Genomic DNA, 41653 nt, shown 5'->3' on the forward strand with positions numbered 1-41653 from the left:
CTGTGAATGGGTGTCTGACAACCTCATTCTGGCACACTGATGCCGTAGGGGGCCGTCCACCCCATCACCGCGTGATCTATCGGTCGTGGCTGATAGGAGTATCGAACGACCAATCGTCGCCAAACCACTCCCTGTGGTTATGGGTCCCTGCGTTCGCAGGGACGACAGCAGAGATTGGGGTGACAGCTCGGCCTACTCCGCCAGCGTGAATTGCAGCAGCAGGGTGCGCTGGAGCATCGAGAAATTGTCGTCGGAGATCAGCGTCAGCACGGTCTCGCCTTCGGGCGTGACGTGGGCGTCGATGCCTTCCATGTTGTCGACCTCGTGGCCGAGATCGGCGGCGAACAGCGAGGGACCGTCGACCAGCGCGCCCGGCACGATCGATTTCAGAGGGATCGATCGGATCCGGATGTTGACGCCGGTGAACCAGGAGAATTTGCGTTCGAGGATCAGGAGCTCGCCGGAGGGCAAGAGCACGGCGTCGCTGATGTCGTATTTCTCGGTGCGGCGCACGCTGAACTGGCCGGGCGACGGGCCGCCGATCAGGAAGGCTGTGAGGTTGCCGTCATGGTCGAGCCCGCGCTCGGAGAAGGCGATCAGCGTGCCGGCCAGCGGCATGGTCTGGTCTTTGCCTTTGTACTTTTCTTGGGGCACGACGACCAGCGCCTCCAGCCCCTTGTTCGACGGCAGCTTGCGCACGCCCGCCGGCACCGGCACCACCTCGCCGCGCGCGCGCGTGCCGCCCTTGGAGAAATCATAGCGCAGGATCTGGTTGACGCGCTCGAGCCCGACATAGACGACATTGCCGTCGCGCGCGATCGATTCCGAATCCCACCACAGCCGCTTTTCCGTGATCGGCCGCCCCTCGGCCCCCAGCAGCGGCGCAGCCTCGACGTCGTCGAGGCCGACCATCCTGCCGCCGGCATAGCGGATGGTCCCGGTGAACCAGCCGCCCTGGTCGGAGACCGCAAGGAAGCGCTCGCCCTTGGCATCGAGCCGGATGCCGGACAGGCCGCCAAAGCCGCGATAGCGCGAGGTCAGCACCAGGCCGCTGCGGTATTCCAGCGAGCCGAAGCGTGTGCGCGTGCGGTCGCGCGGCTCGAAATTGGGAATGGGGCGCGCGTTGACCTCGACGCTGACGGGGTCGGTGACGGCGTTCTCGACCTGAAGCGGCCGCGCCGGCGGCTCGGCCGGAGCTTGCGCCAGCGCGCCGCGAGAGAGGGCGAGAGTGGAGAATCCCGCCGCCGCGTGCCTGAGAAAGCTGCGGCGGGATGGTTGCGTGCTCACGAATGCAATTTGCGTCGCGGGCGACCGGCCGGCTGGGTGGGTGCGGTGTTGGTCTCGCTGAAGAGTTCGGCGAGCTTCTCGGTGATCGCACCGCCGAGTTCTTCCGCATCCACGATCGTCACCGCGCGGCGATAGTAGCGCGTCACGTCATGGCCGATGCCGATCGCGATCAGCTCGACCGGCGAACGGGTCTCGATCTCCTCGATGATGTGGCGCAGATGCCGCTCGAGGTAATTGCCGGGATTGACCGACAGCGTGGAATCGTCGACCGGCGCGCCGTCCGAGATCATCATCAGGATCTTGCGCTGCTCGGGCCGGCCGAGCAGGCGCTTGTGCGCCCAGTCGAGCGCCTCGCCGTCGATGTTCTCCTTCAGCAGGCCCTCGCGCATCATCAGGCCGAGATTCTTCCGCGCACGGCGCCAGGGGGCGTCGGCGGACTTGTAGATGATGTGGCGGAGATCGTTGAGGCGGCCGGGATTGGCCGGCTTGCCGGCGGCAAGCCACGCCTCGCGCGATTGCCCGCCCTTCCAGGCGCGCGTCGTGAAGCCCAGGATCTCGACCTTGACGCCGCAACGCTCCAGCGTGCGGGCGAGAATGTCGGCGCAGGTCGCGGCGACCGTGATCGGCCGTCCGCGCATCGAGCCGGAATTGTCGAGCAGCAGCGTCACCACGGTGTCGCGGAACGTCGCCTCCTTCTCGTGCATGAAGGACAGCGGGTGATAGGGATCGGTGACGACGCGCGACAGGCGCGCGGGGTCGAGGATGCCCTCTTCGAGATCGAACTCCCAGGCGCGGTTCTGCTGCGCCATCAGCTTGCGCTGCAGCCGGTTGGCGAGACGGGCGACGATGCCCTGCAGATGCGCCAGTTGCTTGTCGAGATAGGCGCGCAGCCGCTCCAGCTCGTCATGGTCGCAGAGGTCTTCGGCCGCGATGACCTCGTCGAACTTGGGCGCGAAGGCGTGGTATTCCGGCCCGCGCGGCTCGTTCTTGCCGTGCTGGTTCGGACGTGTCGCCTCGCCCGGCGTCTCGTCGTCGCCGAGCTCGCCGTCGTCGAACGTGTCGGAGGTCGAGGCCTGCGCGCTTTCCATCGCGCTCTCGCTCATCTCCTCGCTGGACGCCTGCGCCTGGTCGGCGCTCATTTCCTGCGCGGCATCGGAATCGGGCGAACCCTCGGCGCCGGACTGATCGTTGTCGCCGTCCTGGTTCTCGTCGTTGTCGTCATCGTCCTCGCTGTCGGCGTTGCGCTCGTCGCCGAGCTCGAGCGCGGTCAGGAGGTCATGCACGGCATCGCCGAACTTGGTCTGGTCCTCGACGAAGGTATCGAGCCGGTCGAGCCGCTTGCCGATCTTGTCCTCGAGGATGGGGCGCCAGAGATCGACCATCTTCTTGGCGGCCGTCGGCGGCGCCATGCCGGTCAGGCGCTCGCGCACCAGCATCGCCAGCGCGTCCGCGAGCGGCGCATCGGCGCGGTCGGTGATCTCGTCGAACTTGCCGCGATGGAAATGGTCGTCGAGCATCGCGGTGAGGTTTTTCGCAACGCCCGCCATGCGGCGCGCGCCGATCGCCTCGACCCGGGCCTGCTCCACCGCCTCGAACACGCCGCGGGCCTGCGGATTGCCCGGCATCAGCTTGCGATGCAGCTTGGCATCGTGACAGGCGATCTTGAGCGCGATGGAGTCGGCGTGACCGCGCACGATCGCGGCATCGCGCTTGGTCATTTTTCGCGCGGGTTCGGGCAAGCGGGCTTTGCCCGGCGCCAACCCGGGGCGTTCCGCCGCGAAGCTGACGTCGAGCTCCGGCGACTTGGCGATCGCCTTCAGGCAGGAGGCGACCGAGCGCTTGAACGGCTCGGTCGGCGCTTCCTTGGTGTTACGGAATTTGGAGTTTGAGGTGGTGCTCATCTCGATCTCACCGTCGTCCCAAGCTCAGCTTGAACTGTCGTCCCTGCGAACGCAGGGACCCATAACCACAGGGCGTCATTTGGCGAAGGGTGGCAACTGCCAGCTCGCGCCATAACCCCGGCCTGGGGCTATGGGTCCCGGATCGGCGCTCACTGCGTTCGCTGGTCCGGGACGACATCGTGGTTGGATCAGCTGAGCGCCACGTTGACCGCCGATTCCGGCAGCTCGGCGTTGAAGCAGCGCTGATAGAATTCGGCGACCAGCGGACGCTCGAGCTCGTCGCACTTGTTGAGGAAGGTGACGCGGAAGGCGAAACCGATATCGCTGAAGATGTCGGCGTTCTCGGCCCAGGTGATCACCGTGCGCGGGCTCATCACCGTCGACAGATCGCCGTTGGCGAAGGCGTTACGGGTGAGGTCGGCAAGGCGCACCATCTTGTTGACGATGTCGCGGCCCTCGCTGGTGCGATAGTGCTTGGCCTTCGCCAGCACGATCTCAACTTCCTCGTCATGGCTGAGATAGTTCAGCGTGGTGACGATCGACCAGCGGTCCATCTGGCCCTGGTTGATCTGCTGGGTGCCGTGATAGAGGCCCGATGTGTCGCCAAGGCCGACCGTGTTGGCGGTGGCAAACAGGCGGAACGCCGGGTGCGGCTTGATCACCTTGTTCTGGTCGAGCAGCGTCAGGCGGCCCGAGACTTCGAGCACGCGCTGGATCACGAACATCACGTCCGGGCGGCCCGCGTCGTATTCGTCGAACACCAGCGCGACGTTGTTCTGCAGCGCCCAGGGCAGGATTCCGTCACGGAATTCGGTGACCTGCTTGCCGTCGCGGACCACGATCGAGTCCTTGCCGACGAGGTCGATACGGCTGATGTGGCTGTCGAGGTTGACGCGCACGCAGGGCCAGTTCAGGCGGGCCGCGACCTGCTCGATATGGGTGGATTTGCCGGTGCCGTGATAGCCGGTCACCATCACGCGGCGGTTGCGGGCGAAGCCGGCGAGAATGGCAAGCGTGGTGGCGCGGTCGAAGCGGTAGTCGGAATCGACTTCGGGCACGTGAGGATCGACTGCGGAATAGGCGGGCACTTCGAGATCGCTGTCGATCCCGAACACCTGGCGCACCGACACCTTCATGTCGGGCAGACCGGAAACTTCCTCAACTTTGGACATGGCGGCGGTCGTCATCAATCCTCCGAGGTCCCGGGCGGTCCCGAAACCGGTTATTCGCACGTTGGCTGCGGCTGGGTGCTGAAACTAAACCTATCAGAGACAAGTGGCCGGCAGAAGCCCGCCCGCCAATCAAAGTTCCGTTGTCTTTTCATTTAGATAGGCCAGGAACGCAGTTTTTGGAGGGCTGCCTTGCGAATCACGCCCAAATTCGGGCGGGCCTTGCCCGGCCCCGTCCCGATGGCACTTTGGCCGCTTCACGTTACTTATGTAGGGTCCAAAGCCCAGAGCTCCAGCCCATCAGAGACGACGTGACGTCCTTTCTCGATCCACTCATCGCCTTCGTGTCCGCCCATCCGTGGCTGGCCTATCTGACCCTCTTCCTGGCGGCCCTGCTCGAGGCCGTCCCGGTGGTGGGATCGGTGATCCCCGGCTCGACCATCATCCTGGCGCTGAGCGCCCTGGTTCCGGGCGGCGAGCTGGCGCTGCCATGGGTGCTGCTCGCGGCAGCCAGCGGCGCCGTGCTGGGCGACGGCTCGGCCTACTGGATCGGGCACCGGCGCCAGCGCGAGATCCTCAACACCTGGCCGCTGACCAACTATCCCCGCGTGGTCGCCGAGAGCGAGAGCTTCTTCCACCGCTTCGGCACCTGGGCCGTGTTCTTCGCCCGCTTCGTGCCCCCGATCCGCGCCTTCGTGCCGGTGACATCAGGCGCGCTCGGGATGGCGCCGGCAAAATTCTACGCGGTGAACATCCCGGCGATCCTGGTCTGGGCGCCCGCCCATGTGCTGCCGGGCGTGCTGGCGGTGTCGGCCCTGCACGAATATGCCGGGCTCCATCACCATGGGCATGTCGGCAAGCACATCTGGATGCTGACGGTGGTGGCCGTGGCGATCGTCGGCGGCTTGGCGGTGTGGATCTATCGGAGGCGCAACGGCGGCGTCGCGGAAGCGAAGCCGCGGGGTTAGGCGGCACCACATAACAGGTGTCGTCCCTGCCTAGTGCGCAATTGCGCACGGGCGCAGGGACCCATTACCACAGGGAGGTGTTTGGCGAAAATTCGTCGTTCGGTACGCCTATCGATCGCGACTGATGGATCACGCGGCATGGGTCCCTGCGTGCGCAGGGACGACAGCGGAGAAGGACGATGCGACGGAGCTTCTAACCAGCTCCCACCCTCCTCCCCGGCGCCGGCCCGACATACCTCGCGCGTGGCCTGATCAGCTTGCCGAACTGCAATTGCTCGCTGGCATGCGCGATCCAGCCGACGCTGCGGGCCATCGCGAACAGGGCGAGCTCGCTGCCGGCCGGTAGCCGCAGCGCATGCACCAGCACCGCCAGCGCATAGTCGATGTTGACGAACTCGCCGGTGGCTTCCGCGATCCGCTCCGGCACCTCGCGGGTGAATTTGCGCGGTGCGCCAGCGCGCGACAGCGCGTTGAGCAGCGATTGCGCGCGGGGATCGCCGCGCTTGTAGACGCCATGGCCGAACCCGGCAAAGCGTTCGCCGAGCGCGACGCGCTCGCGCACGACTGGGGCGACGTCGCGATCGATCAGCGTCTTGACGAGCTGCGAGGCCAGCACGCTGGCGCCGCCATGCTTCGGCCCCTTCAACGAGGCGAGACCGGCGATGACGGCATCGTAGAGGTTCAGGCCGGTCGATGCTGCGCAGCGCGCGGTGAAGGTCGAGGCGTTCAGCTCGTGATCGGCGAGCAGCACCAGCGCGCGGCGGATCAGATCGGGCGCGTGCTTGTTGTCCGCCGCCCAGGCCTTCGCGATCTGCTGATGCAGCGGCTCGGATGACGGCTCTGAATTGAGCATGGTCGCGACGAGAAGACGGACGATACGCCCGCCGACCATCGCGCGGCCATCCGGCGCGCGGGTGAAGGCCCGGGGATCGACGCTCGCGGCCAGTGCGAGCACGGCGATGGCGCGGTCGATCGGCGCGGCCCGGCGCGCGGCTTGCCCGATGATGCGCATCTCCTCGGAGAGCGCGGGCTGATTGTCGGGTGCGAACGGATCGACGTCGGAGACATCCCAAAGCAGCGTCGCGGTGTGCTCCAGCGTGTCGCTCTCGGACAGATCGACGCAATTGACGCCGCGATAGATCGCGCCCTCCTCGGTGATTGTCGAGATCTCGGTGTCCATGACCGGCAGATCGGCGTCGAAGCTGCGCAAGCCGCGCGGCTCCGGCGACGGGACGCGGCGCTCCTTGAGCGCCCTGACATCCTCGGCACGGTAGCGGTTCTTGCGCGAATCCGGCGTCGGCTCGGAGCGGATCAGGCCGCGGCTGACATAGGCGTAGAGCGTGGCCGGCGAGATCGCGAGCTCGGCGGCGGCCTCCCTGGCCGAGAGGTAGAGACCTTCAGAATTATTCATATTGATTTATGTAATCAAGATTGATCAATCTGTCGAGAGGCCCGACCTTTCCGCCCGTGCAGTGCAAAAAGGGAGATTGGGCCATGAATATCCACCTCACCAAAAGCCAGATCGGACTGGACGGCGTTCCCGCGGCCGAAACCGTGCTGAGCCACGTCGACGGCGAGCGCGGCGAATTGATCATCGCCGGCGAGCACGTCGGACGCCTCGCCGCCAAGTCGAGCTTCGAGGGCGTCACCGCCCGGCTCTGGAACGGCGCCAGCAAGACCGCCCTCACCGAAGCCAATGTGCGGGCGAGCCTCGGCATTGCGCGCGAGCGCGCCTTCGCCCGCCTGCCGGACCTGCTGCCGGCAACGCGCGGCATGGGCGTCATCGACGGGTTTCGCGCGGCGGTCGCAGGGCTTCGCGCCGAGCACGGGCTCGAGCACGAGGCGACCATCGTCGGCGCGTTTCCGGTGATCGCGGGTGCGCTGGTCCGGCGCGCCAAGGGGTTAGAGCCGGTCGCCCCCGATCCCAATGTCAGCCACGCGACCGATACGTTGCGCATGCTGCACGGGCGGGCGCCTGAAACCCGCGAAATCACCGCGCTCGATGCCTATCTCGTCACCGCCAGCGACCACGGCATGAACGCCTCGACCTTCACCGCGCGCGTGGTGGCCTCGACGCAGGCTGATCTGTTCGCAGCCGTCACCGCAGGCTATTGCGCGCTGACCGGCCCGCTGCACGGCGGCGCGCCGGAGCCGGTGCTGGAAATGCTGGACGCGATCGGCACGCGCGAGCGCATCCAGCCCTGGGTGGATGCGGCGCTGGCGCGCGGCGAGCGGATGATGGGATTCGGTCACCGCGTCTACCGCGTGCGCGACCCGCGCGCCGACGTGCTCAAGACCGCGGTCGAGGCGCTCGCCTCCAACGGCACCGACCTGCCCTTCGCCGGCGAGGTCGAGGCCTATATCCGCAGCGCGCTGCGCAAGAAGAATCCGGAGCGGCCGCTGGAGACCAATGTCGAGTTCTTCACCGCAATCCTGCTCGATGCGCTGGCGATTCCGCGGCAGGCGTTCACGCCGATCTTCGCGGTCGCGCGCGCCGCGGGCTGGACCGCGCATGCGCGCGAGCAGCAGCGGACCGGGCGGCTGATCCGGCCGAGCTCGTCCTATGTGGGGGCGATGCCGGAGGGGTGATACCGCTCAGCATTGAGCGATCGCAGGGTGGGCAAAGGCGCACTTGCGCCGTGCCCACGATCTCTCTCGATTGCAAAAAAATGCGTGGGCACGCTTCGCTTTGCCCACCCTACGATACTGTCGTCGCGGCGAAAGCCGGGACGACAGCGCAAAGGCCTCAGGCCTCCCGCACCACCGTCTTCAGATAATTATACGCCTTGATGATCTCGATCAGGCGGTCCTCGGTGGAACGGTCGCCGCCATTGGCATCGGGATGGTGCTGCTTCACCAGCGCCTTGTACTTGCTCTTGACGTCGGCGAGCGTGGCGCTGGGACCAAGGCCCATGACCTGAAGCGCCTTGCGCTCGGCGTTCATCACCTTGCGCGCCTCGGCTTTGGGCGCGGCTTCGGGGCCCTTGCGCCAGCTGGCGCGGCCGTTGATCTCGGAGAACATGCTGAAGGGATCGGACGCCATGTCGATCTCGGCTTCCGCACCCTTCTTCCCGCCATTGGCGCCCATCTTCCAGGTCGGGCGGTGGCCGGTCAGCGCATCCTTCTGGTAGCGCGCGACGGCGTCGGCGTTCATGCCCGAGAAGAAATTGTAGTTCTGGTTGTACTCGCGCACGTGGTCCAGGCAGAAGTGCCAGTACTCGCGCTGGTTATCGCGGCCCTTCGGCGCGCGGTGCGCGCCCTTGTTCTGGCATCCGGCCCACTCGCAGCCGACCGCGGTGTCGCGCGGCTTCACTTCCGGCTGCTTGCCCCGCGGCTTCACGCGGATGGAGTCGAAGAACTTTGATGAATCGATTGGCATGGCTGACTTTGACTACGCAATGCAAAAACCTTCAAGTCTTGACATTGCAATTCGCCGCAAACCCGGCAATTAACGGGGCGTGATCTCTGCACCCGAATGGCACAACATGGCTATGCGCGACACTATCAGCAACAAGTTGCAGGAAGCTTTCACGCCGGAAAGCCTGCAAGTCGTCGACGAGTCACATTTGCATGAGGGCCATGCCGGCCATCGGCCGGGCGGGGAGACGCACTACCGCGTCCATATTGTGTCTGACGCCTTCAAAGGGAAGAGCCGGGTCGAGCGCCATCGCCTGATAAATGCGGCGCTGGCTGCGGAACTCGCCGGCAGCGTGCACGCACTGGCAATCCAGGCGAAGGCGCCGGGGGAAGCGTGATCCCGCTTACCCTCCCCTGGAGGGGGAGGGTCGCTACGCATGAAGCGTAGCGCAATGCGTAGCAGGGTGGGTGACGGTGCCTCTCCATGCAACAGTGTGCGTGTGGAGAGATCACCCCACCCCGATCGCGCTACGCGCGATCGACCCTCCCCCTCCAGGGGAGGGTAAGAAAAAACTAAAACGACGTCCCCGCCCGTCGCGGCTTGGCCTCTTCCAGCTCCGCCTCGCGCGGCACCGGTGAAATACGGAGCGCGGTGATGCGGTTGCGTTCGCGGCGGAGAACGCGGAAGCGGAAGCCGTGGAACGTAAAACTCTGGCCGCGGTCGGGGATCGAGCGCGCCTCGTGGATGACGAGGCCGGCGACCGTCGTTGCCTCTTCATCGGGCAGATGCCAGTCCATGGCGCGGTTGAGATCGCGGATCGGCACCGAGCCGTCGACCACCACCGAGCCGTCCGGCTGGGCCCGCACGCCGGCGACCACGACGTCGTGCTCGTCGGAGATGTCGCCGACGATTTCCTCCAGAATGTCTTCCAGCGTCACGAGACCCTCGACTTCGCCGTACTCGTCGACGACCAGGGCGAAATGGGTTTTGCGCCGGCGGAAGGCCTTGAGCTGCTCGGAGACGGGCCGCATCTCCGGCACGAACCAGGGTGGCAGGGCGATGGTGGAGACGTCGATGCGCGAGGTATCGCCGTCGGAGGCGCGGATCGCGCGGAGGAGATCCTTGGCGTGGAGCACGCCGATGATGTTCTCCGGCTTCTCGCGCCAGAGCGGGATGCGGGTGTATTCGGTCGCCAGCACCTCGCGCACCAGCTCTTCCGGCGGCAGGTCGGCGTTGATCATCATCATCTCGGTGCGATGGATCATGACGTCCGAGACCTGGAGCTCGCGCAGGTCCAGCAGGCCGCCGAGCATGTCGCGGTCCTGCTTCTCGAACTTGCCCTCGTGATGCAAAAGGTCGACCGCGCCACGCAGGCGCTCGGTCGGCGACAGGATCGCCTGGTGCTCGCCGGCGAGGCCGAACAGGCGCATCAGCAGGCGAACGATGACTTCGACGATGCGCAGCAGCGGCCCCAGCACGTACATCGTCAGCCGCATCGGCCGCGCGACCGCGAGCGCCATCCGGTCGGGCGCGTTGATCGCGATGGTCTTGGGCAGGACTTCCGCGAAGATCACGACCAGCGCCGTCATCACGCCGGTGGCGTAGAGCACGCCGACATCGCCGAACCAGGAGGTGAAGATGCCGGTCGCCAGCGCCGAGGCGCCGATATTGGCGATGTTGTTGCCGAGCAGCAGCGCACCGATCAGGCGCTCGCGCATGTCGAGCAGCTGCGAGACGACGTCGGCGTCGCGATTACCCTGCTTGGAGAGGCGGAGCATGCTGGCGCGCGAGGCGCCGGTCAGCGCAGTCTCGCTCGCGGCGAAGAAGCCCGAGACGAGCAGGCAGAGAATGACGATGGTGAATCCGAGCCAGTCCATGCACCACTCAACAGAAGTTCAATCGCGCATCAAGCCTTTTGCGCGAGCTTCGCTTTCAGGAAATCGCGCACCGGCGCCGGCTCCACGTCCTTTGCGATCACGGCGCGCCCGACGGCTTCCAGCAGGATGAAGGTGAGCTTGCCGCGCTTGACCTTCTTGTCCTGCGCCATCAGGGCCATCAGCGCGTCCGCATCGGCGAGCCCTTCCTGCGCGAACCCTGCGATGTCCTGCAGCCGTGTCGGCAGCCCCGCCTCGATCAGATGCCGCTCGACGCGTGTTGCATCGGCTTCGCCGATCATGCCGAGCTTCGCCGAAAACTGCGCCGCCAGCGTCATGCCAATGGCAACGCCTTCGCCGTGGAACAGGCGGTCGGAGAAGCCGGTCGCGGCTTCCAGCGCGTGACCGAAGGTGTGGCCGAGATTGAGCAGCGCGCGCTCGCCGGTCTCGCGCTCGTCACGCGAGACCACGCCCGCCTTGGCGCGGCAGGAGGTCGCGATCGCGTGCTCGCGCGCCGAGCCGCCCGTGAAGATGTCGGAATGGTTCTTCTCCAGCCAGGAGAAGAAGGCTTCGTCCCCGAGCACGCCGTATTTGGCGACTTCGGCATAGCCGGCGCGGAACTGGCGCGGCGACAGCGTGTCGAGCACGGCGGTGTCGGCGATGACGAGCACCGGCTGGTGGAACGCCCCCAGCAGGTTCTTGCCCTGCGGCGAGTTGATGCCGGTCTTGCCGCCGACGGAGGAATCGACCTGCGCCAGCAGCGAGGTCGGCACCTGCACGAAATCGACGCCGCGACGCAGGATCGCCGCGGCAAAGCCGGCGAGATCGCCGACCACGCCGCCGCCGAGCGCGATGACGAGATCGTTGCGCTCGATTCGAGCGGCGATCAGGGCCTCGCTGACCTTTTCCAGGCCCGCATAGGTCTTGGAGATCTCGCCTTCCTCGACCACGACGCGCGAGGTCGGAACGCCGGCGGCTGCGAGCGAAGCCTCCGCCGGCTCGAGCCAGTGTTTTGCGACGGTGCGATCGGTCACGATCGCGGTGCGCACGCCGGGGCGCAGGCGTGCGATCCGTTCGCCGATCGAGGCCAGCACGCCGCGACCGATGACGATGTCATAGGCGCGATCGCCGAGCGCGACGTCGACGGTGACGGGATCGGAATGTTTCAACGGGGCAGTCATCTTAACGCACTCGCGACGTCGGCAGGGGGCTGGGCGGCATGCCCGCCGCAAAGATGGGCGCGCAACGCCGCGATGCACTCCTCGACGATTCTGTCGTGCGGAACGTCGCGCGATGCGATGGTGAGATCGGCCATGCCATAGATCGGCTCGCGCTCGGTGAGCAGGCGCGTCACCGTCCCTTCGGGATCGGCGGTCTGCAGCAGCGGGCGGTCGGCGCGGCGGCGCACGCGGCGCATGATAACGTCATGGTCCGCCCGCAGCCAGATCGAGATCGCCTTGGCCGCGATGCGCGCGCGCGTCTCCTCGCGCATGAAGGCACCGCCGCCGGTCGCCAGCACCAGCGGTCCGCCGTCGAGCAGCCGCGCGATCACCCGCGCCTCGCCGTCACGGAAATACAGCTCGCCATGGCGCTCGAAGATCTCCGGGATGGTCATCTGGGCCGACGTCTCGATCTCGGTGTCGGCATCGACGAAGGGCAGCTTGAGCCTGAGAGCCATGCGACGGCCGATGGTGGACTTGCCCACCCCCATCATACCGACGAGCACGATCGAGCGCGCCCCGAGCGCCGACAGGATGTCGGCTTCGGGCGAAGCTGGTATCGGCAACGCGGCGTCGGACATGTCTCGCTCGACTGGATCTCGCTCGATCTGCCGCCAAAGGCGGCAGCTTTGGCCACCTATACGACCCCGAGGGGGCCCTCGCCAGAGGACTCTTGCCACGAAACGGCGAACATGTTGGATGATTTCATTGGTTAATTTGCCCGCCCAGCCCTGACCTGGACCTGCTCCCGAGATCCTGCCGATGCCAAGCCTGTTCCGCTTCCTGACGGTCGTCGCCGTGATCGCCGGCATCGTCTATGGCGTGGTCTTCGCACTGGCCAATTTCGTCAGTCCCAAGTCGCGGGAAATGACGGTGACGATTCCGCCGGATAAGTTTCTCAAGAAATAGGAGCTAGCCTCCAGGGCATGCGCAACCCGCCCTCAGACGCCAAGCTCACCGGCCTGTTCCTCGACATGCTCGCGGCGGAACAGGGTGCCGGGCCCAACACGCTCGACGCCTATCGCCGCGACCTCACCGATTTCTCGGAGTTTCTGGGCCGCGTCGGCCACAGCTTTGCGAACGCCGAGACGCAGACGCTGCGCGACTATCTCGCCGACCTCGACACCCGCGGCTTCAAATCCACCAGCGTGGCGCGGCGGCTGTCGGCGATGCGGCATCTCTACCGCTTCCTGCTCAACGAGCGCATTCGCGGCGACGATCCCGCCGCGATCCTGTCCGGCCCCAAGCGCGGCCGCGGCCTGCCGAAAGTGCTGTCGATATCAGATGTCGACCGCATGCTCCGCCGCGCCAAGGAATTGAGCGAGGCGGAGGATGCCTCGCCGGCGAAGCGGCTGCGGTCTTTGAGGCTCTATTGCCTGCTCGAGGTGCTCTACGCCACGGGCCTGCGCGTCTCCGAGCTGGTGGCGCTGCCGCGCACGGCGGCCAAGCGCGATGCGCGCATGATCGTGGTTCGCGGCAAGGGCAACAAGGAACGCCTGGTGCCGCTCAACGAGGCCTCGCGGCAGGCGATGGCGGATTATCTCGCGGCGACGGAGGCTGCAAAGGGCGAGAAGAAGAAAGACAGCCTCGCCGCGTCGAAATGGCTGTTTCCCTCGTTCGGCGAGAGCGGACATCTGACGCGGCAGCACTTTGCCCGCGACTTGAAGGAGCTCGCGGTCGCCTCCGGCCTGCAGGCCCGCCTGGTCTCCCCGCACGTGCTGCGCCACGCCTTTGCCAGCCACCTCCTGCACAATGGTGCCGACTTGCGCATCGTGCAGACCCTGCTCGGCCACACCGACATCTCAACGACCCAGATCTATACCCATGTGGTCGAGGAGCGGCTGAAGAGCCTCGTGCGCGACCTGCACCCGCTGGCGGAGAAGTGACGCTGCCGCAGCCCGGATGGAGCGCAGCGCTACGGGCAACGGTCGAAACCGCCTTGACTTCGGCCACATCTCCGCAGAAAGAGCCGGGGCCTCATTCGTGATTTGGCGCGCTCCCGCGGGCGCACAGGTCAAGCCCTTGAAGACGTTACACTTCTTTCCGCGGCCCCGACCTCGCTTCGCTCTCGAGCCCCGCCCCCCTATATTGAGTTGATGCAAGACCAGATGCGCAGCTATCTCGACTTCGAAAAGCCCGTCGCCGAGCTCGACTCCAAGGTCGACGAGCTCAGGACGTTAGCGGCCTCCGGCACCGACATCTCCGAGGAGATCGGGAAGATCGAGGACAAGGCGGCGCAGGCGCTGGCCGATCTCTATCAAAACCTGACGCCCTGGCAGAAGACCCTGGTCGCGCGGCATCCGCAGCGGCCGCATTTCAACGACTTCATCAAGGGCCTGATCACCGAATTCACCCCGCTCGCCGGCGACCGCAAGTTCGGCGAGGACGAGGCGCTGGTTGCCGGCTTCGGCCGTTTCCGCGGCGAGGCGATCTGCGTGATGGGCCAGGAAAAGGGCGATTCCACCGAGAGCCGCATCAAGCACAATTTCGGCATGGCGCGGCCCGAAGGCTATCGCAAATGCGTGCGGCTGATGGAGATGGCCGAGCGGTTCGGCCTTCCCGTGCTGTCGCTGGCCGATTCCGCCGGCGCCTATCCCGGCATCGGCGCCGAGGAGCGGGGACAAGCCGAGGCGATCGCGCGCTCGACCGACGCCTGCCTGGCGCTGACCGTGCCGAACGTCGCCATCATCACCGGCGAGGGCATGTCGGGGGGCGCCATCGCCATCACCACCGCCAACAAGGTCTTGATGCTGGAGCATGCGATCTACAGCGTGATCTCGCCGGAAGCGGCCTCCTCCATCCTCTGGCGCGACGGCACCAAGGCGCAGGAAGCCGCCAACAACATGAAGATCACCGCCCAGGACATGCTCCGCTTCGGGGTGATCGACAGCATCCTGAAGGAGCCGGTTGGCGGTGCCCACCGCGACCCCGCCGCCATGATCGCAACCACCGGCGAGGCCATCGCCAAGGCCTTCGACGAGCTGCGTGGCCTCGACAGGGATGCCATCCGCAAGCAGCGTCGGCAGAAATTCCTCGATATCGGCCGGAAACTGGGCTGATTCGCCTGGATTCGGTGCCGTAGGGTGGGCAAAGCGCAGCGTGCCCACGATTTTGCGATCGTACAAACGGCGCGTGGGCACGGCGCAAGTGCGCCTTTGCCCACCCTACGGCACCTCCCCCGGAGCCCTCCGGTAACCCCGCGTTAACCCTTTTTTTGCCCAAATCAGCGATCTGAGTCCTGGTCGGGCCGAAAGGCCCAAGTTCCGTCCCAAGTAAGGCCCAAAAGTACGATCCAAGTCGCGTCGATTCAGTCTTCGTTGACCATGCCGATGGGCCAACGGGCTCGTGATCCCCGCTCGGGTTGCGACCACATGACCCAGAGGTTAGAATTTTAATCAATGGCTTCAGGGCATAAGCGCTGGGGCGTGAGCTGAAAAAGCCCGTCGTGACGGGCCCGGTTCTCCGGTCGGATCATGCGCCAAACGATTTGGGGTTCGCGCTTTCTGCCCGGCACGGTGTGGGGTCCATCTTGATTTCTCGTTCGCTTGCTCGCGCGCTTTTGGCTTCGGTTGCGCTGATGACGGCTGGCGTTCTGCTGTCCGGCTGCGACACCGACCAGGTCTCGCTCGCGACCAACGCCAAGGCCAACCAGCCGGTGCCGCCGAAGCTGCTCGCCGCGATGGTCGAGAAGGACATGGATCTGCAATCGCCGATCCTGGTGCGCCTGTTCAAGCAGGAGGCCGAGCTCGAGGTCTGGAAGCAGACCCGCTCGGGCCAGTTCGCGCTGCTCAAGACCTATCCGATCTGCCGCTGGTCCGGCGACCTCGGTCCGAAGGTGCGCGAAGGCGACCGCCAGGCGCCGGAGGGATTCTACTCGATCAATCCGAGCCAGATGAATCCGCAATCGGCGTACTACCTGTCCTTCAACACGGGTTACCCGAACGCGTTCGACAAGGCGCTGGGGCGCACCGGCTCGCAGCTGATGGTGCACGGCGATTGCTCCTCGCGCGGCTGCTACGCGATGACGGACGAGCAGATCGCCGAGATCTATTCGCTCGGCCGCGAATCCTTCTTCGGCGGCCAGAAGGCGTTCCAGCTGCAGGCCTATCCGTTCAAGATGACGCCGGTGAACATGGCCAAGCACCGGAACAATCCGAACATGCCGTTCTGGAAGATGATCAAGGAAGGCTATGATCATTTCGAGGTGACGCGGCAGGAGCCGAAGGTCGATTTCTGCGAGAAGAAATACGTCTTCGACGCGACCCGCCCGCCCGATGCGAAGCGCGATCCGGTGTTCGACGCCTCGGCAAAGTGCCCGGCCTATGTGATTCCCGAAGACGTCGTCGCCGCCGTGCGGGGCAAGCAAGCCAGGGACGAGGCGGAGTACGCGAGGCTGGTTGCCAAGGGCACGCCGGTGGCGCGCATGAACACCGGCATCGACGGCGGCATGAACAAGGTGTTCGCCGCCAAGATTCCGGAAGGCTCGACCGGCCTGTCCGAGGGCGCCGAAGGCACCACGCTGCAGATGCTGGCGATGGCGAAGGCGCCGGGCACGATCCCCGGCCACGTCAATCCGCCCAAGCCCAATCTCGATTCCGTGGCGTCCGCGCCGGCGCCGCAGGAAGAGCCGGTCGTCGCCGTGACTGCGCCCGCGACCAGCACCCGCGTCGCCACCGCTCAGCCTGCCGAAAAGCCCCAAGAAAAATCCGGTGGCTTCTTCTCCAACCTCGGCCGCAAGATGGGCATGGGCTCATCCGAGACGACCGCGACCACGCCGCCGCCGCCGCAAGCCACCGCCTCCGTCGCTCCGACCGCGACGACCACGACGCCGCCGACCGCTGCATCGAGGCTGAAGGCCGCCGTGACCCGGTTCGTGCCGGGGCATGACAAGAAGGAAGCGGCGAAGGATACGCCGAAGCCGGCTGTTGCCGCCGCCAAGCCCACCGAGCCGGCAAAGCCCGACACCCGCCTCGCCCAGACGCGGCCCACACTGAAGCCGTCGGTGTCCGACGGCGCAGGTGAAGCGACACAGATCATGGGCGCCGCGCCGGTGGTGTCGTCGAACTCGTTCGACAGCCGCTTTGGGGCGGTGAAGTAAGGGGCGGCCGCCGCATCTGCGGCCCTCACCTTCCCTTGCGACAAAGCCGCCCATGCGCAGCAAGGTCATTCTCCCACGTCAGCCGATTGCAGCGCGAATTCGCGCTGCCTGACCCGTTTGGGTCATGAAGGAGGAATGGCGGGGCGTTTACGATTCCGACCGGCTGAGCCACAGACTCAACAACCGGGGGGATCCATGAAGGCCGCAATGCTGACCATTCTTCTGCTGCTGTCCACTCAGGCGTTGGCCGCGGAGCAGACGGCGAGCTATCCGCGCTCGAACGTCCAGGTGGCCCAGGCCTCGCCGGCCTGTCAGCAAATCCGGCAGGCCTACAACCAGTGCAAGTCCAGCTGGCAGAACATCGGCGGCGGAAGCTCCGGCCAGGCCGGCGCCTTCAAGGATTGCATGGACGCCTATTACAAGGCCGGAGTGGCGGCGGGGTGCTGGTGACGAGAACCGCGCTTCTCGCCATCACCGCCATCCTCATTGGCAATGCGCCGGCGAGCGCGGCTTCCTGCGGCGATCAAGTCATGAGGCAGGTCATCGCGTGCATGGCAGGGGATCTGGATAAGGCGGTCTCCTGCCGCGCCGCCGCCGAAGCCAAGCCATGTCAGCCAGACGCGACAGGCTCGGAGCAGTCTCCGGATCAGGCGCAGGGGCTCAATTGCGGTCCAGGCGAATACCGCTGGATTCCCGGCTACGGCGAGGCGGCCCGCTGTGCTCCCTATGCGAAAGGCAGCGGGACAGTTCAGCGCTCTCGCGAGAGCGGCATTTCAGGTCGATAGGCATGCGTTTCATCGCGCGCTGTAACGTCTCCGCCCCGATCAGGCTTCTGTTCGTGCTGCTCGGCTTCTGCATTCTGGGGACCCAGGCGGTGCGGGCCCAAAGCTGCGGGGACGACATTACCCGCACAACGGGACTATGCGTCCAGAAGCGCGGCCTCGATGCGGCACTCGACTGTCGTCAGGCCGCCGTCCGCGATTGCGCCTGCAACACGGCGACCAACCGCTGCTCCGGAGCCAACGGGTCCTGCAACGCGCAACTCGAAGCCGAGGCGAAGATCAATGTCGACTGGATTCTCACCGATCGTGGCGCGCGATCGACTTTCGAGTCACATAAGCAGCTCGGTGAATCTCCCTTCGATGCGGCGGTGAGCGCACAAGCTCATAATCCGCCGGTACAGAAACTGCTGCGCCAATGCCGGGGCTGGGTGGAGGCGTATCTCGGGCGGGGCGGACCCTGCACACTGTCCGATACCCCGCCCGACGCCACGACCTGCCGCTGCATCACCGTCCTGCCGACGGGACAGTTCGATCAAACAGGAGCACCAAGCTACAAGGTCAGCTCCTCCTGCACCGGGGCCTACAACATATCGGTGCAATTCATCGACGCATCCGCGAGCGGCGCGCCGCCGTCCACGGGGCAGCCTCAACTGGTCTGCCCGTCCAAATCGTTCGTCGTGCGGGCGCCGCAGACGTTCCTCATTCCATCGATCAGCGGCGTGAGGCTGCAATCGGCGAACGGTGGCCACACATGCGTCTGTCGGGACAAGCTGTGCAGTTAGCGTCGAATGAAGCGATCGAAGTCCGGCCCCGGCGTAAATGGGGCTGGGTATTCGTTGTGATGCTCTTTTTCGAGCTCGCGACGTTCGGCACGCTCCTGTCGAGCCGAAAGGCGGAGATCAATCAGCTGCAGCTCTTGCTCACCAAGGACACGGTCTACCAGACCTACGTGAAGATTCAGGGGATGGAGAAAGAGATCAATCAGCTCTATCTCTGGGCGGCCGTTCTGCTGCCGGTAACACTGTTGTGCGCGGGATTCGGACTACGGCGGCACGCAACGCTGGCGGAGCCGGCTTCGAGAACGGAGGGTGACGATAGTTCGACTCGCGGCGCCTAGACACGAGAGGACGGTCCGATGCTTCGCAGCGCACTCGTCGCATTCGCATCCTTCGTCAGCAGCTCTCGCAGACGAGCCCTCTTGCGCGCGTCGAGCACCGTCCATTTGCCGTCCCGGGCAAGCTTGACGACCCCTGCATGCTCCGCCGAAAGTTGCGCGTGCAAACCGCGTTGTCGGGACGTAGTCAGTATCCTTCTCCTGCCTGCTAGAGAGCCAAAGGCATGCTGCAACGAACTTTCATTCGTACGGTGATTTTTCTGTCGACGGTCGCAATTCCGAACCAGCACGCGCTGGCGGGATCGCGCGACGATTTCAGGGGCACCGCCATCGTCGAGCTGATGCAGAAATACGGCCACCCTGATCAGATCGTCCCTTTCGGCCGCAAGCACCAGGACCGGGCCTACCACTGGCGAATGAAGACGACGGCCTCCTTCGAGGGAGCCGACCAGGACGAGCGGCGGGAGGATTTCTTCTGCGATGTGACCGCCATCGTCGGACAGAACGGGCGGGTCAAGAGCTTCGAAGCCAGGCCCGCGGATGTCGGGGCCGGCGCGCTAGCATCCGTCGAAGCGTTCGGGCCGCTGTGCCGGAAAGCCTTCGGCTCGCGACCGAGCCGCGCTCGCGGCGAAAAGCTGGCCAAGATGCGGCTTTGAGCGACCGAGTTGAACAGGGCGGTCCATGGCATCATTCTATGCAGAGAGCCACCTTCGACATATCGCCGGGCTGGAACAGCGTCACGGATCGATCAGCGACGAGGTCGTCACCGCCCTGCGCACGCTGATCAAGTTGATCTTGCGCAGTGAAAATCCCGTCGAAGCCATCCCCTTTCTCGACCGCTGCATCTCGATCCAGGAGAGCCTGCACGGGCCGCAATCCATCATGGGCGACCTCGATGACTGGATCGGTCGGGCAGGTCACGTCGACTTCAAACTGGTCGAGCCGTTTCAACTGCGGCGGCTGGCGATCAAGTCGAAGCTCTTCGGCGAAGACAGTCCGGAAGCCGCCGGGGAATGCGAAGCCATCGCCCGCCGATGGGCCTCCCACGGAGATTATTCCCGCGCCAGGGTTTATCTGGAGCGCAGCATCTCGATCCTCGAGAAGCTCCACGGCGCGGCCAGCGTCGAAGTCGCTACCGCGGTCGATGCGCTCACCGAGATCGGCGCACGCCTGACGAAATGGGCGGAGGCCGAAACCAGTCTGCAGCGCAGCCTGCATCTGAAAGAGACCATCTTCGGGAAGAGAAGCGAGGAAGCAGGCCGGACGCTGCTCATCGCCGCCATCGTCCACGCCAATTCCAGCAAGCTGGAGCGACACCGGGTGAGGTTCGAACGTCTGCGCAAGGCCGCGACCGCCTTCGCGGCCGGTCTCGACATCATCGAGGAACGATTTGGACCCGACAGCCTGGAGGTTCAGAAGGCCCTCGAAGCCATGATATTGGCCTATCTCGACTGTGGAGAGTTCTGGAACGCCGAGCCCTTGCTGAAGCGGCTGCTCGAGATCTGCGAGCGGACGTATGGAGACGACGCTGCGGCCCTGCTCTGGATCCTGGCGGAGCTCGCCGCGGGCTATGCGCACGAACGGGTGGACGAGGCCGAGCCGGTCCTGGAGCGGGGCTTCGCGGTGCTGCGGACCTTCCTCGATGCCGGCAGGCCGATCTTCTATCGCAGCATCGCGAACATGGCCGGCAACCGGAACGTGCTCTACGGCGGCCGTCAGAAAGGCGTGCTCGAAACGCTGGTCCAGGCGTCGGAGACGCTGCGCGACAATTTGCGAAAGCGATGGGGAGCGTAGGTCGGACCTCGGATGACGGATTACAGCACCCAGAAGCTGCAATGCTATTGCTGCGGCAAGGCCTCCGAGCACTCCGTGCTCATGAGCTCGAACTCGCGCGGCTCACCCGACCTCGACCAGAGGCCGCCGAAGATGTATCGCTGGACCATCGGGAGCTGGCTGCAGGAGTGCCCCTATTGCGGCTACGTCGCCCCTGATATCGACAAGGGCGACGCGAAGGCGCGGAAGTTTTTCGAGAGCGACGAATTCCGCGTCGCCTCGCTCGACCCTTCGCCCGATCCGGTCACGCGCCGCTTCCTGGTGCGTGCTGCGCAGCACGCTTATCAGGGCGAGCGAAGGTTGGCGTTCTTGAGCACGTTGTCGGCGGCCTGGGTCGCCGACGACGCCAACCAGCCGACTGAGGCGGCCTCCCTTCGCCTCCGCGCCGCGCGTCATCTCGAGGGGCCCCGGATCACCTCGATCGACACCCGCCTGCTCCTCCTCGATGTCCTGCGGCGGGCGTCCAGCTGGGAGGCCGCCGAGGCGCTGGCTGTCGAATTGGCGGCCGAAGAGCTGGGATATCCCTTTGCCGAGATCGTTGCCTTCCATCGTGACAAGATCGCGGCCAGGGATGACGAGCGATATACGATCGGCCAGGCGCTCGAGGGCAAGCCGCCGCCGGCGCTACCAACCACGGCCGAGGACCAGGAACTGATCAAGGCCATCGCACGGCACATCAAGATCGTTCCGAACCCGCGGAGGACGTGACCATGAAGGCCGCCGCCCTTGCTCTGGCTCTCCTCGCTGCTCCTTCTCTCGCCAGCGCGGGAAGCTGGAAGCTCGAATTCGACAATCGCGATCTTCCCTCGCTGAGCTACAGGGATCAGGGCAAGATCACGTTCATGCTGGGCTGCGGACGCGCACTGGGCCTGCATGCAAGATATCCGGGCGAGGCCGGCCGCGCAGGAAAGGCGACGATCGCGATCGGCAACGGCCGCAAGTCGAGGAGGCTCGTCGGTGAATTCGAGGAGATTTCGGCAGACGACGACGCGACCAATTTCGTGCAATGGGACCTTGGATTCTCGCGGCAGGACCCAGAGCTGTTCGGCAAGCGCTGGGAGCGGATGTTGGCACGACTGCTCGACCTGATGGAGCGGGCATCGCCGCTAACCATCTCGAGCGGGAAGGCCAGCTACCAGCTTCCCAGGATCGATGCGGCCGGCTGGCGGGCCGCCATCGAGAAGTGCGGCGGCTAGCACGCGGATTCTGCATCAACAAATTCAAGCGAGGACATTCGGCCGATGCGGACGTTTATTGCAGTGACTTTCGTCGGCGTTTTGGGCGCAAGCGTGTTTGACTCAGGCCCGACACGTGCCGAGAATCTGAACTTGAAGTTCGGACCGACCTGGTCATGCAAGATGATTTCGGCTGAACTGAACGATCTCTATGAAAGCTGTCGTCGGTGCGAGAAGCGCAACCCTCCGGAACACTTCAATCAGCTCTCCCCGACGGGGGGAGAGTGCGTGCCCAAGGGATCGCTAAAAGGCAACAAGTACGAGGACGCTCCCCCAGATCTTGCAAGAGAGCGCGAACTCCAGCAAAAGATTGATGATCTCGTCAAAGAGCGAGAGGCCCTGACACAGAAGCGCATGCAGGAAAAGAAATGGCGCGACTCCGGTGTCAGCGGCTCCAGCCGAGCGCCTGGGGCCGATGCCGGAGCATCGCCGAGTTCGGCCATGCTGGACTTGCTCAAATCCAGGACGCTGACTGTTTCGTCATATCGGATGTGCACGACGGCCGGCCAATGCGCTACGAGCGACAAGCCAGCGACCCTCAAGGCGACAGAGGACGGGAAGTGGCTGCTGAAGGGCCAATGGACGCATGCCGCAGAGAGGCCAATGGAGCCCAATGGAAGTTTTGTGGAAAGAGGCGCGCTCGACGGCGGGGAATGGATCGATACTGGCGAGGTTTCTACCACGTCCGGGGAATTCAAGCTCATCGTCAACCAGCGCGCACGATGGCGGAACCGAGATCTAAGCGGCGGGTGGGATTCGAGATTCGTCACGACGATCGAGGTTGATCCGGCGGGCAATTGTCAGTTCAGGATCGAATACACGGACACCCACCTTCCGGGACGCAAGACCAAGACGGTTCGCAGTGACAATGCTGCTTGCAGCATTCAGTGATCATCGCGCTGATCGCCGCACGCGTGCCCGTATGTCGCTTTGCTCAGACGGGCTACGGCAGCTCAGGCTACGGCGCCAGATAGCGCAGCAGCTCCGGATTGCTCCTCACCTCGCCGGCCTCGCCTTGCAGCGCGACGCGGCCGCGGTCGAGCACATAGGCGTAGTCGGCGACGCGCAGCGCGAGATCGAGGTGCTGCTCGACGATGATGACGGCGATGGTCTTGGCGAGCTCGATCAGGCGCTCGGTGATCTCCTCGATCACGCCGATCCAGACGCCTTCGGTCGGCTCGTCCAGCAGCAGCAGTTTGGGATCGCCGAGCAGCGCGCGGCCGATGGCGAGCATCTTGCGCTCGCCGCCGGAGAGCGTGCCGGCGGGCTGGTCGAGGCGCTGGCCGAGTTTCGGGAAGATCGTCAGCACGTGGTCGACGGCGTCGGCCTTGCTGCTCGCCAGCGAGCCGACCGCGAGATTGTCGCGCACCGACAGGCGCGCGAACACCGAATGCTCCTGCGGCACGTAGCCGATGCCGGCACGGACGCGCTCCTGGGTGGCGCGGCGGCTGATGTCGCGGCCGTCGAAGGCGACCTCGCCGTTCCACGCCGGCAGCTCGCCGACGATGGTCTTCATCAGCGTGGTCTTGCCGGCGCCGTTGCGCCCCAGCACGGCGACGCCGCCGCGCCAGGGGATGCCGAGGGTGACGTCGAACAGGACCTGGCTGCGGCCATAGCCGGCATCGAGATGCTTAATGTCCAAAAATTCAGGCACGGCGCAGATAGATCTCCTGGACGGATGTGTTGGCCTGGATCTCCGACACCGTGCCTGAGGCCAGCACCTTGCCCTGGTCGAGCACGGTGAGACGGTCGCAGATGTCGCGGATGAAATCGAGGTCGTGCTCGACGATGACGAGCGAGCAGTGCTGCTTGATCGGCTGCAGCAATTCGCCGGTGACGCGGCGCTCCTCCAGACTCATGCCGCCGGTCGGCTCGTCGAGCAGCAGCAGCTTCGGCTTGCCGGCGAGCGCCATCGCGATCTCCAGCCATTGCTGCTGGCCGTGCGACAGCGCGGCTGCAGCCTCGAAGGCCCGGTCGGCGAGACGGAATTGCGTCAGCATGGTCATGACCTGATCGTGCAGGAGCCTGCGCGTGCGCGAGAACACGAGGTCGACCAGCGAGGACTGCGCCTGCAGCGCGAGCAGGATATTGTCGTACAGCGTGAGCGACGGCAGCACGGACGTGATCTGGAACTTCAGGCTCATGCCAGCCCGCGCGCGCTCGGTGGGCGTGAAGGCGGTGATGTCGGCGTTGACGAAGGAGACCTTACCCTGCGTCGGCACTTCGGCGCCGGCGATGCACTTCATCAACGTGCTCTTGCCGGAGCCGTTCGGGCCGATCAGGCCGTGGAATTCGTTCTCGCCGACGGTAAGCGCGGCGCCGTCGAGCGCGGTGAGCTTGCCGAAGACCTTCTTGATGCCGGCGGCTTCAAGGAGCATTGCGCTTCTCCTTGACGTTGTCCTTGGGCTTGGCGCGAAAACTGCCGACCCGCTCACGCTCGCCGAGCACGAAGCTGATCAGGCCGAGCGGCCGGAACAGGATCACGAGCAGCAGTAACAGGCCCAGGATGATCGGCCAGATATCGCGATAATTGTCCGAGAGCCAGAAGCTGACGCCTTCGACGATGACCGCGCCGATGACGGCGCCGATCAGCGTGCCGGAGCCGCCGAACAGCACGTAGAGCACGACCTGCGTCGACACCACGACGCCGACCATGTTGGGCCAGACGAACCCTTCGTGGAAGGCATAGAGGCTGCCGGCGAGCCCCGCGATGGCGCCCCCGATGGTGAAGATGATCGCTTTCAGGTGCTGCGCCTTGTAGCCGAAGAAGGCGATGCGCTGCTCGTTCTCGCGCAGGCCCGCGAGCGCAAGACCGAACTGCGAGCGCACCAGGAAGCGGCAGAGCAGGTAGACGACGACAAGAATGCCGAGCACGAGATAATAGAACGCCGGCCCTTCCGTGAACTCGTAAGACCCGAGCGACATCGGCGCGATCGAGGGGATGCCGTTCTGGCCGCCGAGATAATACCAGCCGCGCGCAAGGCGATCGGCTGCGTAGGAGCCGGTAAGCGTGCCGAGCGAGACGAAGATCACGCTGGAGGGATGCCGGCCCAGCAGCAGGAAGCCGCCGAGCAGCAGCGCGAAGGCGAGGCCGATCAGGGTGCCTGCGGGCAGCACCAGGAAGATGTTGGTGATGTCGAGGTCGCGCGCGAGCAGCGCCACGCCATAGCCGGCCGAGCCGAAGAACAGGGCTTGGCCAAAGCTCATGATGCCGGCATAACCCCAGACCAGGTCGAACGACAGCGCGAACAGCGCGAGGATGATCACGCGCGTCGCGAACACCGTGAGGTAGTCCTGCAGCAGCAGCGGCGCGAGCAGCGCCGCGGCCAGCACGAATCCCTCGACGATCGGCAGGCTTTTCCGCGTCGGCGCGGCCTGTCCCGCCGCTCGACGGCCTGCAATTGCAGCATCCCGTTCCCCGCCGATCTCGGCGGGGACTGCCTGCTTCACTGCGCCCATTGCTTTCGGCATTCCGCCTCAGCATTCCTTGGGATCGACCAGACCCTCGCTGCGCGCGACGATCTCGTAGTTCCCGGCCTTGGCGACCGCGGTGTACATCTTCATCTTGCAGTGCCGCTTGCCGGGGACCATCTCGGCAGGTCCGCCCGGACCTTCGGCGATCTTGGCGTGGTCAAGCGCCGCGGCAACGGACTCGCGGTCGATCTTGCCGGCTTCCTTCACCGCGGCTTCCCACAGCTTGAGACCGCGATAGGTGCCGGTGGCGGCACTGCCGGCGGCAAACAGGAAGTTGCCGGGGAAGTCCTTCTCGTAGGCCGCCTGGATCTTGGCGTCGAACGGGTTCTCCTTGGTCAGCACCTTGAAATAGTCGAGGCAGCTGGCGAGCCCCTCGATCTCGGCGGCCTGGTTGATGTTGAGAGTGTTCTCGTCATAGTAGACGCAGGCGAGCCGGCCGCCGTTCTTGAGGAAACCCGCTTCATAGAGCTGTTTGAAGAACGGACCGACGCCCGGCGGAATGACCGTGTTGAAGACCACGTCGACCTTGTTGGAGATGATGCGGTTGACGGTCGCGGAGAAGTCGACCTGGTCGAGCGGGTAGTATTCCTCGAACACGACCTCGCCGCCGTTGGCTTCGATCACCTTGCGGGCGTAGACGTTGAGGGTGTGAGGCCAGACATAGTTGGCGCTCGGCAGCGCGAACTTCTTGCCGCCGTTCTTGATCAGCCAGGGGATGAACTCGTCGCATTGCTGCGCCGGGGTCGGCCCGGTGCAGAACAGATAGGGCGTACACTCCTTGCCCTCGTAGAGCTGCGGATAGATGTAGAGCGTCTTGCCGCGCGCCACGATCGGGTCCTTGATCGCGTTGCGCATCGAGGAGGTGATGCCGCCGAGCACCATGTCGACCTTGTCGCGCTGGATCAGCTTGCGCACGTTGCCGACGGCGACGGATTCGTTCGAGGCGGTATCCTCGATGTAGAGCTCGAGCGGACGGCCGAGCAGGCCGCCGGCGGCGTTGATCTCCTTGATCACCATTTTGGCGACGTTGGCGTCGGCGTTGCCGGCATAGGCGATCGGACCGGTGAGATCGGTGGCGATGCCGACCTTGATTGGCGCCTCGGCCGCGTTGGCCCAGGGCGCTGGAATCACCCAGCTGCCGATGCCGGTCGCGACCGCGCCGGAAGCAAAGGCGAAATTGGAGAGGAAGCGGCGGCGCGAGAGCTGCGTGCGATCGAACATGACTAAACCCCTTTTCCAGCGATGAGGCCCTGCGGGCGGAATTTGATGAAGACAATGGCGAGCACGAAGACGAGGACGTCGGCGACGACAGGCGCCATGATCCATGGCAGCGCCGCGCTGAGCGTGCCGATGACGCCGGCACCCGCGACCGGTCCGATGAAGGATCCGACACCGCCGACCATGACGGCGACGAAGCCCTGGATCAGGAAGCGCAGGCCGAGATCGGCGTAGAGGCTGAACACCGGCACGATCAGCGCGCCAGCAAGACCGGCGAGCGCGGAGCCGAACGCGAAGGTGGCGCCGTACATCAAGGGCGTGGAAATGCCGGAGGCGCGGGCCAGCGACGGGTTCTCCAGCGTGGCGCGCATGCGCAGGCCAAAGCTGGTACGCGACAGCAGCAGATAGCACCCTGCCATCACCAGGAGCGTGATGACGATGATGGTGAAGCGCCAGGCCGAGATGTGCATGGCGCCGATGTCGATCGAGCCGCCGATCGGCTCCGGCACGGTGAGATAGAAGCCACCGATCAGGCCGCGCACGGATTCGCGGATGATGAGGCCGAGCGCATAGGTGCCGAGCATGGCCACGATCGGCGCGGCGTAGAAGCGGCGGATGATCAGCGCCTCCAGCACGAAGCCGAGCCCGCCGACCAGGAATGGCGCCGCGACCATGCCGGCCCAGATCGGCAGGCCCTTGGCATAGGCGAGATAGGTGATGTAGGCCCCGAGCAGGACGAACTCGCCCTGCGCGAAATTGAAGATGCCCATCATGCTGGCGATGATCCCCAGCCCCAGCACGATCAATACGATGATCGCGCCGAAGCTCAGGATCTCGAACGCTGCGACGAACGCGTTAGCCATGCGTTGCCGCTCCGCTCGTGTTCACGGGGGTTCCGCTCACATCTTCTTCCAGTCGCCGATCTGCTCGAAGGCATGCGCGGCGCGGTAGATGGTGGATTCCTCGAACATGCGCCCCACCAGCATCAGACCGACAGGCAGGCCGTCGACCATGCCGCAGGGCAACGACATCGCGGGATGATGGGTGATGTCGAACGGCGCGGTGTTGGAGATCATCTCCAGCGCGCGGGCAACGTATTCCTCGCGGCTGGCGGTGGGCTCCGGCAGCTTGGTCGCCTTCATCGGCGTGGTCGGCATCAGCAGCAGGTCGTAGTCCTTGAACGCCTTGTCGTAGGCGGCGGTCAGGCGGCGCGAGATGTTGAGTGCCTTGCCGTAGAAGCGCGGACCGAAATTGTTGTTGATGTAGGTGCCGAGCATCATGAACAGTTTCGTGGTCTCGGACAGCGAATCGGCCTGCCGGCGCCAGCCGCGATGGAAATCCATCAGCGAGGTCGAGTAGAGATCGCCGCGGCTGAGGCCGTAGCCGTCGCCGAACATCATGGTCTGGGTCAGGCCTTCGGTGCCGATCGGGGTCCAGATCGCGCCGCCCAGGAGGTGCATCGGGATCGAGACGGTCTCGACGGTGGCGCCGAGATCCCTGAAGCGCTTTGCAGCCTCGCGCACGCTTTCATTCACGGCAGCCTCTGCGACCGGCTGCTCAAAACCTTCCTTGACGATGCCGATCTTCATGCCCTTGACGCCCTGGCCGAGCGCCTTGGTGTATTCCTCGACCTTCGGTGCCTTGATGCGGGGATCGTAGCCGTCGTCGCCGGCGAGCACTTCGAGCAGCAGCGCGTTGTCGGCGACCGTTGCCGTCATCGGGCCGGTGTGGTCGACATAGATCTCGATCGGCATGATGCCCGTATAGGGCACGAGGCCCCAGGTCGGCTTCATGCCGTAGGTGCCGCAGAACGAGGACGGCATGCGGATCGAGCCGCCCTGATCGCCGCCGATCGCCATGTCGACCTCGCCGAGCGCGACCACGACGCCCGAGCCCGAGGACGAGCCGCCGGCCGAGTAACCCATCTTGTGCGGATTGTGCACCGGCCCGTAGGAGCCGGTGTGGCTGCCGCCGGACAGGCAGAAATGCTCGCAATGCACCTTGCCCTTGATCTCGGCGCCGGCATCCAGCATGCGCGTGACGATGGTGGCATCGAAATCAGGCACGTAGCCTTCCAGCGTCGACGAGCCATTGGTCATGGGAACGCCGGCCAGCATGATGTTGTCTTTCAGGGCGACGGTCTTGCCCTTGAGCTTGCCGCTGGCGGCGCCCTTCACGGTCGATTTGCGATACCAGGCGTTGCGCGGGTTCTCCTCCGCCGCGGGCCGGTAGCCGGGCGTGCGCGGATATTTCACCTCGGGCAGCTCGTCCGGCATCGCGGCAACGAGATTGTAGGCCTCGATCGAGCCCTGCATCAGGCCGCGGAACGAAGTGACGTCCTCGTCGGTGAGCGAAAGGCCGCATTGCTCGGCGACACTGCGAAGCTGGGCTGGCGTGGGAAGGGCAACTGTCACGGCGCTCTCCTGAAGTTTTCTGGATCAGTCCTTGGGCGTGCGGTCGCGTTTGGCGCGACGAGCGCACCGGCCCGGCGGAAACATTCAAAACGGAAATATTTTCCTTTTCAAGTATTATTTTGCAAGCCGGCCCACGGGAATTGCCGCGGCGAGGTCAGATCGGCTTGATCAGCTTGAAATCGAGACCGTCGGCTTCAGCCAGATGCATCGGCATCCGCGCGCGCCCGTCGCGGATGGTGACCGGGCCGCGGGCGCCGCTGTAGACGATGTTGCGGCCGGCCGCGAGCATCGGGCCCATCGACAGCGAACCGGCCTTGTTCGCGACGGCTTCGAGAAAGCGCAGCCCCTCGTAACTGGACTGCCCGACCGAGCCGATCGGCGGCGCGGTCGGCCCGAACATCGCGTGGTATCGGCTCTGGAATTCGTCATTGGCGCGCGCGCCCGTGCCGGTGAAATAGCCGGAGGCGCAAAACATGTTCTCGCTGTTGTCGGCGCCGATGCCGAGCAGCACGGTCTCGTCCATCGCGCCCGCGAGCCGCAGCGTCGTGGCGCCGAGCCCGCATTCGCCGAAGGCACGGTTGAAGGTGACGCTGTCGGTGCCGATCAGCGAGATCAGCACCACGTCGGGCTTCGCGGCGCGGATACGCGCCAGATGCGGCTCGTGGTTGTCCTCGCCGAGAGGAACGAACTCTTCGCCGACGACGTGGCCTCCGGTTTCCCTGATGTAGTTCTTCACCGCGCGGTGCGATTGCCAGGGCCAGACGTAATCGCTGCCGATCAGGTACCAGCGCCGGGCCTTCTTGACGTCGGCAAGCCAGTGGATCGACGGCCGGCTCTGCCAGCGCGGGGTCTCGCCGATCGCCATCACGCCAGGCGTGCGCTCGCCGCCCTCGTAGACCGGCGTGTAGATGTAGGGGATGCGATGGCGCGTGGTGACGTCGCGCAAGGCCACGCGGACCGCGCTGGTGTGCAGGCCGACGATCAGATCGACCTCGTCGAACGCGATCGCCTGTTCGGCACGGTCCAGGACCTCATCCAGCGGCCCGCCGGCGTCGTAGATGGACAGCTCGATCTCGCGGCCGAGGATGCCACCCCGCCTGTTGATCTCGGCGACGGCGAGTTGCGCGCTGTTGGTGGCGCAGGGGCCCCAGACGCCGGGCGAGCCGGAGCAGCAGATGAAGCCGCCGATGCGGAGCCTGTTGCTGCCGCGCCGCCTGAGGAGAGCGTGATCGTGCGGCGACAGCGCGCCGTCAGCCGCCGATGACGACAGATTCCTGAGCAGCATGGACGGCGGCAACGCCGGACCGCCGTGAGCCGGGAAGTTTACCGTCGCGCGCACGCCAACTCCTGTCTGGCAGCAGACCTGAAAGCACATTCTGCGGGCGGCCGCGGCATCCGCCCTTTTGTTGGGCAATGATCCTATTTTGAAAATATTGAATATTCAACAATTGAAGTGCATATAGATGCAGCATTGATTGCAAGACATTCACTCATTTGGGTCAAGACGAAGTCTTAGCCGTGGCAAAACCGACCAAAACAAACACCCCGATCACCGAACACCTCGCCTATCTGCTCGCGCAAGCCAACCGGGAGATCAACCGGCAGCTCGAACTGCGGTTGAGCAAGGAAGGCGTTCCGGTCGAGCAATGGCGCATCCTGAAGGTGCTGTCGGATGGCAACGGCCATTCGATGGGCGAGCTCGCGGAGGCCGTGCTGCTCAACCATCCGACGCTGACCAAGATGATCGACCGCATGGTCTCGGACACGCTGGTCTATCGCGTGCAGGACCCGAACGACCGCCGCAAGGTGCTGATGTTCATCTCCGACCGCGGCAAGGTGCTGTGCAAGAAGCTCAACTCGCTCGCGGTCGACCAGGAGGAGCACATCCTGGAAAGCTACGGCGACAAGCCGACGAGCGAATTGAAGCGGCTGCTGGAGAGCTTGATCGACAGCTCGAATTAATGCGAGCGTGGGGGCCTTGCGAAGCCGACACGCTCATCTGCCATTCAATGCAGGGAGAGAGTCTCTCCACGAAAGCACGCGCGCTGGTCACGCCGGCTGGCGTTGGCGCTCACAGCGCGCATCCGGGCCTTGTTCAGTCCTCTAGGCTCGCCTTCGAGTCCAGGCGGAGGATAAGCAGGCGCCGCATGATGGCATCATCGCCAGCACGAGAGGCGATAGCGTTGGCCGTTCCATGTCGTCCAGCCCGCGGCCTTGTTGCTGACCGGTTTGGCCAAATACCATTTATTGCCGTCGGCATGGTTGAAGTAGACGCCGCCCTGCGTCCCGGTGCGCGGATTTGTCAACTTCACCCATCGCGAGCCATTGTCCGAGAAGCTGCCTGCCCAGCGTGCTCCCGAACTGGTGGTGCAGGTGTCGCCGTCGCAGCTTGTTTGACTGTCATCAACGGCGGCCCATTTCATCCGGGCGGGCCGGCCGTCGATGTTGCACGACCATGTTCCGCCCCACCATCCGCCCACTTGGCTCGCAGGCGCGGAACCGCAGGCTAAGAAACTCAGGGCAAGAACACACAAGGTGGTGGGCAGCGCGCGTCTGGACATTGTCTGGCTCCCAATTCTCGGCCCCGTGCGATTCAATCAAACATGGATTGGGCTCTGCAGAGGTGATCCAGATCACATGAGCAGTAGCAAAAGATTGAATGATCTACCCGCAGGCATTGTCCGAGACATGATGCCGCGCCTCGCGCCATCGGCTTCCGGGCTGCGGCTGCGCAGCCGGACGAGCGCGTGGCCGCGGACAATCTGCAGCAGCAGCCCACGGAACTGATCAAAGGAGCAGGCGCTGCAGGCCACGCGCGTACAACGGGGCAATCGTCTCGCGAAGGTGATGAACGGGCCGAGGACCAGTTCGCTCAACATCGGGGCCGGCTGCCAAATGGCCAAAGCGTGCTCAGCCGCGCGTGACGGAAGCCGGGCCCTCACAAACGTGAGGCAGCCATCCTCACTGGCGTGCGCCTACCATTCGTGATGCACCTGAAGATCAGCAGGCGCCACATGGATCGGAAGCATTCCAACCCCGGGCGAACTCGTAGGCCAATACGGCACCGCGCGTTCGCCGGGTATTGAGATCATCGATCAGGCGTACCGCCCGTGGCAGTGCTTGTACTTCTTGCCCGAGCCGCAAGGGCAATCCTCGTTGCGGCCGACCTTGCCCCAGCTCGCCGGATTCTTCGGATCGCGCAGCGCCGCGTCGGAGGCCTGCGCCCCGAGCGAGACGTTGGCGATGGCCATTTCGTCCTCGCCGGTGTTCGGATCGAACTTGTGAGCTTCCATTTGCGGCAGAGCAGGAGCTTCCTGCTCCGGCGGAACGATCTCGACGCGCATCAACTGCGCCGTGACGGCCTCGCGCAAGTGAGCGCTCATCTCCTGGAAGAGGTTGAAGGCTTCCGTCTTGTACTCCTGCAAGGGATCGCGCTGGCCGTAGCCGCGCAGGCCGATGACCTGGCGCAGATGGTCGAGCATGATCAGATGCTCGCGCCAGAGATGGTCGAGCGTCTGCAACAGAATGGTCTTCTCGACGTAACGCATCACGTCGGGACCCCATTGCGCGACCTTGGCCGCCATATGCTCGTCGGCCTTGGTCTCGATGCGGGTGAGCAGCTCCTCGTCGGCGATGCCCTCTTCCTTGGCCCATTCGTCGACGGGCAGGTCGAGGTCGAGCACGCGCTTCAATTCGTCCTTCAGGCCCGCCACGTCCCACTGCTCGGCATAGGCATGCTCGGGCACGTGCTTGGCAACGAGGTCGTCGATGAAAGCGTGACGCATGTCGGTCACGGTCTCGGCAACGCTCTCGTCCTTCATGAGGTCGACGCGCTGGTCGAAGATCACCTTGCGCTGGTCGTTCTGGACGTTGTCGAACTTGAGCAGGTTCTTGCGGATGTCGAAGTTGCGGGCCTCGACCTTCTGCTGCGCCTTCTCGAGCGCCTTGTTGATCCAGGGATGGATGATGGCCTCGCCCTCTTGCAGGCCGAGACGCTGCAGCATGCTGTCGAGACGGTCCGAACCGAAGATGCGCATCAGATCGTCTTCCAGCGACAGGAAGAACTTGGAGCGGCCGGGGTCGCCCTGACGGCCGGAACGGCCGCGCAGCTGGTTGTCGATGCGGCGGGATTCGTGACGCTCGGAGCCGATGATGTAGAGGCCGCCGGGCTTCTTCACGGTCTTGGCGGGCTTGCTCCCCTTCGCCGGCTCGAGCTCGACGGTCTCCTCGGCCTTCAGCACGATGTCGCGGAAATGCTCGATGTCGGCCTTGATCTGCTCGATCTTCTTCGCCTTCTCGGCTTCGTCCTCGATGCCGGCGGTCTCCTGCTGGATCCGCATTTCGAGCGAGCCGCCGAGCTTGATGTCGGTACCGCGGCCGGCCATGTTGGTGGCGATCGTGATCGCGCCGGGAACGCCGGCCTCGGCGACGATATAGGCTTCCTGCTCGTGGAAGCGCGCGTTCAGCACCGCGAACAGCTTTGCCGGCTTGTTGGCGCGCGCTGCGGCGTACAGCTTCTGCATCGAGTTCTCGTTGCCGAAATCGATCTGCCGGTAGCCGTGCTTCTTGAGGTATTCGGCGATCACTTCCGACTTCTCGATCGAGGCGGTGCCGACCAGGACCGGCTGCAGCCGCGCATTGGCGCGTTCGATCTCGGCCAGGATTGCCGCGTATTTCTCGTTCTGGGTGCGATAGACCTCGTCGTCCTCGTCGAGACGAGCGACTGCCAGATTGGTCGGGATCTCCACGACCTCGAGCTTGTAGATGTCGAACAGCTCGTCGGCTTCCGTCAGCGCCGTGCCGGTCATGCCGGCGAGCTTCTCGTACATGCGGAAGTAGTTCTGGAAGGTGATCGAGGCCAGCGTCTGGTTCTCGGGCTGGACCGTCACGTGCTCCTTGGCCTCCAGCGCCTGGTGCAGGCCCTCGGAGTAGCGGCGGCCCTGCATCATGCGTCCGGTGAACTCGTCGATGATGACGACCTCGTCGTCGCGGACGATGTAGTCCTTGTCGCGGGTGAACAGGGTGTGAGCGCGCAGCGCCTGGTTGATGTGGTGCACGACGGAGACGTTCTCGACGTCGTAGAGCGACTCGCCCTTGAGCTGGCCGGCATCGCGCAACAGCCCTTCGATCTTCTCCATGCCGGCTTCGGTGAGCGTCACCGTGCGCTGCTTCTCGTCGACATCGTAATCGGCCTTGTCGAGCTTGGGCAGGAACGAATCGATGGTGTTGTAGAAATCGGAGCGGTCGTCGAGCGGACCGGAGATGATCAGCGGCGTACGCGCTTCGTCGATCAGGATGGAGTCGACTTCGTCGACGATGGCGTAGAAGTGCGGCCGCTGGACCATGTCCTCGAGCCGGTACTTCATGTTGTCGCGCAGATAGTCGAAGCCGTATTCGTTGTTGGTGCCGTAAGTGATGTCGCAGGCATAGGCGGCCTTGCGCTCGGCGTCGTCGAGGCCGTGCACGATCACGCCGGTGGTCAGGCCGAGGAAGCCGTAGATCTGGCCCATCCAGCCGGAGTCGCGGCGGGCGAGGTAATCGTTGACGGTAACGACGTGGACGCCCTTGCCGGCGAGCGCGTTGAGGTAGACCGCGAGCGTCGCGACCAGCGTCTTGCCTTCGCCGGTCTTCATTTCGGCGATGTCGCCCTCGTGCAGGACCATGCCGCCGATCAGCTGGACGTCGAAATGGCGCTGGCCGAGGGTGCGCTTGGCCGCCTCGCGCACGGTGGCGAAGGCGGGCACCAGCAGGTCGTCGAGCGTCTTGCCCTCGGCGAGCTGCTTCTTGAACTCGGCGGTGCGGGCCTTGAGCGCCTCGTCCGAGAGCTTGGAAACCTCGGGCTCCAGCGCGTTGATCGCGTTGACGCGGGACTGGTATCCCTTCACCCGCCGGTCGTTGGCGGAGCCGAAAAACTTGCGGGCGAGCGCGCCGATCATGCCTAGTTCCTGTGTTCGCGAATTAACCGCGTTGCAGCCAAGAAGTTGTCACCCGCCTGCCTATCAACTCACCGTGACGCCTGATGGCGCCTACAGCCCGGACTGCGGGGGTCGTCCGCCATATGGGTGGGAATTGGGCAAGTCTGGGTTCAACGGCCAAAAACGCAGCAAAATAAACGCCATCGCCATGGTCGCGACCGGGCAGAGATATGGCCCGGTCAGGGCCTTGTCAACGGCGGGCGCATTGCGGCTAATTCATCATTTTGACAGACTTTTCGCGTTGCCAAGGCCCCCTGAATTGGGCGAGTGTCCGCCCCGCTCGAGCAGCCCCCTGCTTCAACAAAAGGATTTTCCATGACCACCTCGTTCCCGGTAACCAAAACCGGCCTGCGCTTCGGCCTCGCCACCGCCCTCGTGGGCTGCCTTGCGCTGGCGCTGATCGCGGGTCCCGGCCGGGCCGCTGACGATCCGGTCCTGGCGAAGGTCAACGGCACGGAAATCAAGAAGAGCGACGTCGCCATGGCCGAGGAGGAGCTCGGACCGAGCCTCGCCCAGATGGACCCGGCGACCAAGGACGAGAACGTCCTGTCGTTCCTGATCGACATGAAAATCGTCAGCAAGGCTGCCGAGGACAAGAAGGTCGCCGACGGCGAGGAGTTCAAGAAGCGCCTGGCATTCGCCCGCAACCGGCTTCTGATGGACAGCTTGCTCGCGGGCGAGGGCAAGGCCGCCACCACCCCGGACGCCATGAAGAAGGTCTATGAGGAGGCCTCCAAGCAGATCACCGGCGAGCAGGAGGTGCGCGCCCGCCACATCCTGGTCGAGACCGAGGACGAGGCCAAGGCGGTCAAGGCCGAGCTCGACAAGGGCGGCGATTTCGCCGAGCTCGCCAAGAAGAAGTCCAAGGATCCCGGCTCGGCCGACGGCGGCGATCTCGGCTTCTTCACCAAGGAGCAGATGGTGCCGGAATTCTCCGCGGTGGCCTTCTCGCTGGAGCCGGGCAAGATCTCCGACCCCGTGAAGTCGCAGTTCGGCTGGCACATCATCAAGGTCGAGGAAAAGCGCAACCGCAAGGCGCCGGATTTCGAGCAGGTCAAGACCCAGATCGAAAGCTACGTCACCCGCAAGGCCCAGGCCGAGTACGTCGCCAAGCTGCGCGCCGAGGCCAAGGTCGAGCGGCTGGACCAGCCGGCGGCGGACGCATCGAAGGATGCGAAGCCGGCCGACGCAGCCAAGCCGTCCGACAGCAAGATGGCGCCGCCCGCGAAGAAGTAAGAATTCGCTGTCACTTCGCGGACGCCAATAGTATTTAACGTCGCAATGGCCGGGCGCATGCCCGGCCATCTGCATATCCAGACCTCACCAAGGCGCCCCGCGATGTCCTCCTCCGTCTCCCCCCTCGCCCCCAAGAACGTCCCCGACATGCCCGTGATCGCGGGAATCCGCCTTGCGACGGCCGAGGCCGGCATCCGCTACAAGAACCGCACCGACGTGCTGCTGGCGGTGATGGACAAGGGCACCACGGTCGCCGGCGTCTTCACCAAGTCCAAATGCCCCTCCGCACCGGTCGAATGGTGCCGCGCCAAGCTGAAGGGCGGCGTATCTTCTAAAAAAGGATTGGCGCGCGCGCTCGTCGTCAATTCCGGCAACGCCAATGCCTTCACCGGCAAGACCGGCCGCGCCTCGACCGCGTTGACCGCGAAGATCGCGGCCAAGGCGGTCGGATGCAGCGAAAGCGAGATCTTCCTGGCCTCGACCGGCGTGATCGGCGAACCGCTGGATGCGACCAAGTTCGACGGCGTGCTGGGCCGCCTCGCCGAGACCGCCGAGCCCGGCGACTATCTCGCCGCGGCCAAGGCGATCATGACCACCGACACCTTCCCGAAGGTCGCGACCGCGACCGTCAAGCTCGGCAAGGCCAAGGTCACCATCAACGGCATGGCCAAGGGCGCCGGCATGATCGCGCCCGACATGGCGACGATGCTGTCCTTCATCTTCACCGACGCACCGATCGCGCCCGCGGCGCTGCAGGCGCTGCTCAAGGCCGGCGTCGAGGACACGTTCAACGCGGTCACGATCGACGGCGACACCTCGACCTCGGACACGTTGCTGGCCTTCGCCACCGGCGCGGCCGCCGAGCACGGCGCGCCAAAGATCAGCCGCGCCAGCGACCCGCGCCTGAAGGCCTTCGTGAAGGCGTTCAACCAGGTTCTGGCGAACCTGTCCGAGCAGGTGGCGCGCGACGGCGAAGGCGCCCGCAAGCTGGTCGAGATCACCGTCGAGGGGGCCAAGACCAAGGCCTCGGCGCGCAGAATCGCGATGTCGATCGCCAACTCGCCGCTGGTGAAGACCGCGATCGCCGGCGAGGACGCGAATTGGGGCCGCGTCGTGATGGCGGTCGGCAAGGCCGGTGAGCCGGCCGATCGCGACAAGCTCTCGATCTCCTTCAACGGCATCCGCGTCGCCAGGAACGGCGCGCGCGATCCGTCCTATGACGAGGTGCAGGTATCGGAAGCGATGAAGGCCCCCGAGATCGCGATTCTGGTCTCGCTCGGCCTCGGCAAGGGCCGCGACCGCGTGCTGACCTGCGACCTCACCAAGGAATATGTGGCGATCAACGGGGACTACAGGTCGTAAGTCAGGCCCACCACACCCCTCCGGCCGTCCTGAGGCGCTCGCGAAGCGAGCCTCGAAGGATGCCGGCCCCGCTGTAACTGCGCGGAGAGAGCCGCTCCGTCGCCCTCGAGGGCCGCTGACGAAGCGGCCAGCTCAGAGCGACGGAGATCGCGCCTTGCTTCGGATCACCCCGAAATCCGGGCGTCCGCGACCGCTTTCCGGAACAGCGCATTCATCGCATCCGAGATGCCCTGGGTCGGGCTGACCTCGAAATACAGCCCCGGCGAGGCGCAGCTCTGCATGTTGTCGGCGATCTCGCTGTTCGGCGAGGGACCGAACGGGCCCTTGTTGAAGGGGTCGATGTAGGTCATGTACCAGGAGTTGGTCGGCAGCTGCAGATAGGTGGTGTAGAGCACCGCGATCTTGATGCCGCGATTCTTGATGGTGGTGCAGAGCGAGACGTCGATCGGCGACTGGCAGCGCCCGCCGCTCACGAGCGGCTTGGAGCAACCGGTATTGTACTCGTCGGCAACACCGTCCGAGACGAAGAACAGATATTTCAGCGGCGCAGACGATGTGCCGGCACCCGGCGCGGTGATCGCGGAGTTGATTGCCGGAAAAACCGTGCTGAACTGGGTGTCCTTGTCGGCGGTGTAGGAATCGTTGTTGCCGTAGACGCCCATCAGGTCGATGCCGCCCGCCGCCGTCTTGGCACTCGACAGGCTCGCCGACAGCGAGAACAGCGCGCGCAGACCGATGGTTTTTGAAGATGCGCCGAAATCGTAGATCGCCATGCGGAACTGGTTCGAATAGGTCTCGCTGGCCGCGGCGGTATCCATCAGCGACTGGGTCGCGCTGCGCAATACGTCGATTCGCGTCGTGACGCCGAGCGTCTTGGCGAGATTGTAGTAGTTGTTCGAGTCGTTGTAGTCGTGGCATGCGAAGGCGCATTTGTCCGACGTGTTGTTGACCATCTTGGTCACGTCGGCCGGCGTCGCCGCTACGCCCATCGACGGCGAATTGTCCAGCAGGAGGTAGAAGTCGACATAGAGCGGCATGCTGGCCGTCGCCGTCGACGTGCCGCTCATCGCCAGCGCGGTCTTGCCGATCACACCGAGGAACATGGTCTTGACGCTGGCGCTGAACGCCACGGTCGAGGTGACCGTCGAGCCGCTCTTGACCACCGTCGGCGTGACGCTGTTGAGCGTGTAGCCGGTCAGGTTGGCGACGTTGGCATTGAAGATGTTCTTGGCATCGGTGACGCCGACCGGGATCCCGCCGTCCGAGGTCATCGTGCCTGCCGCGGCGAATCCCGGCGAGGCCTTGGCGACTGCGCCGACGCTGGCCGCGTCGGCCGCGGCCTGAAGCTTGGCCCGAATCTGCGTCGCGCGGGAGTAATCGACGGCGCAGCCAATCACCGTGATCAGGGGAACGCAGGCGAGCGCGAAAATCACCGCGATATTGCCGCGTCGGTCGCGGGCAAACCGGCGGATGGTGGTGCGAAGCACGGCGAGCATGGATTGGCCTGGAATGGTTTAAATATGTTTCCACTCTAGGAACCGTTGATTAAATATGACTTATGCAAACCGCAAAAACGCGGAGCCGCAACGGGGTTAACAAGCCATTGCGAACGATCTTGAGCTGATAACAGAGGCGTATGGCCGATCTCAAACTGACACTGGTGGTGGCCTGCGCGCTCGTCGATGCCGACAAACGCGTCCTGATCGCGCAGCGCCCCGAGGGCAAGACGCTGGCCGGCCTCTGGGAATTTCCCGGCGGCAAGTGTGAGCCCGGCGAGCGGCCAGAGCAGAGCCTGATCCGCGAGCTCAATGAGGAGCTCGGCATCACCGTCGCCGAACCGTGTCTGGCGCCGTTGACCTTCGCGAGCCATGCCTACGAGACCTTCCATCTGCTGATGCCGCTCTACATCTGCCGGCGCTGGGAAGGGCAGGTCGCGCCGCGCGAAGGCCAGACCCTGGCCTGGGTTCGCGCCAACAAGCTGCGCGACTACCCGATGCCGCCCGCGGACATTCCGCTGATCCCGCATCTGATTGATTTGTTGATGTGATTGCACTGTGCCCCGGACGCAGCGCAGCGCTTCTTCAGCGGTGCGCTGCAGAGTCGGGGCCCAAGAATGCCGCAAACTGGGTCCCGGCTCTGCGCAGCAGCGTTTCACGCTGCAGCGCGTCCGGGACACGCGTCACTTCCCCGCCTTCTTCACCGCCTCCGCGAGACTCGCTTTCGCCGACCCCGGCTTCAGCGGCTGCTGCTGGCTCGCGTGCGGGGCCCAGCCGGAGAGCCAGATGATGTCGAACGTGGCACGGATGCGGCCGTCGGCATCGGCAAAACGCTCGGCGTAGATCTCGGCCATGCGCAGCAGCGTCGCGCGCCGGCTCGGCGTGCGGCGGCGCTCGATCAACACATTGGCCGCGCCCATGCGGCGCAGATCCTGCATCAAGGCGAAGGCATTGCCATAGCGCACCACGACGCGGTCGACGTCGGTCACCGGCAGCGCAAAGCCGGCCCGCTGCAGCAGCGCGCCGATGTCCCTGAGATCGGCGAACGGTGCAACGCGCGGCGACACGCCGCCCTCGCATTCGGCCTCGGCCGCGGCAAAGGCCTGGCGCAGCTCGGTCAAGCTGTCGCCGCCGATCATCGCGGCGAGCAGGAGCCCGTCCGGCTTCAGCGCGCGGCGAACCTGCGCCAGCACGCCAGGCAGGTCGTTGACGAATTGCAGCGCCAGCGCCGAGACGACGAGGTCCAGACTTTCGGGTGCGAAGGGCAGCTTTTCCGCGCCGGCCGCCTCGAGCGCGATCCGTTCGATGGAGGGGAGCCGCGCGCGCAGAACCGCAAGATCTTCACCGGGCGTCCAGAGATCGGCCGCGGCGTGAAACTCCCGCATCACCGCCGCCAGCCGGTCGGTCATGTCCTCGGCAACGCGGTCGAGCAGGAACGTCACCCCGCCCTGCGCCCGCGCGCGCCGCTGCCGCGCATACAGCAAGGCGCGATCGAACAGAGCGGGCGGGGTTTGCGGGGGCTGAGCCATGCCGCTGGTTACGCCGATCCAAGTCGTTCTGGCAATCGCTCTCGTGTCCCGGGCGCGGTGCGGAACGCAGTGACGCTCCGCAGAACCGGGACCCATGCCTCGGCGTGCACAAACTTCTGGACCCCGGCTCAGCAGCGCACCGCTGCGCGCTGCGCTGGGTCCGGGGCACGAGAGCGTGGCTTGAGCCAACGAGCGCGGAACGCTAGCCTCTCCCCATGGACGCCGACGCCGCCCCCACCCGCTCCATCGCCGCGCCGCTGCGAGCCGCGTGGACGGCTGGCCGCCATGTGCTGTCGCGGACGGCGCGGCTGGCGCTCGACATCGCGCTGCCGACACAGTGCGTGTCATGCCGCGAGCCGGTCGATGGCGAGGGCGTTTGCGCTTCGTGCTGGGCGCGGCTGTCGTTCATCGAGCGGCCCTATTGCCCGCGGCTCGGCATTCCCTTCGTCTACGACCCCGGCCCCGACATGCTGTCGATGGAGGCGATCGCGAGCCCGCCGGCCTACCAGCGTGCCCGCGCGGCGGTGCGCTACGACGACGTCGCGCGCACGCTGGTGCACGCGCTGAAATACCAGGACCGCACAGACCTGGCGCCGGCGATGGGACGCTGGATGGCGCGGGCGGGCGGCGAGCTACTGAATGGGGCCGATATGCTGGTGCCTGTTCCGCTGCATTGGCGGCGGGCCTGGCGGCGCCGCTACAACCAGTCCGGGGCGCTGGCGCGCGTGATCGAGCGGCAGAGCGGCGTCAGGGTTCGCGGCGAGGTGCTGCGCCGGGTACGCGCCACCGAGCAGCAGATCGGCTTGTCGCGGGCCCAGCGCGCCACCAATGTGCAGGGCGCATTCCAGGTATCTCCGGACCGCCAGGCCGAGGTCCAGGGACGCCGCATCATCCTGATCGACGACGTCCTGACCTCGGGCGCCACGCTGGATGCCTGTGCACGGGCCCTGTTGCGCGCCAAGGCCGCCCAGGTCGACGTGCTGGTCTTCGCCCGGGTTGTGGAGATCAGGTAAAGTCCCATATAATTCAATGAATTCATGACATGAGTTTTTTTTTTACAGGCTGCGGCTATTGCTCCGCCGCCAAATCGCTGCTGACCCGCAAGAAGGT

Annotated in this window: 40 protein-coding genes; 21 read left to right on the forward strand and 19 right to left on the reverse strand. The window is 65.2% G+C overall.

The annotated features are described in order from the left end of the window. Positions 1-192: 192 nt before the first annotated feature. The 3 genes from CO669_RS33855 to cobS form a co-directional block, all read right to left on the reverse strand. A complete protein-coding gene (locus CO669_RS33855) occupies positions 193-1287 on the reverse strand; it encodes an esterase-like activity of phytase family protein (protein ID WP_097666404.1) in 1095 nt (364 codons plus the stop codon). After that, complete coding sequence (gene cobT / locus CO669_RS33860; protein ID WP_097666402.1) at positions 1284-3188, reverse strand: cobaltochelatase subunit CobT; 1905 nt, start codon at positions 3186-3188, stop codon at positions 1284-1286. Before cobT ends, CO669_RS33855 begins: the two co-directional genes overlap by 4 nt. Before the next feature lie 188 nt (positions 3189-3376). Continuing rightward, the gene (gene cobS / locus CO669_RS33865; RefSeq protein ID WP_502694546.1) at positions 3377-4360 is read right to left on the reverse strand and encodes a cobaltochelatase subunit CobS; all 984 of its coding nucleotides are present in this window, start codon (positions 4358-4360) and stop codon (positions 3377-3379) included. Between the two features lie 308 nt (positions 4361-4668). Between cobS and CO669_RS33870 the strand changes: the two genes are divergently transcribed. Beyond that, positions 4669-5325 (forward strand): DedA family protein, encoded by a 657-nt coding sequence (locus tag CO669_RS33870; RefSeq protein WP_097666398.1) that lies wholly within the window; start codon positions 4669-4671, stop codon positions 5323-5325. Between the two features lie 193 nt (positions 5326-5518). On the opposite strand, the gene CO669_RS33875 is transcribed toward CO669_RS33870, so the two are convergent. Continuing rightward, positions 5519-6736 (reverse strand): citrate/2-methylcitrate synthase, encoded by a 1218-nt coding sequence (locus CO669_RS33875; RefSeq protein ID WP_097666396.1) that lies wholly within the window; start codon positions 6734-6736, stop codon positions 5519-5521. 83 nt (positions 6737-6819) lie between these two features. Between CO669_RS33875 and CO669_RS33880 the strand changes: the two genes are divergently transcribed. Beyond that, entirely contained in the window at positions 6820-7914 is a 1095-nt protein-coding gene (locus tag CO669_RS33880; protein WP_097666394.1) for a citrate synthase/methylcitrate synthase, read from the forward strand. A gap of 157 nt (positions 7915-8071) precedes the next feature. Here CO669_RS33880 and CO669_RS33885 read toward each other — a convergent pair whose 3' ends face one another. Next, positions 8072-8704, reverse strand: a complete 633-nt coding sequence (locus tag CO669_RS33885; protein ID WP_097666392.1) for a J domain-containing protein — start codon at positions 8702-8704, stop codon at positions 8072-8074. Between the two features lie 106 nt (positions 8705-8810). Between CO669_RS33885 and CO669_RS33890 the strand changes: the two genes are divergently transcribed. Then, the gene (locus tag CO669_RS33890; protein ID WP_097666390.1) at positions 8811-9080 is read left to right on the forward strand and encodes a BolA family protein; all 270 of its coding nucleotides are present in this window, start codon (positions 8811-8813) and stop codon (positions 9078-9080) included. A 175-nt stretch (positions 9081-9255) separates the two neighbouring features. On the opposite strand, the gene CO669_RS33895 is transcribed toward CO669_RS33890, so the two are convergent. Genes CO669_RS33895 through CO669_RS33905 form a run of 3 tightly spaced genes read right to left on the reverse strand, consistent with a single transcriptional unit; the run spans position 9256 to position 12358 of the window. Beyond that, positions 9256-10560, reverse strand: a complete 1305-nt coding sequence (locus tag CO669_RS33895; RefSeq protein WP_097666388.1) for an HlyC/CorC family transporter — start codon at positions 10558-10560, stop codon at positions 9256-9258. A gap of 29 nt (positions 10561-10589) precedes the next feature. After that, positions 10590-11738, reverse strand: a complete 1149-nt coding sequence (gene aroB, locus CO669_RS33900) for a 3-dehydroquinate synthase (RefSeq protein ID WP_097666386.1) — start codon at positions 11736-11738, stop codon at positions 10590-10592. After that, the gene (locus CO669_RS33905) at positions 11735-12358 is read right to left on the reverse strand and encodes a shikimate kinase (RefSeq protein ID WP_198964377.1); all 624 of its coding nucleotides are present in this window, start codon (positions 12356-12358) and stop codon (positions 11735-11737) included. Before CO669_RS33905 ends, aroB begins: the two co-directional genes overlap by 4 nt. A gap of 181 nt (positions 12359-12539) precedes the next feature. On the opposite strand from CO669_RS33905, the gene CO669_RS33910 reads away from it, so the two are divergent. The 13 genes from CO669_RS33910 (at position 12540) to CO669_RS33970 (ending at position 22730) form a co-directional block, all read left to right on the forward strand. Next, on the forward strand, positions 12540-12686 hold the full coding sequence (locus CO669_RS33910) for a hypothetical protein (RefSeq protein WP_014439243.1): 147 nt from the start codon (positions 12540-12542) through the stop codon (positions 12684-12686). Positions 12687-12703: 17 nt separating this feature from the next. After that, complete coding sequence (xerD, locus tag CO669_RS33915) at positions 12704-13663, forward strand: site-specific tyrosine recombinase XerD (protein WP_097666382.1); 960 nt, start codon at positions 12704-12706, stop codon at positions 13661-13663. Positions 13664-13873: 210 nt separating this feature from the next. Next, the gene (locus tag CO669_RS33920) at positions 13874-14836 is read left to right on the forward strand and encodes an acetyl-CoA carboxylase carboxyltransferase subunit alpha (protein ID WP_097666380.1); all 963 of its coding nucleotides are present in this window, start codon (positions 13874-13876) and stop codon (positions 14834-14836) included. A gap of 518 nt (positions 14837-15354) precedes the next feature. Continuing rightward, positions 15355-16875 (forward strand): L,D-transpeptidase family protein, encoded by a 1521-nt coding sequence (locus CO669_RS33925; RefSeq protein ID WP_245444617.1) that lies wholly within the window; start codon positions 15355-15357, stop codon positions 16873-16875. A gap of 207 nt (positions 16876-17082) precedes the next feature. After that, entirely contained in the window at positions 17083-17325 is a 243-nt protein-coding gene (locus CO669_RS33930) for a hypothetical protein (protein ID WP_097666376.1), read from the forward strand. After that, entirely contained in the window at positions 17316-17660 is a 345-nt protein-coding gene (locus tag CO669_RS33935; RefSeq protein WP_097666374.1) for a hypothetical protein, read from the forward strand. Before CO669_RS33930 ends, CO669_RS33935 begins: the two co-directional genes overlap by 10 nt. 2 nt (positions 17661-17662) lie before the next feature. Then, positions 17663-18439, forward strand: a complete 777-nt coding sequence (locus tag CO669_RS33940) for a hypothetical protein (protein ID WP_097666372.1) — start codon at positions 17663-17665, stop codon at positions 18437-18439. After that, positions 18409-18774, forward strand: coding sequence for a hypothetical protein (locus tag CO669_RS33945; RefSeq protein WP_143278776.1), 366 nt, complete (start codon positions 18409-18411; stop codon positions 18772-18774). The genes CO669_RS33940 and CO669_RS33945 overlap by 31 nt, the downstream gene beginning before the upstream one ends. A 221-nt stretch (positions 18775-18995) precedes the next feature. Next, positions 18996-19427: a hypothetical protein gene (locus tag CO669_RS33950; RefSeq protein ID WP_097666879.1), complete on the forward strand. Its 432-nt coding sequence runs from the start codon at positions 18996-18998 to the stop codon at positions 19425-19427. Positions 19428-19452: 25 nt separating this feature from the next. Then, a complete protein-coding gene (locus tag CO669_RS33955) occupies positions 19453-20565 on the forward strand; it encodes a tetratricopeptide repeat protein (protein WP_097666366.1) in 1113 nt (370 codons plus the stop codon). 12 nt (positions 20566-20577) lie between these two features. After that, on the forward strand, positions 20578-21312 hold the full coding sequence (locus CO669_RS33960) for a hypothetical protein (protein WP_097666363.1): 735 nt from the start codon (positions 20578-20580) through the stop codon (positions 21310-21312). Between the two features lie 2 nt (positions 21313-21314). Continuing rightward, the gene (locus CO669_RS33965) at positions 21315-21800 is read left to right on the forward strand and encodes a hypothetical protein (RefSeq protein ID WP_097666361.1); all 486 of its coding nucleotides are present in this window, start codon (positions 21315-21317) and stop codon (positions 21798-21800) included. A 45-nt stretch (positions 21801-21845) separates the two neighbouring features. Further along, a complete protein-coding gene (locus CO669_RS33970) occupies positions 21846-22730 on the forward strand; it encodes a hypothetical protein (protein WP_097666359.1) in 885 nt (294 codons plus the stop codon). Positions 22731-22797: 67 nt separating this feature from the next. On the opposite strand, the gene CO669_RS33975 is transcribed toward CO669_RS33970, so the two are convergent. From CO669_RS33975 to CO669_RS34005, 7 genes are all read right to left on the reverse strand, one after another. Next, entirely contained in the window at positions 22798-23493 is a 696-nt protein-coding gene (locus tag CO669_RS33975; RefSeq protein ID WP_097666357.1) for a branched-chain amino acid ABC transporter ATP-binding protein, read from the reverse strand. After that, a complete protein-coding gene (locus tag CO669_RS33980) occupies positions 23486-24217 on the reverse strand; it encodes an ABC transporter ATP-binding protein (RefSeq protein ID WP_097666355.1) in 732 nt (243 codons plus the stop codon). Before CO669_RS33980 ends, CO669_RS33975 begins: the two co-directional genes overlap by 8 nt. Beyond that, on the reverse strand, positions 24207-25310 hold the full coding sequence (locus CO669_RS33985; RefSeq protein ID WP_097666353.1) for a branched-chain amino acid ABC transporter permease: 1104 nt from the start codon (positions 25308-25310) through the stop codon (positions 24207-24209). The genes CO669_RS33980 and CO669_RS33985 overlap by 11 nt, the downstream gene beginning before the upstream one ends. Positions 25311-25316: 6 nt before the next feature. After that, complete coding sequence (locus tag CO669_RS33990) at positions 25317-26534, reverse strand: substrate-binding protein (RefSeq protein WP_097666351.1); 1218 nt, start codon at positions 26532-26534, stop codon at positions 25317-25319. Between the two features lie 2 nt (positions 26535-26536). Next, on the reverse strand, positions 26537-27394 hold the full coding sequence (locus tag CO669_RS33995) for a branched-chain amino acid ABC transporter permease (protein ID WP_097666349.1): 858 nt from the start codon (positions 27392-27394) through the stop codon (positions 26537-26539). A 36-nt stretch (positions 27395-27430) separates the two neighbouring features. Then, the gene (locus CO669_RS34000) at positions 27431-28945 is read right to left on the reverse strand and encodes an amidase (RefSeq protein WP_097666347.1); all 1515 of its coding nucleotides are present in this window, start codon (positions 28943-28945) and stop codon (positions 27431-27433) included. Positions 28946-29099: 154 nt separating this feature from the next. Beyond that, positions 29100-30284: a substrate-binding domain-containing protein gene (locus CO669_RS34005; protein ID WP_198964376.1), complete on the reverse strand. Its 1185-nt coding sequence runs from the start codon at positions 30282-30284 to the stop codon at positions 29100-29102. Between the two features lie 179 nt (positions 30285-30463). Here CO669_RS34005 and CO669_RS34010 point away from each other — a divergent pair, with 179 nt between their 5' ends. Beyond that, positions 30464-30907: a MarR family winged helix-turn-helix transcriptional regulator gene (locus CO669_RS34010; RefSeq protein WP_097666343.1), complete on the forward strand. Its 444-nt coding sequence runs from the start codon at positions 30464-30466 to the stop codon at positions 30905-30907. Positions 30908-31101: 194 nt separating this feature from the next. Here the strand turns inward: CO669_RS34010 and CO669_RS34015 are convergent, their stop codons facing one another. Next, positions 31102-31506, reverse strand: a complete 405-nt coding sequence (locus CO669_RS34015) for a DUF6006 family protein (protein ID WP_143278775.1) — start codon at positions 31504-31506, stop codon at positions 31102-31104. A 534-nt stretch (positions 31507-32040) separates the two neighbouring features. Then, complete coding sequence (gene secA / locus CO669_RS34025; protein ID WP_097666337.1) at positions 32041-34881, reverse strand: preprotein translocase subunit SecA; 2841 nt, start codon at positions 34879-34881, stop codon at positions 32041-32043. Positions 34882-35235: 354 nt separating this feature from the next. Here secA and CO669_RS34030 point away from each other — a divergent pair, with 354 nt between their 5' ends. Next, entirely contained in the window at positions 35236-36156 is a 921-nt protein-coding gene (locus CO669_RS34030) for a peptidylprolyl isomerase (protein WP_198964375.1), read from the forward strand. Between the two features lie 102 nt (positions 36157-36258). Further along, positions 36259-37518, forward strand: a complete 1260-nt coding sequence (gene argJ, locus CO669_RS34035) for a bifunctional glutamate N-acetyltransferase/amino-acid acetyltransferase ArgJ (RefSeq protein ID WP_097666333.1) — start codon at positions 36259-36261, stop codon at positions 37516-37518. A gap of 164 nt (positions 37519-37682) precedes the next feature. On the opposite strand, the gene CO669_RS34040 is transcribed toward argJ, so the two are convergent. Then, positions 37683-39014 carry a TadE/TadG family type IV pilus assembly protein gene (locus tag CO669_RS34040; RefSeq protein WP_097666331.1) on the reverse strand — a complete coding sequence of 444 codons (1332 nt, stop codon included), beginning with the start codon at positions 39012-39014 and terminating at the stop codon, positions 37683-37685. 140 nt (positions 39015-39154) lie between these two features. Here CO669_RS34040 and CO669_RS34045 point away from each other — a divergent pair, with 140 nt between their 5' ends. Further along, positions 39155-39565: a (deoxy)nucleoside triphosphate pyrophosphohydrolase gene (locus CO669_RS34045; protein ID WP_097666329.1), complete on the forward strand. Its 411-nt coding sequence runs from the start codon at positions 39155-39157 to the stop codon at positions 39563-39565. Between the two features lie 132 nt (positions 39566-39697). On the opposite strand, the gene CO669_RS34050 is transcribed toward CO669_RS34045, so the two are convergent. Then, positions 39698-40543, reverse strand: coding sequence for a methyltransferase domain-containing protein (locus CO669_RS34050; protein WP_198964374.1), 846 nt, complete (start codon positions 40541-40543; stop codon positions 39698-39700). Positions 40544-40758: 215 nt separating this feature from the next. Here CO669_RS34050 and CO669_RS34055 point away from each other — a divergent pair, with 215 nt between their 5' ends. Then, a complete protein-coding gene (locus CO669_RS34055; protein ID WP_097666325.1) occupies positions 40759-41556 on the forward strand; it encodes a ComF family protein in 798 nt (265 codons plus the stop codon). The last annotated feature ends 97 nt before the right edge of the window (positions 41557-41653 follow it).

The organism is Bradyrhizobium sp. Y36 (genome assembly GCF_002531575.1).
Lineage (GTDB): Bacteria > Pseudomonadota > Alphaproteobacteria > Rhizobiales > Xanthobacteraceae > Bradyrhizobium.

Excerpts from the sequence above, each read along its gene's own strand:
- CO669_RS33990 (WP_097666351.1), bottom strand. The coding sequence starts at position 26,534 with ATGTTCGATCGCACGCAGCTCTCGCGCCGCCGCTTCCTCTCCAATTTC.
- CO669_RS33885 (WP_097666392.1), bottom strand. The coding sequence starts at position 8,704 with ATGCCAATCGATTCATCAAAGTTCTTCGACTCCATCCGCGTGAAGCCG.
- cobT (WP_097666402.1), bottom strand. The coding sequence starts at position 3,188 with ATGAGCACCACCTCAAACTCCAAATTCCGTAACACCAAGGAAGCGCCG.
- CO669_RS33950 (WP_097666879.1), top strand. The coding sequence starts at position 18,996 with ATGCTGCAACGAACTTTCATTCGTACGGTGATTTTTCTGTCGACGGTC.
- CO669_RS33980 (WP_097666355.1), bottom strand. The coding sequence starts at position 24,217 with ATGCTCCTTGAAGCCGCCGGCATCAAGAAGGTCTTCGGCAAGCTCACC.
- CO669_RS34015 (WP_143278775.1), bottom strand. The coding sequence starts at position 31,506 with ATGTCCAGACGCGCGCTGCCCACCACCTTGTGTGTTCTTGCCCTGAGT.
- CO669_RS33955 (WP_097666366.1), top strand. The coding sequence starts at position 19,453 with ATGGCATCATTCTATGCAGAGAGCCACCTTCGACATATCGCCGGGCTG.
- CO669_RS34040 (WP_097666331.1), bottom strand. The coding sequence starts at position 39,014 with ATGCTCGCCGTGCTTCGCACCACCATCCGCCGGTTTGCCCGCGACCGA.
- CO669_RS33945 (WP_143278776.1), top strand. The coding sequence starts at position 18,409 with ATGCGTCTGTCGGGACAAGCTGTGCAGTTAGCGTCGAATGAAGCGATC.
- aroB (WP_097666386.1), bottom strand. The coding sequence starts at position 11,738 with ATGACTGCCCCGTTGAAACATTCCGATCCCGTCACCGTCGACGTCGCG.
- CO669_RS33925 (WP_245444617.1), top strand. The coding sequence starts at position 15,355 with ATGACGGCTGGCGTTCTGCTGTCCGGCTGCGACACCGACCAGGTCTCG.
- CO669_RS33985 (WP_097666353.1), bottom strand. The coding sequence starts at position 25,310 with ATGCCGAAAGCAATGGGCGCAGTGAAGCAGGCAGTCCCCGCCGAGATC.
- CO669_RS33880 (WP_097666394.1), top strand. The coding sequence starts at position 6,820 with ATGAATATCCACCTCACCAAAAGCCAGATCGGACTGGACGGCGTTCCC.
- CO669_RS34055 (WP_097666325.1), top strand. The coding sequence starts at position 40,759 with ATGGACGCCGACGCCGCCCCCACCCGCTCCATCGCCGCGCCGCTGCGA.
- argJ (WP_097666333.1), top strand. The coding sequence starts at position 36,259 with ATGTCCTCCTCCGTCTCCCCCCTCGCCCCCAAGAACGTCCCCGACATG.
- secA (WP_097666337.1), bottom strand. The coding sequence starts at position 34,881 with ATGATCGGCGCGCTCGCCCGCAAGTTTTTCGGCTCCGCCAACGACCGG.
- CO669_RS33920 (WP_097666380.1), top strand. The coding sequence starts at position 13,874 with ATGCAAGACCAGATGCGCAGCTATCTCGACTTCGAAAAGCCCGTCGCC.
- CO669_RS34050 (WP_198964374.1), bottom strand. The coding sequence starts at position 40,543 with ATGGCTCAGCCCCCGCAAACCCCGCCCGCTCTGTTCGATCGCGCCTTG.
- CO669_RS33960 (WP_097666363.1), top strand. The coding sequence starts at position 20,578 with ATGACGGATTACAGCACCCAGAAGCTGCAATGCTATTGCTGCGGCAAG.
- CO669_RS33940 (WP_097666372.1), top strand. The coding sequence starts at position 17,663 with ATGCGTTTCATCGCGCGCTGTAACGTCTCCGCCCCGATCAGGCTTCTG.
- CO669_RS34045 (WP_097666329.1), top strand. The coding sequence starts at position 39,155 with ATGGCCGATCTCAAACTGACACTGGTGGTGGCCTGCGCGCTCGTCGAT.
- CO669_RS33895 (WP_097666388.1), bottom strand. The coding sequence starts at position 10,560 with ATGGACTGGCTCGGATTCACCATCGTCATTCTCTGCCTGCTCGTCTCG.
- CO669_RS33970 (WP_097666359.1), top strand. The coding sequence starts at position 21,846 with ATGCGGACGTTTATTGCAGTGACTTTCGTCGGCGTTTTGGGCGCAAGC.
- CO669_RS33890 (WP_097666390.1), top strand. The coding sequence starts at position 8,811 with ATGGCTATGCGCGACACTATCAGCAACAAGTTGCAGGAAGCTTTCACG.
- xerD (WP_097666382.1), top strand. The coding sequence starts at position 12,704 with ATGCGCAACCCGCCCTCAGACGCCAAGCTCACCGGCCTGTTCCTCGAC.
- CO669_RS33930 (WP_097666376.1), top strand. The coding sequence starts at position 17,083 with ATGCTGACCATTCTTCTGCTGCTGTCCACTCAGGCGTTGGCCGCGGAG.
- CO669_RS33995 (WP_097666349.1), bottom strand. The coding sequence starts at position 27,394 with ATGGCTAACGCGTTCGTCGCAGCGTTCGAGATCCTGAGCTTCGGCGCG.
- CO669_RS33905 (WP_198964377.1), bottom strand. The coding sequence starts at position 12,358 with ATGTCCGACGCCGCGTTGCCGATACCAGCTTCGCCCGAAGCCGACATC.
- cobS (WP_502694546.1), bottom strand. The coding sequence starts at position 4,360 with ATGTCCAAAGTTGAGGAAGTTTCCGGTCTGCCCGACATGAAGGTGTCG.
- CO669_RS33875 (WP_097666396.1), bottom strand. The coding sequence starts at position 6,736 with ATGAATAATTCTGAAGGTCTCTACCTCTCGGCCAGGGAGGCCGCCGCC.
- CO669_RS34030 (WP_198964375.1), top strand. The coding sequence starts at position 35,236 with ATGACCACCTCGTTCCCGGTAACCAAAACCGGCCTGCGCTTCGGCCTC.
- CO669_RS33910 (WP_014439243.1), top strand. The coding sequence starts at position 12,540 with ATGCCAAGCCTGTTCCGCTTCCTGACGGTCGTCGCCGTGATCGCCGGC.
- CO669_RS33965 (WP_097666361.1), top strand. The coding sequence starts at position 21,315 with ATGAAGGCCGCCGCCCTTGCTCTGGCTCTCCTCGCTGCTCCTTCTCTC.